Source organism: Alicyclobacillus sp. CIJ1, from assembly GCF_057538885.1.
On the sequence record NZ_BAAJPH010000147.1, the window covers coordinates 115041 to 172711 of the forward strand.

General features: G+C 60.1%; 57 protein-coding genes (2 of these 57 cut by a window edge). 10 read left to right on the plus strand and 47 right to left on the minus strand.

The window, feature by feature from the left end:
• The 11 genes from AC27E8_RS15315 to AC27E8_RS15365 form a co-directional block, all read right to left on the minus strand.
• On the minus strand, positions 1-570 hold the 5' portion of the coding sequence (locus AC27E8_RS15315) for an EAL domain-containing protein (protein ID WP_487100166.1). The gene continues 453 nt to the left of window position 1, outside the view; 570 of the gene's 1023 nt are visible here — the first part of the coding sequence; its start codon is at positions 568-570; its stop codon lies off the left edge, out of view.
• Between the two features lie 19 nt (positions 571-589).
• Positions 590-961 (minus strand): TIGR02328 family protein, encoded by a 372-nt coding sequence (locus AC27E8_RS15320; protein ID WP_487100167.1) that lies wholly within the window; start codon positions 959-961, stop codon positions 590-592.
• A gap of 154 nt (positions 962-1115) precedes the next feature.
• A complete protein-coding gene (locus AC27E8_RS15325) occupies positions 1116-1730 on the minus strand; it encodes a trimeric intracellular cation channel family protein (protein WP_014463463.1) in 615 nt (204 codons plus the stop codon).
• A gap of 357 nt (positions 1731-2087) precedes the next feature.
• Positions 2088-2606: a hypothetical protein gene (locus tag AC27E8_RS15330; protein WP_273368714.1), complete on the minus strand. Its 519-nt coding sequence runs from the start codon at positions 2604-2606 to the stop codon at positions 2088-2090.
• Between the two features lie 246 nt (positions 2607-2852).
• A complete protein-coding gene (locus AC27E8_RS15335; protein ID WP_273368715.1) occupies positions 2853-3521 on the minus strand; it encodes a type 1 glutamine amidotransferase domain-containing protein in 669 nt (222 codons plus the stop codon).
• Between the two features lie 63 nt (positions 3522-3584).
• Positions 3585-4820 (minus strand): MFS transporter, encoded by a 1236-nt coding sequence (locus tag AC27E8_RS15340; RefSeq protein ID WP_487100170.1) that lies wholly within the window; start codon positions 4818-4820, stop codon positions 3585-3587.
• A 180-nt stretch (positions 4821-5000) separates the two neighbouring features.
• Entirely contained in the window at positions 5001-6440 is a 1440-nt protein-coding gene (locus tag AC27E8_RS15345; RefSeq protein WP_487100172.1) for a SpoVR family protein, read from the minus strand.
• On the minus strand, positions 6437-7588 hold the full coding sequence (gene yhbH / locus AC27E8_RS15350) for a sporulation protein YhbH (protein ID WP_487100173.1): 1152 nt from the start codon (positions 7586-7588) through the stop codon (positions 6437-6439). Before yhbH ends, AC27E8_RS15345 begins: the two co-directional genes overlap by 4 nt.
• A gap of 15 nt (positions 7589-7603) precedes the next feature.
• Positions 7604-9502, minus strand: a complete 1899-nt coding sequence (locus tag AC27E8_RS15355; RefSeq protein ID WP_487100174.1) for a PrkA family serine protein kinase — start codon at positions 9500-9502, stop codon at positions 7604-7606.
• A gap of 220 nt (positions 9503-9722) precedes the next feature.
• Positions 9723-11195 (minus strand): carboxylesterase/lipase family protein, encoded by a 1473-nt coding sequence (locus AC27E8_RS15360; protein WP_487100175.1) that lies wholly within the window; start codon positions 11193-11195, stop codon positions 9723-9725.
• A gap of 88 nt (positions 11196-11283) precedes the next feature.
• Positions 11284-11997: an alpha/beta hydrolase gene (locus AC27E8_RS15365; RefSeq protein ID WP_487100177.1), complete on the minus strand. Its 714-nt coding sequence runs from the start codon at positions 11995-11997 to the stop codon at positions 11284-11286.
• 202 nt (positions 11998-12199) lie between these two features.
• Here AC27E8_RS15365 and pdhA point away from each other — a divergent pair, with 202 nt between their 5' ends.
• From pdhA to lpdA, 4 genes are read left to right on the plus strand one after another with little or no spacing between them, the layout of a single operon-like run.
• On the plus strand, positions 12200-13279 hold the full coding sequence (gene pdhA, locus AC27E8_RS15370; RefSeq protein WP_487100178.1) for a pyruvate dehydrogenase (acetyl-transferring) E1 component subunit alpha: 1080 nt from the start codon (positions 12200-12202) through the stop codon (positions 13277-13279).
• A 1-nt stretch (position 13280) separates the two neighbouring features.
• The gene (locus AC27E8_RS15375; protein WP_008338680.1) at positions 13281-14261 is read left to right on the plus strand and encodes an alpha-ketoacid dehydrogenase subunit beta; all 981 of its coding nucleotides are present in this window, start codon (positions 13281-13283) and stop codon (positions 14259-14261) included.
• Positions 14262-14277: 16 nt separating this feature from the next.
• A complete protein-coding gene (locus AC27E8_RS15380; protein ID WP_487100179.1) occupies positions 14278-15585 on the plus strand; it encodes a dihydrolipoamide acetyltransferase family protein in 1308 nt (435 codons plus the stop codon).
• Positions 15586-15588: 3 nt separating this feature from the next.
• Positions 15589-17001, plus strand: a complete 1413-nt coding sequence (lpdA, locus tag AC27E8_RS15385; protein ID WP_014463449.1) for a dihydrolipoyl dehydrogenase — start codon at positions 15589-15591, stop codon at positions 16999-17001.
• Between the two features lie 73 nt (positions 17002-17074).
• On the opposite strand, the gene AC27E8_RS15390 is transcribed toward lpdA, so the two are convergent.
• Positions 17075-17539 (minus strand): tRNA (cytidine(34)-2'-O)-methyltransferase, encoded by a 465-nt coding sequence (locus AC27E8_RS15390; RefSeq protein WP_014463448.1) that lies wholly within the window; start codon positions 17537-17539, stop codon positions 17075-17077.
• 71 nt (positions 17540-17610) lie between these two features.
• On the minus strand, positions 17611-18573 hold the full coding sequence (locus AC27E8_RS15395) for an amidase domain-containing protein (protein WP_487100180.1): 963 nt from the start codon (positions 18571-18573) through the stop codon (positions 17611-17613).
• Positions 18574-18715: 142 nt separating this feature from the next.
• Here AC27E8_RS15395 and AC27E8_RS15400 point away from each other — a divergent pair, with 142 nt between their 5' ends.
• The 3 genes from AC27E8_RS15400 (at position 18716) to AC27E8_RS15410 (ending at position 22042) form a co-directional block, all read left to right on the plus strand.
• Entirely contained in the window at positions 18716-19474 is a 759-nt protein-coding gene (locus AC27E8_RS15400) for an IclR family transcriptional regulator (protein ID WP_487100181.1), read from the plus strand.
• 40 nt (positions 19475-19514) lie between these two features.
• Positions 19515-20603: an isocitrate/isopropylmalate family dehydrogenase gene (locus tag AC27E8_RS15405; protein ID WP_487100182.1), complete on the plus strand. Its 1089-nt coding sequence runs from the start codon at positions 19515-19517 to the stop codon at positions 20601-20603.
• Positions 20604-20794: 191 nt separating this feature from the next.
• Positions 20795-22042 (plus strand): phosphotransferase, encoded by a 1248-nt coding sequence (locus AC27E8_RS15410; RefSeq protein WP_487100183.1) that lies wholly within the window; start codon positions 20795-20797, stop codon positions 22040-22042.
• Positions 22043-22045: 3 nt separating this feature from the next.
• On the opposite strand, the gene AC27E8_RS15415 is transcribed toward AC27E8_RS15410, so the two are convergent.
• The 18 genes from AC27E8_RS15415 to AC27E8_RS15500 form a co-directional block, all read right to left on the minus strand.
• A complete protein-coding gene (locus tag AC27E8_RS15415) occupies positions 22046-22564 on the minus strand; it encodes a methylated-DNA--[protein]-cysteine S-methyltransferase (RefSeq protein ID WP_487100185.1) in 519 nt (172 codons plus the stop codon).
• Complete coding sequence (queG, locus tag AC27E8_RS15420; RefSeq protein ID WP_487100187.1) at positions 22497-23774, minus strand: tRNA epoxyqueuosine(34) reductase QueG; 1278 nt, start codon at positions 23772-23774, stop codon at positions 22497-22499. The genes AC27E8_RS15415 and queG overlap by 68 nt, the downstream gene beginning before the upstream one ends.
• Entirely contained in the window at positions 23738-24175 is a 438-nt protein-coding gene (rnhA, locus tag AC27E8_RS15425) for a ribonuclease HI (RefSeq protein WP_487100189.1), read from the minus strand. The genes queG and rnhA overlap by 37 nt, the downstream gene beginning before the upstream one ends.
• A 146-nt stretch (positions 24176-24321) precedes the next feature.
• The gene (locus AC27E8_RS15430; RefSeq protein WP_487100191.1) at positions 24322-25290 is read right to left on the minus strand and encodes a DUF1861 family protein; all 969 of its coding nucleotides are present in this window, start codon (positions 25288-25290) and stop codon (positions 24322-24324) included.
• A 44-nt stretch (positions 25291-25334) separates the two neighbouring features.
• Entirely contained in the window at positions 25335-26285 is a 951-nt protein-coding gene (locus AC27E8_RS15435; protein WP_487100193.1) for a glycoside hydrolase family 130 protein, read from the minus strand.
• Between the two features lie 50 nt (positions 26286-26335).
• Positions 26336-27010 (minus strand): carbohydrate ABC transporter permease, encoded by a 675-nt coding sequence (locus AC27E8_RS15440; RefSeq protein WP_487100194.1) that lies wholly within the window; start codon positions 27008-27010, stop codon positions 26336-26338.
• A gap of 200 nt (positions 27011-27210) precedes the next feature.
• Positions 27211-28122 (minus strand): carbohydrate ABC transporter permease, encoded by a 912-nt coding sequence (locus AC27E8_RS15445; protein WP_487100196.1) that lies wholly within the window; start codon positions 28120-28122, stop codon positions 27211-27213.
• 50 nt (positions 28123-28172) lie between these two features.
• On the minus strand, positions 28173-29492 hold the full coding sequence (locus AC27E8_RS15450; RefSeq protein ID WP_487100197.1) for an ABC transporter substrate-binding protein: 1320 nt from the start codon (positions 29490-29492) through the stop codon (positions 28173-28175).
• Between the two features lie 120 nt (positions 29493-29612).
• Positions 29613-30773 (minus strand): ROK family transcriptional regulator, encoded by a 1161-nt coding sequence (locus AC27E8_RS15455; RefSeq protein WP_487100229.1) that lies wholly within the window; start codon positions 30771-30773, stop codon positions 29613-29615.
• Positions 30774-31004: 231 nt separating this feature from the next.
• Positions 31005-31178 (minus strand): hypothetical protein, encoded by a 174-nt coding sequence (locus tag AC27E8_RS15460; protein WP_487100198.1) that lies wholly within the window; start codon positions 31176-31178, stop codon positions 31005-31007.
• On the minus strand, positions 31171-32295 hold the full coding sequence (locus AC27E8_RS15465) for a GerAB/ArcD/ProY family transporter (protein WP_487100199.1): 1125 nt from the start codon (positions 32293-32295) through the stop codon (positions 31171-31173). Before AC27E8_RS15465 ends, AC27E8_RS15460 begins: the two co-directional genes overlap by 8 nt.
• On the minus strand, positions 32292-34091 hold the full coding sequence (locus tag AC27E8_RS15470; protein ID WP_487100200.1) for a spore germination protein: 1800 nt from the start codon (positions 34089-34091) through the stop codon (positions 32292-32294). Before AC27E8_RS15470 ends, AC27E8_RS15465 begins: the two co-directional genes overlap by 4 nt.
• Before the next feature lie 81 nt (positions 34092-34172).
• Positions 34173-34763 (minus strand): DUF2140 family protein, encoded by a 591-nt coding sequence (locus AC27E8_RS15475; protein ID WP_487100201.1) that lies wholly within the window; start codon positions 34761-34763, stop codon positions 34173-34175.
• Between the two features lie 17 nt (positions 34764-34780).
• Entirely contained in the window at positions 34781-35443 is a 663-nt protein-coding gene (nth, locus tag AC27E8_RS15480) for an endonuclease III (RefSeq protein WP_487100202.1), read from the minus strand.
• A 5-nt stretch (positions 35444-35448) separates the two neighbouring features.
• Positions 35449-36882, minus strand: a complete 1434-nt coding sequence (locus AC27E8_RS15485) for a bifunctional metallophosphatase/5'-nucleotidase (protein ID WP_487100203.1) — start codon at positions 36880-36882, stop codon at positions 35449-35451.
• 12 nt (positions 36883-36894) lie between these two features.
• Positions 36895-37548 (minus strand): YktB family protein, encoded by a 654-nt coding sequence (locus tag AC27E8_RS15490; RefSeq protein ID WP_487100204.1) that lies wholly within the window; start codon positions 37546-37548, stop codon positions 36895-36897.
• Positions 37549-37561: 13 nt separating this feature from the next.
• Positions 37562-38833: a ribonuclease H-like domain-containing protein gene (locus AC27E8_RS15495; protein WP_487100205.1), complete on the minus strand. Its 1272-nt coding sequence runs from the start codon at positions 38831-38833 to the stop codon at positions 37562-37564.
• 2 nt (positions 38834-38835) lie between these two features.
• Positions 38836-41118, minus strand: a complete 2283-nt coding sequence (locus tag AC27E8_RS15500) for a DEAD/DEAH box helicase (RefSeq protein WP_487100206.1) — start codon at positions 41116-41118, stop codon at positions 38836-38838.
• 167 nt (positions 41119-41285) lie between these two features.
• Here AC27E8_RS15500 and AC27E8_RS15505 point away from each other — a divergent pair, with 167 nt between their 5' ends.
• Entirely contained in the window at positions 41286-41825 is a 540-nt protein-coding gene (locus AC27E8_RS15505; RefSeq protein ID WP_487100207.1) for an RsfA family transcriptional regulator, read from the plus strand.
• On the opposite strand, the gene AC27E8_RS15510 is transcribed toward AC27E8_RS15505, so the two are convergent.
• From AC27E8_RS15510 to mutY, 8 genes are all read right to left on the minus strand, one after another.
• Positions 41796-42296 carry a DUF402 domain-containing protein gene (locus AC27E8_RS15510; RefSeq protein ID WP_487100208.1) on the minus strand — a complete coding sequence of 167 codons (501 nt, stop codon included), beginning with the start codon at positions 42294-42296 and terminating at the stop codon, positions 41796-41798. The genes AC27E8_RS15505 and AC27E8_RS15510 overlap by 30 nt on opposite strands.
• The gene (gene ytvI, locus AC27E8_RS15515; protein WP_487100230.1) at positions 42293-43411 is read right to left on the minus strand and encodes a sporulation integral membrane protein YtvI; all 1119 of its coding nucleotides are present in this window, start codon (positions 43409-43411) and stop codon (positions 42293-42295) included. The genes AC27E8_RS15510 and ytvI overlap by 4 nt, the downstream gene beginning before the upstream one ends.
• Positions 43412-43433: 22 nt before the next feature.
• Complete coding sequence (locus tag AC27E8_RS15520; protein WP_041694937.1) at positions 43434-43637, minus strand: hypothetical protein; 204 nt, start codon at positions 43635-43637, stop codon at positions 43434-43436.
• A gap of 180 nt (positions 43638-43817) precedes the next feature.
• Entirely contained in the window at positions 43818-44246 is a 429-nt protein-coding gene (locus AC27E8_RS15525; protein ID WP_487100209.1) for a hypothetical protein, read from the minus strand.
• A gap of 183 nt (positions 44247-44429) precedes the next feature.
• On the minus strand, positions 44430-45128 hold the full coding sequence (locus tag AC27E8_RS15530) for a FadR/GntR family transcriptional regulator (RefSeq protein ID WP_487100210.1): 699 nt from the start codon (positions 45126-45128) through the stop codon (positions 44430-44432).
• A 41-nt stretch (positions 45129-45169) separates the two neighbouring features.
• Positions 45170-47575 (minus strand): leucine--tRNA ligase, encoded by a 2406-nt coding sequence (leuS, locus tag AC27E8_RS15535; RefSeq protein ID WP_487100211.1) that lies wholly within the window; start codon positions 47573-47575, stop codon positions 45170-45172.
• Between the two features lie 168 nt (positions 47576-47743).
• A complete protein-coding gene (locus AC27E8_RS15540; RefSeq protein ID WP_487100212.1) occupies positions 47744-48397 on the minus strand; it encodes a Bax inhibitor-1/YccA family protein in 654 nt (217 codons plus the stop codon).
• Positions 48398-48432: 35 nt separating this feature from the next.
• A complete protein-coding gene (gene mutY, locus AC27E8_RS15545; protein ID WP_487100213.1) occupies positions 48433-49575 on the minus strand; it encodes an A/G-specific adenine glycosylase in 1143 nt (380 codons plus the stop codon).
• 102 nt (positions 49576-49677) lie between these two features.
• Here mutY and AC27E8_RS15550 point away from each other — a divergent pair, with 102 nt between their 5' ends.
• Positions 49678-49893 (plus strand): hypothetical protein, encoded by a 216-nt coding sequence (locus AC27E8_RS15550; protein WP_487100214.1) that lies wholly within the window; start codon positions 49678-49680, stop codon positions 49891-49893.
• Positions 49894-49953: 60 nt separating this feature from the next.
• On the opposite strand, the gene AC27E8_RS15555 is transcribed toward AC27E8_RS15550, so the two are convergent.
• The 8 genes from AC27E8_RS15555 to AC27E8_RS15590 all read right to left on the minus strand — a co-directional run bounded on the left by AC27E8_RS15555 (position 49954) and on the right by AC27E8_RS15590 (position 57046).
• Complete coding sequence (locus AC27E8_RS15555) at positions 49954-50469, minus strand: DUF402 domain-containing protein (protein ID WP_012809849.1); 516 nt, start codon at positions 50467-50469, stop codon at positions 49954-49956.
• Positions 50470-50554: 85 nt separating this feature from the next.
• Entirely contained in the window at positions 50555-51094 is a 540-nt protein-coding gene (locus AC27E8_RS15560) for a hypothetical protein (RefSeq protein WP_487100215.1), read from the minus strand.
• A gap of 77 nt (positions 51095-51171) precedes the next feature.
• Complete coding sequence (locus tag AC27E8_RS15565) at positions 51172-51438, minus strand: HPr family phosphocarrier protein (RefSeq protein WP_014463414.1); 267 nt, start codon at positions 51436-51438, stop codon at positions 51172-51174.
• A 67-nt stretch (positions 51439-51505) separates the two neighbouring features.
• Positions 51506-52495: a DNA-binding protein WhiA gene (gene whiA, locus AC27E8_RS15570; protein ID WP_487100216.1), complete on the minus strand. Its 990-nt coding sequence runs from the start codon at positions 52493-52495 to the stop codon at positions 51506-51508.
• Between the two features lie 13 nt (positions 52496-52508).
• On the minus strand, positions 52509-53675 hold the full coding sequence (locus tag AC27E8_RS15575) for a gluconeogenesis factor YvcK family protein (RefSeq protein ID WP_487100217.1): 1167 nt from the start codon (positions 53673-53675) through the stop codon (positions 52509-52511).
• Between the two features lie 3 nt (positions 53676-53678).
• Positions 53679-54545 (minus strand): RNase adapter RapZ, encoded by an 867-nt coding sequence (gene rapZ, locus AC27E8_RS15580; RefSeq protein WP_014463411.1) that lies wholly within the window; start codon positions 54543-54545, stop codon positions 53679-53681.
• The gene (locus AC27E8_RS15585; RefSeq protein ID WP_487100231.1) at positions 54542-55063 is read right to left on the minus strand and encodes an NUDIX domain-containing protein; all 522 of its coding nucleotides are present in this window, start codon (positions 55061-55063) and stop codon (positions 54542-54544) included. Before AC27E8_RS15585 ends, rapZ begins: the two co-directional genes overlap by 4 nt.
• 225 nt (positions 55064-55288) lie before the next feature.
• On the minus strand, positions 55289-57046 hold the full coding sequence (locus AC27E8_RS15590; RefSeq protein WP_487100232.1) for a tetratricopeptide repeat protein: 1758 nt from the start codon (positions 57044-57046) through the stop codon (positions 55289-55291).
• Positions 57047-57239: 193 nt separating this feature from the next.
• On the opposite strand from AC27E8_RS15590, the gene argS reads away from it, so the two are divergent.
• A protein-coding gene (argS, locus tag AC27E8_RS15595) for an arginine--tRNA ligase (RefSeq protein ID WP_487100218.1) crosses the window boundary here: on the plus strand, positions 57240-57671 show its start. Its footprint extends 1269 nt past the window's final position; 432 of the gene's 1701 nt are visible here — the first part of the coding sequence; it begins with the start codon at positions 57240-57242; the stop codon falls past the right edge of the window.

Genomic DNA, 57671 nt, shown 5'->3' on the forward strand with positions numbered 1-57671 from the left:
ACAATGCTCGGGCACGTAAATGGCGGTCGGGATGAAATTCACAAAGACGTCCCAGTCCGCGGGCAGCCGCCTCGCCGCCGCGATGGCCTCAATCCGGCAGGCGCGATCGAGCGCGAAGAGCCGGGATTGTTCGCGGGCCGCCTCAAAGAGCGCGTGCGGCGAAACGAAGCTTCCGTCTGGGGCCGTGGCACGCACAAGCATTTCACAGGCGACCACGCCCCCCTTCGTCAGGTCCACAATCGGCTGCATGGCCATTTGGATGCCGCGCCTAGCGAGCAACTCGTCAATCCAGACGGAAGGAAGCTCTTCGACGAACGCGTCAAACGGGCGATCCGTCGTATCGGCCCCGTCAGGGCCTGTCAATCCGACCCTCCACGAGCTCGTATCGAAGAACGCTTGCCAGTACGTTGCGCGAGCTACAAACACATCGGGCGGCATGGAGACCGTCGACGCGCCAGACCAGCGGACTGCGCGCGCAGACGCGAGGGAACGCAGGACGCCCTCCACATCTTCCTCGGGAACCTTCAGCGTGACGCCACCTTGCCCAACCTCACATCCAGGACACGACATCTCGAAAACCTCCGCGCAATCAAAGAATGATGCCCTTCGCCCGTAAGTTTTCGAGACAAGCGGCCAGATACCTGTCGTCGTGTTCAGGATAAATGGGCGACGACCGGGAATAGCGGGAAGGGTCAATGTCCGCCAGCGGCGCGCGCTTGCCGCGGTAGCGCGGGTCCCACCACGCGGGATCCACGCGGTACCCTCGGCGCTCCATCTCCTCCATGACGAGCCGGTGATACTGGACCAGGTATTCGTACGGATGCTGAAAGACGTAATTCACCGTCGCATGGGGTCGATTCCAGCCAAGTCCACGCAGGGCACAGCATTCCCGATGCTGGCCCAACAGCTGCGCACGCGGCAGCTTCGGAATCAGCGCTTCATGCCAGAGTCTCACGCTCACGGACGCCCTTTCGTGAAACGGCCATGGCGCTGTTGAGGGGCATGGAACCCTCTTCGTCAGCGTACATGGCCAACCTTGAAATTTTCTTGAGGAATTTTTGAGATTCCAAGTTCTTCTGCGCGCCGTGTGCGAACCGGCGCTCCGTCTGACCCGTTCAGGTGCCGAAGGGCGTCGTGGTCTCCTCCGGCGGACCAGTGCGAGGAAGATGCCAATTCCAACGAACGGACAGCATGCGAAGCGCGGCGACGAGGGCAAACAGCAGATATTCTTCCCACGCCGTCCGGATGAGCCCGAGCCCCACCGCGGCGCCGGCCAGCATCGCCCAAATGGCGTAGATCTCGGCCTGAAAGACGAGCGGCTTGCGGGAGGCGAGGAGATCCCGGATGAGCCCGCCCCCAATGCCTGTCATGAGCGCGGCCACGACGGTGGTCACGAACGTGCTGTGCGCCCGATACGCGTACATGGCGCCTTCGACCGCGAACGCCGCCAGGCCGATGGCGTCGAAGAAGCTGACGATCCGCCGAAAGCGATGCAGAAAACCGTAGGGCAAGATGAGGACAGCCGTGATGGTCAGGGCAGCCGTGACAAACAGGACGGGCTGGTGCCAGATCTGCGCGACGGGCAACCCGACGATGAGGTTGCGAATCATACCGCCGCCGAACGCGGCGACGAACCCAAGCACATACACGCCGAGCCAGTCGTACCGTTCTTCCGTGGCGACAATGGAACCGCTCAGGGCAAAGGCGATGGTTCCGATGACGTTGAGCACACTCCATACGATGGGTCATCCCCCCCACGCCTACATCGTACTCGATTTCAAGGGGAGTGAGCGAGCGCGTAAGCGGCTTGAGACTTTCCTGAAAATCCCCAGTGAACGATCTTGGATGGACATGCTGCTGCGCGACCGGCTGGTGAGCTCCCGAATCCGCTCCTTGAATCGCTCGACGGTTTTCGGCCCGAGCCGAGGCGTGGCATTCTCATCCGCACCCTTGGCTAGCGGTTGGTAACATCCAACCCCCGCAGCGGACTTTCACCGCCTAGCTATCGCCCATGCCGGGCGCACCAATCAAAAGGCGCGGAGTCCTACCCCGCGCCTTTTCTACATGATTTGCGATGTGAGAATCTGTCACTTCACATGAAGTGTGACCGCGCTCGAGACTCCGCTCTCGCCGACCACCGAGACCTCGAGCGTCAACTCCGCGCCTGTCTTCCCCAGATCCTTCGGCAGTTTCAGCGTGTCGGTGAAGTTTCCGTTGCTGCTGGTGCCGACAATCTGCTGAGCGAGAACCTTCTTTTCGCTGTTCGTCAGCGTAATCTGAACGTCCTTTTTGGCCAGGTTCGCGGAAACACGGCCATCCACCTTCAGCGCGCCGCCTGCCATCACGCTCGTGCCCGCGGCAGGAGCCGTTAAGGTCACGGACGACTTGGCCGTCTCCGCCGCCTTGACGGACGACTTCGCCTCGGTCTTGTTCTCCTTCTGATTCGAAGCGCTGGCCCCCTTGTGGTCGTGCTTTACTGTGACGGCTGTACTCGCCGCACCACTCGATGCCGTGTTGTTCGCACTCGCGGTTGTGCCGCAACCTGTCACAACCATAGCGGCTGCCGCTGCCACGCCCAACACGTACAGGATGGATTTGCGGTTCATACACCCATCTCCTCTTCATTGTTGTTTTTCGAGCGCCGCGCATTCTCGACGCCCAAGATTGAATCTGCCACCCGGCTCTCAAAACCACCTCACATGTAATCGCTTGAAAGATGAAGGTTTTGTGACGTGCCCCGCGATGGTCGCCAGCACGCCACGCCCGAGGATCCGCTGGATTTTCCGAAAACAAACAGCGCCCTGCCCCCACATAGGAGTAGGACGCTGTTTGGAGAGGCTTTGTGTCTTCGGTCAACGAGCTTCTTCAAGCGCCTGGATGACGGCTTTCGCGGCGCTAATGCCCGACTGCGGGTTTTGCCCCGTGATAAGATTTCCATCTCGTTCGACGTGATCGGACCACATCGGCTGGGCCACGAACTGCGCGCCAAGCTCACGCAAGCGCGTCTCCAACATGAAGGGGACCTTGTCGTCAAGCTTGACGGCGCGCTCCTCCTCATCCGTGAACGCCGTCACACGTTTGCCTTTGACGAGCGGATCGCCGTTCGAGAGCCGCACGTTGACCAACCCAGCCGGACCGTGGCACACGGCGGCGACCACTTTCCCCGCCTCGGCAAACGCCCGGATGAGCGCTTGGAGTTCCGCGCTGTTTGGGAAATCAAACATGGTGCCGTGACCACCGGGCAAGAAAATGGCGTCGAAATCGGACGCAGAGACCTGAGAGAGCGGAACGGTCTGCTTCAAGACCTCAACCGCCTCAGGCCACTGATGAAGTTCGCCGTTCTGCACGCTGCGCTCATCGATGGGCGCCTGACCACCTCGAGGGCTGGCCACCGTCACCTCATAGCCGGCCTGCTTAAACTCCGTATACGGCTCGGCAAATTCGGACAGCCAGAGCCCTGTCGGATGCCCGTCCGTCATCTTGTCTGCACTCGTGACGACCATCAGGACTTTCTTGGCCACACGACTCACCCTTCCGTTTTTAATGTCACTTACATCTTACAAGTTTCATACCCGAGGCGCAAATTACTCCAGACCGCGCTCACCGCGCATCGCGGATCTCGCACTCGCGGGCAGTTTGAAAACCCACAAACTGAGAGATCCCGTAAGTGCACATGCCGCGCACAGCGAAAGTGGCAACCAGGGCCCCTGCGCGCACCAGAGAAACCCACCTAATGCCATCCAGAGCGGCGTGACCGCGTTCTGCACGTGAGATGTCGCGACAAAGGCCCGATTGAGTTCCGACCCGGCAAGGCGCATCTGGAGCCATGTCTGCACCTGCGCCTGATACCACTCCATGCCGAGGATACACGCGGCGTATGCGACCAGGTAGAGTTCCGCATGGCGGGCAAACGGCAGTCCCGCCATTCCAACACCGGACAGCGCGAGCCCCAACCCCATCTTGGCAAGGGAGGGTTCGGCCACATGAGCCAGGTTCGCGCGAAGGATGATCCCCAAGAGCAGGGATGCCCCGGCAGTCGCGGTCAAAATCCAGGATATCACCATCACGCTCAAGTGATGCGCCGAACTCATGAGGAACACATTGAACCCTGAAACAAAGGTGAAGGCGACATTGACCAAACCATTGACGAATAAGACCCTCCCCGCTCCGTCCTGCCCCTCGAACCGCCATCGCCACAGATCACGCGCGCGAACGGCAGCCGAAGGAGCCTCTTGACGCTCGCCGACCGGTACTTGCAGGGCCACCCACACCACCATGGCCATAATCAAGAACGACAACAGATCCAATCCCAGCGCGGCTCGCAACCTCAGGTGCGCGATCACGATTCCCGCCACCCACGGTCCGACGAGTCTCGCGGCAGATTCCATCAGCTGAATTTCCGCGTTCGCCTGCGGGATCTGGTCGCGATCGCGCAAGAGCGCGGTCAGGGAAAACCGATTGACCCGATTCACCATGGACGCGAGGTGGAGAACAAAGATAGAGCATACAAGGATGAAGGGAAACAGTGACCTGATGGACAGGGAGGCGATCACGCCGAAGATGGCACCGGCCTGCGCGGCGTGCACCGCGAGCATGACCGCTTTTCGACTGTGCCTCTCTGTTAGGTAGCCTCCGAGCGGTGCACCGGCCCAGTTGGCCACGTACTGAACTGCGTTGGCAAAGGACAGGAGCGGCGCCCCGTATCCCATGCCCTGAATGATCAACGGCAGGGCCACCAAGAAGATCTTGTCGCCCACACGGGAGAAAAATCGTCCAGTGAGAAACGCATGAAACGCATCCACACGAGGTCGGAGTCGCACTGGGATCCCCCTCCGTTAGGTGAGATGACTTCCGACCTCGAACATAATCGCTTGCTGCATAGAAATGATGAAATTTTCGTAAAGAAACAAACAATGTTTGGCACGCAAACAGCCCCGCCTATGTGGCAGGGCTGCCTTTGGGTCAAAGCTTCTTGTCGAGCGCACGCTCAGGCATTGTCCTCAGTCTTTCAAGAACGATCGCTGTACTTTCTTCCCGTCATAGCTGAACATGACGTCACGCCCCTCGACCACGGTCTGCAGGTGAACGGGCCGGCCCCATAGGCGGTAGAAGTAGGGCAGCGTCTTTTCCAGATGACGGAGATCGAGTTCCATCCCTTCGAACGCGTGACGAATGAGCAATTCGCCGTTTCGGCGATAATCCCCATCCTCCACGTACAGCACAGGGATTCCGCCGTTGATCCGCGAGGCGACGAGCGCGTCTCGCACCTTTTCCCAATCTTTCTCCACCACGCGCCAGTCGTTTCCCACCTTTTGATACACGTACAGGTCAAGTTTTTCAATGAGATCCTTGGTCAAGTAGTTGCGCAAGAACGAGACGTCCGTCTCCATCTCACGCACCTCGAACATCTTTTCCCGTCCCTCGCCCGGTCGCCTTCCGTACCGCTCCTGCTCCTCTTTCGTCGGTTCATTCCATCGCCGCTCAATGTCCTCCCAGATGGCGAGACCGACATGATAAGGGTTGATGCTCGTTCGAGAAGGCAACACGACGCTCGAGTGCATCTTGGCGAACTCCACGGCCTCTTCGTCCGACAGATCCATCTCCCGCATGATACGCAGATGCCAGTAGGTCGCCCAGCCCTCGTTCATGATCTTCGTCTCCAGCTGAGGCCAGAAATAGAGCATCTCTTCGCGCAACATCGAGAGGATGTCGCGCTCCCATTCCTCGAGAGCGGAGCTGTGCTCGATGATAAACAGCATGACGTCCTTGTTGAGCACGCGCGCAGGAATCGACTCCTCCTCCGGCTCTGGCAGAGGACCATCCAGCGCAAACAAATCGTCATAAGGTCCTGGCTCCCGCGCCCTACGGGGCGGCTCTGCTCGTTGGCCCAAACGCTGGCGGTACATGCGCTCCTTGGCGACGCGGCGCGCATTGCGCCCTTCCTCGGAAGGATCCACGTGTTCCGCGATGGCGAGGCCCGCGTCCAGCAACTCCTCGACGCGGCGCCTGCCGTATTCAAGTTCGTAACGATAAATTCGCTCGGCGCTCGACGCCATGCGCTCGACCATGTCTCGGGACGTGTGTCGGAACGCCGCATTGTTTTTGAAGAAGTCGCAATGCCCGAGCACATGTGCACACACCGTCTTGTTTTGTAAGAGCGTGTTTCCGTCGAGCAAAAAGGCGTAGCACGGATTCGAATTGATGACGAGTTCGTAGATCCGACTCAGACCGAGATCGTATTCAAGTTTCATTTTATGGAATGTCTTTCCAAACGACCAATGGTGGAATCTGGTTGGCATTCCGTACGCTCCAAAGGTGTACAGCACGTCTGCGGGGCAGACCTCAAACCGCATGGGATAGAAGTCGAGCCCGAACGCCCGGGCGAGATCCATCATCCGCTCAATGGCGCGCTCGAGTTCTTCCAACTCGCGATGGTTCATGCGCTCTTCACCCCTTGCTGCTGGGAAAAGAAGTGACGAAGCGCACCGTAGATCTCGGATTTGTCTCGTATCACGTACGTGCGAAACCGGGGAATCTGAAGCTTCCCGTATGCACTCATCAACGTCGACGAACGCGAGTACTGGTTCACCTCTGCGTACCCAAACATGCGCGAGACGCTGGAGAGTTCCTTCACCAATTGCACGCATTTTTCATTGTCCGACGTCAGGTTGTCGCCGTCCGAAAAGTGGATGGGATAGATGTTGTACCGCTCGGGCGGATACTCCCGGTTCACCATGTCGAGCGCATACTGATACGCGGACGAACAGATGGTACCCCCGCTCTCACCCTTGGTGAAAAAATACTCCTCGTCGACCTCATGCGCCTCCGTGTGGTGAGCGATGTACCGAATCTGGACGTTGGCGTACTTCGTCCGCAGAAACCGCGTCATCCAAAAGAAGAAGGTTCGCGCGCAGTACTTCTCGAACAGGCCCATCGATCCCGACAGATCCATCATCGCGAGAATGACCGCGTTCGAGTCCGGCTTGACGATAGTCTCCCACGTCTTGTAGCGCAGATCGTCCGGCGTAATGACGACGCGATCGTCCTTCTTCGCGTGGCGAAGGGCCTGAAGCAAAGTCCGTTTCTTGTCAATGTTGGCCATGATGCCCTTCTTGCGGACGTCGCGAAACTCGATGGTATCCACCACCATGTCCGCCTCGTCCTTTTCGGCGAGATCGGGAAGTTCGAGTTCGCGGAACAGCTCCTGCTGGATGTCGTCCAGCGTCACCTCCGCCTCGGCGTAGTCGACGCCCGGCTCGGAGCCGGCGCCCTCGCCCTGACCCGGCCCGGGTTGTCCATCGGTGTCCGTCTTGCCGCGGGCGACGAGATCGCCCACGGCCGTATCCCCGGATCCCGTGCCGACGTGTTTGCCTTTCTGAAAGTTGTACCGGATACGGTACTCTTCGAGCGAGCGGATGGGGATCTTGATGATCTGCTTCCCGTCCGACATGATCAGGCTCTCATCGCTGACGAGATCGGCGAGATGTTCGCGAATCGCCTCACGCACCTTTTCGCGATGGCGCTCTTGATCGATGTGCCCTTTGCGGTGGAGTGACCAGTCTTCGCGTTGCAGAGTGAATTCGACCACGGTCTCTCCCTCCTGTCAGCGGTTGAGCAGACTTCCGGTGTAGCGCAGGAGCTCATTGGCACACACGGGGCAATACCCATGTTCGTCGATCAGACGGCGCGTCACCTCGTTGATCTTCTTGAGCTGCTGTTCGTCGGGCGTCTTCGTGGAAGTCGTGATCTTCACAACGTCCTTGAGATCGGCGAACAGCTTCTTCTCGATGGCCTCCCGCAGGCGCTCGTGGGAGTGATAGTCAAACTTCTTGCCGCGGCGCGCATAGGTCGAAATCCGGATGAGGATCTCCTCGCGGAACGCGCGCTTGGCGTTCTCAGAGATGCCGATCTGCTCCTCGATGGAGCGCATGAGCTTCTCGTCGGGGTCCATCTCCTCGCCGGTGAGCGGATCCTTGATCTTTTGCCAGTTGCAGTACGCCTCCACGTTGTCCAGGTAATTTTCGAGCAGCGTTTTCGCCGACTCCTCGAACGAATAGACGAACGCCTTCTGCACCTCGGTCTTCGCCATCTCGTCGTATTCGCGCCGCGCCATCGCCACGAAGTTCAGCAGCCGCTCGCGGTCTTCGGGCGTGATGGACGGATGCTGATCGAGCCCATCCTTAATGGCGCGCAGCACATCGAGGGCGTTGATGCACTGGGTGTCACGCCGGATGAGCGCGGTCGAGATCCGGTTGATGATATAGCGCGGATCCAGCCCGCTCATGCCTTCGTCGGGGAACTCCGCCTTGAGCTCCTTGACGTCGGAGTCTTTGAGCCCCTCGACGGCCTGCCCATTATACAGGTACAGCTTTTTCATCAGGTCGACGCCCTGCTTCTTCGACTCCTTCAATCGCGTGAGAATGGAGAAGATGGCCGCCGTGCGCAGAGCGTGCGGTGCGATGTGAACGTTTTTGAGATCGCTCTGTTGTACCAGTTTCTCGTATATTTTGACTTCGTCGTCGACGCGCAGGTTGTACGGAATGGGCATGACGATCATGCGCGACTGCAACGCCTCGTTCTTCTTGTTGGCGATGAACGAGCGATATTCGGCCTCGTTCGTATGCGCGATGATCATCTCGTCGGCGGAGATGAGCGCAAACCTGCCGGCCTTGAAGTTGCCCTCCTGCGTCAGGCTGAGGAGATGCCAGAGAAACTTCTCGTCACACTTCAGCATCTCCTGGAACTCCATCAAGCCGCGGTTGGCCTTGTTCAGTTCCCCGTCAAACCGGTACGCGCGCGGATCGGACTCTGAGCCGTACTCGGTAATGGTGGAAAAGTCGACGCTGCCGGTGAGATCGGCGATGTCCTGTGACTTGGGATCCGAAGGACTGAACGTGCCGATGCCGACGCGGCGCTCCTCTGACAGGACAATGCGCTCCACGGGCACGTCTTCGATCCGGCCGCCGAATTCCTCATCCACCCTCAGGCGACAACTCGGGCACAAGTTACCTTCAATTTTGACGCCGAACTCCGCCTCGAAGTCAGCGCGAAGTTCGTTCGGGATGAGGTGCAGCGGTTCCTCGTGCATCGGGCATCCGGCAATCGCGTACAAGGCTCCCTCGGGCGTGCGGGAGTATTGCTCCAGCCCCCGCTTGAGAAGCGTCACGATAGTCGACTTCCCGCCCGACACCGGACCCATGAGGAGCAGGATGCGTTTACGCACGTCCAGCCTTCGCGCGGCCGCGTGGAAGTACTCCTCGACGAGCCGCTCGATGGTGTCCGACAGCCCAAAGATCTCCTTTTCAAAGAACTTGTAATGCGGTTTGCCGTCAGCGTCCGTCTCCACGCCAGCGGCGACGATCATATCGTAAATGCGAGCGTGAGCCGTTCTCGCGATGTTGGGATTCTGACGCACGAGTTCCAGATAGTCTGTGAATGTGCCCCGCCAACGAAGTGCTTCCTCCTCCGCGCGATACGAGCTCAGGCGTTCCAGGAAACCCATGATCCCATCCTCCTTGCGATACGGATGCACGCCTTCGCGTCTGAAGCGGTGAGTGACAGGAGGCTTTTTCTCATCCTATGAGCGAGCAGCTTTTCCACATACCCGTGCCGTCCAGTTTGGGCGCTCCCCTTCGCGAATTCCGCCGTAGCCCATGGACATGGAAAAGGCCGGTGGGGATGCCACCGGCCTCGTTGGTGCAGTCCGCCCTCTCGATACGGGGTCACATGGACAGGCTCATCATCTCGGACCAGAGCTCGCGCTCGGCGGTATCAGGATCCTCCTCGACGCGAGACGTTTCGTCGAAAATCATGGTCGAGCGGCGCTTCGGGTCGTAGGTCGGCCACTCCGGGAGGTGCGGCGCCTGCGGACTGCCATGGCGGACGAAGCAGACCCAAGCCGCGTGCATCGCTTCTGAGACAGCGGCGTGCGACGGCCGGTCTCCGACGAGCACCCGCGCCGACGGATGGGCGTACGTGCCGAACACGAAAGGGATTTCGAGCGCGTGCGCCGCGCCGAGCTGACTCGGCCGGTAGTCAAATCGGTACAGGTAGACGGGAGCGTATTCGCTCTGGATCTCGGCCGCGCGGATGGTGGGATACGTGAAACTCCGCATGGAGGCGAATCGGACGAGCCACGTGGCCAGTTCGTCGCCCGTGCGGCCATCCACGTAGTAGTCTCGGGCGCGATCGCCAAGGGGCCCCCACATCCGATCCACGCGCGCGATGCGTTCCTCGTCGGACAGCGTCCGCCACTCGGGATCGCGAGCTATCCACAGCATCAACTCCTCCCGGTTCGATCCGGCGAGGGTAGGCACGTGCGCGGCCTGCCCGTGTCGCAGGGCATCCCAGAACGACCGCGTGAGCATCACGCCGTCCAAGACCGGGCGCAGGTTCAGCCCGTCCCGCGCCGGAATGCGTGCTGCGGCGGCGACGAGATCGGCGGCGGGAACGTCGAAGAGGCGGTGCCACGACGCCTGATGGATGCCGAGCGCATCGAGCAGCTGAGTGGTCCACCACTCCGCAAACTCGGGCGTCCGATACGCAAACGGAATGCCACTCTGCATAATGGCCTGCTGGAACAACCCCCGCGCGGATTCCGTGACCAAAAGCGTGCCGACGCTCCAAGCACCCGCCGATTCGCCCGCCACCGTCACCCGGTTCGGATCGCCGCCGAACGCCTCAATGGTGTCGCGCACGAAGGTGAGTGCGGCAATCTGATCCAAAATGCCCGCGTTGCCGGAACTGGCATACGCCTCGCCGCCGAGGTGCGCGAGGTGAAGGAAGCCGAGCGGGCCGAGGCGGTAGTTGATGCTCACAAGCACCACGCCGTCCTTTGCGAACGCGTGCCCGTCATACCAGGGAGACTGGCCCGATCCAAACACGAACGCGCCGCCGTGAATCCAGACCATCACAGGATGGCCCGTCCCCTCGGCCGGCGCGTAGATGTTCAATCGTAGGCAGTCTTCGGATTGCACAAACCCGTCCACCGGATTCAGCGGATTGGCCACCTGCGGACAGATGGGCCCATGTGCGCGCGCATCCAACACATCGGCCCACGGCTCGACGGGCTCTGGCGGCAGGAATCTCCGTTCGCCCTCCGGCGCCTTCGCGTACGGGACGCCCAAAAACACGCGAACCCCATCCTCTTCTCGCCCCATCACCTTGCCGTATCGCGTTTCGACGATCACGTCCATCTGGTTCGCCCCCTCCCCCGTTTCTTCACCTTTCCACCGTACCGCAGAATGAGCGGTCGGCCAAGGGGAAGAGGAGGCCGTTTCATGGTCAGACCAGGACAATTTCCGAAAGCGCAGCCACCAGGTGACGCTGCCATACGCCCCAGATGTGATTGCCTGGCCCCGTGTGATACGAAACCTCGGCGCCGCGATCCATCAGGATATCTCGCATCGCCTCGTTGTAACTCCAAAAGTCGAAGACGCCGCTCGGCGTGTTCGCCTGCCGTTCGTCTTCACCGATGAACATATACGCGTACAGGCGCGACAAATCGATGGCTTCGGCCACCCGCTGCTGATACGGCGGGAAGAAGGCGCCGGAAAACAACATAACCCGATGAAACCACTGTGGATACTCGAGCACGAAGCTGAGCGTCGCCACCGCGCCGAGCGAAATGCCGGCCATATAGCGGCGGCCATCGTCCGTGGGATATCGCTCATCCAGAAACGGGATGCATTCGTCCGCCACGAACTGGAGATACTCGCGGTGGCGCGCGCCGTCAAACGCGTAATCGTCGCGCCGCCGGTCCAGGTTCACCGCGATCCCGACGATGTAACACGGCGCAAGTTTCCCAGCGAGAATCGCCTCGTGCGCCTGTGTCGCGATGCGACCGTGCGTGAAAAACTCAATGCCATCGTGACAGTAGATCACAGGCAGCGGCTCGTCGCCTGCACCCGGCGGAACAAACACCTTGAGTACCCGCTCTTCGCCGAGCGCTTGGCTGTACAGGGTATGCGTCTCCACTCTTCTGGTGGAAGCCTTCAAGGCGAAACACCTCCAGAGCGTTAAGGGCGAGATCGCGCAGAAAGCCCCCGAATGAAAGCGCTACATCCGCCTGTTCTATGACGGACGAGAGGTTATTCTATAACAGAAGTTCACTCGAATGTGGCTGTTACTTTCGCAGTCTCTGCCCGGGTGTATTATAATGTGTAGCGACCTGTATTACTCACACGAAGATGAGGTGACCATGTTGAGCCAGGTGGTTGCTCGTTTTGAGATCCCGTACGTCCAAATCGTGGACGAGAACGGGAACGTCGTGAACCCTGACCTGGTCCCGGATTTGTCGGACGACGATCTGCGCGAACTGATGAAGCGCATGGTCTTCACGCGCATCTGGGATCAGCGCGCAATTCGCCTGTCCCGGCAGGGACGCCTGGGATTTTACGCGCCGGTGTCCGGCCAGGAAGCGTCCATGATCGGCAGCGAGTTCGCCACGAAGAAAGAGGACTTCCTGCTCCCAGGCTATCGCGACATCCCGCAGCTGTACTTCCACGGGTATCCGCTGTATCAGCTCTTCCTTTACTCCCGCGGACATCAGCTTGGCGGCAAAGTTCCGGAAGGCGTCAACTGTATGGTGCCTCAGATCATCATCGGTGCGCAAATCGTCCAGGCGGCGGGCGTCGGCCTCGCGTTCAAACTGCGCGGTGAAAAGCGCGTCGCCGTGACGTACACGGGCGACGGCGGCACGAGCCAGGGCGACTTTTACGAAGGCATGAACTTCGCGGGCGCCATGAATCTCCCCGTCGTGTTCTTTGTCCAGAACAACCAGTACGCCATTTCCGTGCCTCGCGAGCTTCAGACTCGCGCGCAGACGCTCGCTCAGAAGGCCATCGCGGCAGGCATCCCCGGCGTGCAAGTCGACGGCATGGACGTGTTGGCCGTGTACCACGTGATGCACGAAGCCCTTGAGCGCGCGCGCAACGGCGAAGGCCCAACCATGATTGAGGCCGTGACCTTCCGTTACGGCCCTCACACGATGTCGGGCGACGATCCGACCCGTTATCGCACGAAGGACGTGCAGGAGGAGTGGGAGAAGAAGGATCCGCTCATCCGCTTCCGCAAGTACCTCGAGGAAAAGGGCCTTTGGTCTCAGGAAGAAGAAGAGGCTTACATCGAAGAGGCCAAGGAGACGGTCAACAACGCCCTGAAGGAGGCGGATGCGGCCGAGAAGATGACCATCCCGGGCCTCATCGACTCGATGTTCGAAGAACTCACCCCGACGCTCAAGCGCCAACGGGCGGAATTTGCCGGCGAGGAGGCGAACTGACATGGCGCAGATGACGATGATTCAGGCGATCACGCACGCCCTCGATCTCGAACTGGCGCGCGACGAGCGCGTGCTCGTCTTCGGCGAAGACGTCGGCAAAAACGGCGGCGTCTTCCGCGCAACCGAAGGCCTGCAGCAGAAATACGGCCCCAACCGCGTGTTCGACACGCCGCTCGCGGAGAGTGGCATCATCGGACTGGCCAACGGCCTTGCCATTCAAGGGTTTCGCCCGGTACCGGAAATTCAGTTTTTCGGATTCGTCTTCGAGGCGTTCGACCAGATCGCGGGTCAGCTGGCGCGCACGAGATACCGAACCGGCGGCCGCTACACCGCTCCAGTGACCATCCGTTCTCCCTTCGGCGGCGGCGTGCACACGCCCGAAATGCACGCGGATTCCCTGGAAGGTCTGTTTGTTCAGACGCCGGGCATCAAAGTGGTCATTCCGAGCACGCCCTACGACGCCAAGGGACTGCTGCTGTCGGCCATTCGGGACCCGGATCCAGTCATCTTCCTCGAACACATGAAGCTGTATCGTTCATTCCGCCAGGAAGTGCCGGAGGACGATTACACCATCCCGCTCGGCGTGGCGAATGTGGTCCGAGAGGGCAAGCATGCGACCGTCATCGCCTATGGGGCCATGGTGCACGTGGCGCTCAAGGCCGCGGAACAGTGGTCGAAAGAAAAGGGCCTCGAGGCCGAAGTCATTGATCTCCGCACCGTCAACCCGATTGATATCGATACCATCGTGGCGTCCATCAAGAAGACGAACCGCGCCATCGTCGTCCAGGAGGCTCAGCGCTCGGCAGGCGCCGCGGCCGAGATCGTCGCGCAGATCAATGAAAATGCAATTTATTACCTCGAGGCACCCGTGCTTCGCGCGACGCCGCCCGACACGGTGTATCCGTTTGGTATGATTGAGGACGAATGGTTGCCGACGCCCGAGTACGTCCTCAAGACGCTTGATAAAGTCATGAGCTTATAATCCCGGAGGTGACACCATGGCCGTCGTTGAATTTCGCCTACCTGAGCTTGGCGAAGGCCTGCACGAAGGCCGGATCAGCAAGTGGCTCGTCCAACCGGGCGACACGGTCAATGAGGACGACCCGATTGCGGAAGTGGAAAACGACAAGTCGCTCGTGGAGCTTCCCTCGCCGGTGAGCGGCAAAGTAAAGGAGATCAAGGTGCCTGAAGGCACAACGTGCGTGGTCGGAGACGTGCTGTTGACGTTTGAGGTAGAAGGAGACGCACCCGCCGAGGCCGGAGCGGACGAAAAGCCGACTGACAAGAGCGCGCAAAAAGCCGAGGCGGACGCACATCAAAATGCGAAGGCGGACGAAGCGCCCGCAGCCAAGCCCGCGCTCGACGCAGCGAAGGCAGAAGCGCAGGAGTCTGCCGCGCACGAGGTGCTCGCCACGCCCGCGGTCCGCAAGTACGCTCGCGAACAAGGCGTGGATATCCGCACGGTCAAAGGCACCGGCAACCACGGCAAGGTGACCAAAGAGGATATCGATCGCGCCAAGGCCGGCGCTCAAGCGCCTCAGCACGCGGCCGAGAAGGAAGAACGGCCTGTCCAGGCGCCACAGGCACCAGCGGCATACGGCGAGGAATACGAGGAACGCGTGCCGATGCCGATGATCCGCCAGGCCATCGCCCGCGCCATGGTGAAGTCGAAATATACGGCGCCGCACGTGACGCTCATGGACGAGGTGGACGTCACGGAACTCGTGAAGCTGCGCAACGAGGTCAAGCCCATTGCGCAGGAGCGCGGCATCAAGATCACGTATCTGCCGTTCATCGTGAAGGCGCTCATCGCGGCGCTTCGCACGAAGCCGCAGTTGAACGCCTCCTACGACGAGGAGAAGCAGGAACTCGTCATCAAGCACTACTACCATATCGGCATCGCGACCGATACGGAGCGGGGCTTGCTCGTGCCCGTGGTGCGACACGCCGATCGGAAGAACATCTGGACCATTGCCCAGGAGATCAACGATCTCGCCACGCGCGGGCGCGCTGGAAAGCTCAAGCCCGAGGAGATGAAGGGCAGCACCATTTCCATCACGAATATCGGATCGGCAGGTGGCTTGTTCTTCACCCCCATTATCAATTACCCTGAAGTTGCGATTCTGGGCGTCGGCCGGATCACGGAGAAGCCGATCATCAAGAACGGCGAATTCGCTGTGGGCCAGATGATGTCCTTGTCGCTGAGCTTCGACCACCGCGTGATCGATGGCGCGCTCGGTCAGCAGTTCATCAACGACATCAAGCGCTTGCTTGAAAATCCGCGCTTGTTGCTCCTGGAGGTGTGACGGATGGTAGTCGGTGATATTGTGGAAGAGGTTGAAGTCTTAGTCATTGGCGCAGGCCCTGGCGGCTATGTGGCAGCCATTCGGGCTGCGCAGCTCGGCAAGTCGGTCACCATTGTGGACAAGGCCGAGCTGGGCGGCGTGTGCCTGAACCGCGGTTGCATTCCTTCCAAGGCGCTGATCTCGGCCGCCCATCACTATGAGGCGGCCAAGGAGTCGCCGTTCCCGGGCATCGAGACGACCGCGACCTTCGATTTCAAGAAGGTGCAGGAGTGGAAGCAGTCGGTCGTCGACAAGATGACGAGCGGCGTGCAGCAGCTCCTCAAGGGGAATAAGGTCAACGTCATTCACGGTGAGGCATTTTTCACCAAACCGAACGAAGTTCGCGTCATGCAGGAGAACGGCAGCCAGCGGCTGCAGTTCCAACATTGCATCCTGGCAACCGGCTCGCGGCCCATCGAGCTGAAGAATTTGCCGCTTGGCAAGCGCGTCATTGACTCGACCGGCGCGCTCTCGCTCGATCACGTCCCGAAGCGGCTGGTGGTGGTGGGGGGCGGATACATCGGCATCGAGCTCGGCCAGACGTTCGCCAAATTCGGCAGCCAGGTGACCATCATCGAAGGTCTGGACAGCATCCTCGCGCTCTTTGACAAGCAGATGGTCCGCCTTGTGGAAAAGAACCTGAAGAAGTACAACGTGCAAATTGAGACCAACGCGCTCGCGCAGGGCGTGGAGGAGACCGAGGACGGCGTCAAGCTCACCTACAAGGACAAAGACGGGAACGAGAAGACCATCGAAGCGGACTACGTCCTCGTGACAGTGGGTCGCCGCCCCAACACGGACGAAATTGGCCTGCAGGACGCGGGCATTGAGCTGACGGACAAGGGGCTTGTGAAGGTGGATCAGCAGTGCCGCACCACCAACCCGAACGTCTTCGCCATCGGCGACATCGTGCCTGGCCCGGCGCTCGCCCACAAGGCGTCGTACGAAGGCAAGGTGGCCGCGGAGGTCATCGCGGGCAAACCGTCCATCGTCGACTACCGCTGCATCCCGTCCGTCGTCTTCTCGGATCCGGAGATGGCGTCGGTTGGCCTGACCGAGGAAGAGGCGAAGAAGGAGTACGGCCAGGTTGCGGTTGGCCGCTTCCCGTACGCCGCCAACGGGCGTGCGACGGCCTTGAACGCGACCGACGGCTTCATCAAGCTCATCGCCAACAAGGAGAACGGCGTGCTCGTCGGCGCGCAGGTGGTCGGCGTCGAGGCGTCGAACATCATCGCCGAGCTGGGCCTCGCCATCGAGATGAGCGCAACGCTCGAGGACATCGCGCTCACGATTCACGCCCACCCCACCCTTGGGGAGATGGTCATGGAAGCCGCCGAAGTCGGCCTCGGCGAGCCAATTCACATCATCAAGGGATGAGACATGCGAAAAGCCGCTCGGGCGTCCGCTCGGGCGGCTTTCGACATATTTCCCGCGCAATGAACGGCGTTCGTCAAACCATGCCAGGAAACCCGTTTTGCCGGAGCGCCTCAAACACGACAACTGCCACGGCGTTTGACAAATTGAGGCTCCGCGCGGCCGCGTGGTCAATCATGGGGATGCGGACGACTTGATTGGCGTGGGCTTCGATCACGTCCTTGGGCAAGCCTTTGGTCTCTTTGCCAAACACAAGAAAATCATCCGGCCCATACGCCACTTCGGTGTACCACCGCCCACCCTCGGTCTCCACGTAGTGAAACACGCCGTCTGGGTACAGCGCCCAAAGGTCTTCGAGCGAATCATGGTACCGGATGTCGAGCAGATGCCAGTAGTCGAGTCCCGCCCGCTTGAGTTGACGGTCGTCCGTGGAAAACCCCAACTTGCCGACGAGGTGAAGCGTTGAGCCGGTCACGGCGCAGGTGCGGGCCACATTTCCCGTGTTGGCGGGGATCTCGGGCTCGAACAGCACGATGTGCATGCCCCAACCTCCTCGCGAAATGTCCGCACCCCAGTCTATCACGGACATCCGGACGGGCCAACGCACACGAGCTACTTCCTCGACAACTCGACGCGATCGGGCAGATGGACCCATGCGTACCTCGTCCGCGGCGTCCACGCGGGACTGTCGGTGTACAGCCACGGCCTGTGGTAGCTATCGATGGTGTGCGCGTTGACGAGCGGCTCGCCCATGGCGTCGAAGTCCGTCACAATGGCGCTGTGGTGGTAAGTTCCTTCTCCGTTCCAATCGTAGAAAATGACATCGCCGATCCGGAGTTCTGCCGGATCGGACACCACCCGCGCCCCGAATCCGTCCGTCAGCGCGAGATACAGCGCATGCGCGGTGCTCCAGCTGTAGCTCCAGACGGGTTTCGGCCCAAACTGAAACCACCACCCGGCCGTTCGATCCGGCTCGCCCCACATGGGTAAGCCGCCCGCGAAGAGGCATTGAGAGACGAAGTTGGTACAGTCATCGGAAAACCTGGGATACCTGGGATGGGTACCATCCCACCAGGCGTCCGCGTAACGAACCGCGCGGATGCGATCGTACAGGCCGCTGCGCCAGTCGGGATCGCGCGGAAACCGAGGCAGCACCGGCTCTGAAGTCTCCGCTCGAGCGGCAGGAAGCTCGTGGCCCATCCCCGACTCTCGCCCGTGCACCATTTCCCACCCATCGTCGGCGCGCACCCACCTCATTTGATGGCGAATCTGGCAGCATTCCACGCACGGCGTGCCGCCTTCGTAATAGGTGAAACACATGCGCTCCGTCGCCCATATGTCCACGGTCGAGCCATCGGGGCTCTCCTCCAGTTTCTCGATCCGCACCTGCGTGTGAACACGCGCGAGCCGCTTTCCCAACTTCTCATACAGAAGCTTCTTCTGTTTCGCCAGGCGAACCAAGCGCTCGAGGCCCATGCGGCCGCCGGTCCGGGCCATGCCGTCCATGGAGGTGTGAAGCCACGCGCGAGCTCGGATATCGAAGTAGCTTCGCAGAGCATCTAAGCAGGAAGACATGCGCCGTCACCTCACTCACCGCATGGTATGACAAAAGCCCATGTCTGGTGACCGCGGCAAATTCGCCCCCATGAGCGCGGACTATGATATACTTCTCGGCGGGGCGCGTTTTGCACGTTGAAACGGAAGGGACGTCCTACACATGCCGCATACGCCAAGTGGGCAGACCACGGTACGGGCCGTCGAACGGGCCCTCGACATCCTGTTGCTCTTCACACATTCGCCTCGCGCGTGGAGTTTGAGTGAGATCGCGCGAGCCACGGGGCTCCACAAGAGCACGGTTCACCGCCTGCTCCTGGCGCTCCAGCAAAAGGGGTTTGTTCGCCGCGAACCGGAGTCGGATCGGTATGTGCTCGGATGGAGCCTCTACGGCCTCGGGGCCAATCTGGCCCTGCATGATCGGTGGTCCGACGCGGCCAAGCCCATTCTGCGCCGGTTGCGCGACGAGACGAACGAGACGGTCAGTCTCTACGTGCGCAACGGCCTGGAGCGCATTCGGATTCTGGCAGTTGAGAGCCTGCAGCCGATTCGCAACGTCGCATCCGTGGGTGAGCGATATCCGCTGACCATCGGCGCCTCGGGAAAAGTCCTGCTCGCCTTCTCGAATTCGGCCGTGATCGAGGCGGCATGCCATCCCGACCGGCTGCCGAATGGCGTCCGGCAAGTCGATCTGCGCCAACAGCTCGAGGCCATCCGCCGCGAGGGCTACGCGTTCTCGCGGCAAGAGCGCGACGCGGGCGCGGCTGCGATTGCGGCTCCCGTCTTGAACCGGGATGGAACGTGCCTGTACGCGATTGCCGTATCGGGACCGGTGGAGCGCATGACGGAGGACAAGATGAGGGACATGATCGCGCCGCTGAAGCGGGCCGCCGAGGAGCTGTCGAAGCAGTTGGCCGAATAAGCCACGACAGATCATCAAGCCAACAGATGAGGTGACGAAGATGGGGAAACCAACCATCATCGTGATGGAGGGAGACCAGACGGGACAGGAGCTTCTGGAGGAAGCGCTCCGCGTGCTGTCGCCCGATGTCACGGGGTACGAGATTGAGATTCGCAAGTTTGACTTGAGCCTCGAAAATCGCCGCCGCACGCAAAACGCCGTGGTGCACGAGGCCGCGGAAGCTATGCGGGAGACGGGCCTCGGGCTCAAGGCCGCGACCATCACGCCGGAAGAAAAGGGCGACGTCGGTAGCCCAAACGCCATCCTGCGCAAAGAAATCAACGGCACGGTGATTGTCCGCACAGGGCGGCGCATCCCGGGAATCGCGCCGCCGGTGGGCGTCTACTCCCCGATTTCCGTCATCCGCATGGCGGTGGACGACGCGTACGGAGCCAAGGAATGGCGCGAACAACTGGAGAATGGCGACGAAGTGGCGTACCGCACGGAGAAGATTTCGCGATCCGTGTGTCGAGGCGTGGCCAAGTACGCGTTCCAGCACGCGCGCCGCATGCACGCGAAGGTGTTTGGCGGACCCAAATACACCGTGAGCCCTGTGTACGAAGGTATGCTAAAGGAAGAAATGGATGCCGCGGCCAAGGAATATCCCGACGTGCGCTACGAGCCTCAGCTCATCGACGCCACCTATGCGCTCCTCCTGGCGCGCGCGGGTGAAGCCCTGGTCATCCCGGCTCTGAACCGCGACGGCGACTGCCTGTCCGATCTCGTCCTCCAGATGTTCGGCACCATCGCCGGATCGGAATCGCTGCTTCTGTCGCTCGACGAGTCGTTCCAGCCCAAGGTCGTGATGGCCGAAGCGCCTCACGGAACGGCACCCAATCTCTACAGGAAAAACATGGCCAACCCGATGGCCATGATCCTGGCTGGCGCTGCCCTGTTGAACTACATCCAGGACAAGGACGCCCACACGGTATCGCGGGCCATCTACGAGGCCACGCTCGAATCCATCGTCGATGGGATTCGCACGGCCGATCTCGGCGGCCACGCGACGACCACCGAGTTTACGGACGAAGTCATCCGGAGAGTTCGCACCAAGCTCGAAGTGTGGAGTACGTTCGGCGACGCCGTTTGAATCTCTTCCGCGCAAAAAGGCGCTGCCGCTCCGCCCGCTCGGTCCGTGCCCCGGCAGCGGAGGCGGAGCGGCGGCGAGCCCTCGAAGACCACTAGCTCCGTTCGACCTGGCCCCTGTTTTTCGCCGCGTTGGGCCATCGCCCGCCCGAATCCCGCTTCCGTGGCATAGGCTTTGGCGGAGGGGAACCGCCGATGAGAAGCCAGAAATCCAACATGCCCGAATGGGTGCAGCATCTGCTCGCGGAACTGCTTGCTCCCCCCGCATTTCTATCCTCACAGCCATCGCCGGACGCGCCGCCATCCGAGTCGGGAGGCCGTCGAGCGCCCGAGGCAACTCCTCCTGCGGCCACCGCGACTGTACGGCCACCGCGTGAAGCGGACGAAATGCGAGGTTCTAGGCGAACCGCCGACCATGGCGCACGAACGAGCCCGCGGAGCCAGGTGCAGCTCATCCCGCAGGCCGTGGTATCCAAGTACGATCTCGCCATTGAACAGCGGCACGCGGAGGGAAACATCGAGGTTTGGACAGACGGCAAGGGGCGACGCTACGCCGCCAAGCGCTCCTCCATCGCGCCAGATCACTGCCGCGCGATGGTTCAGTGTCTCCGCCACGCCCAAGAACAGGGCTTCACCAAATTCGCTCGGTTCGTGACCACGTCGTCCAAGGCCCCCTACGTGCGCCATGGGGACTTTACGTATTACGTCACAGAGTGGGTGTCTGGACAACCCGCCAACTTCGGCCTGCCCGAACACGTGGCCCAGACCGCGTACACCCTGGCCCAGTTTCACGAGGCCACGCGGAGCTTTCGAACGGATTGGAAGCCGGACGAGGCAGCGGACGACGTGTTCGGCCTGTTTCAAGCGCGATGGCGCGATCTGCGTCAGATGTGCTTTCGAGCCGACCGGAAAAGGGAAAAGGACGCATTTGACCAACTGTTCCTCTCGATGCGGGATGAACTGCACCGCGACGCTTCCGAAAGCCTGGCCCTATTCGAAGATCGCGACGTGATCGCGTACCTGGAGGCGGAGCGCTCTTCCGGCGGTTGGTGCCACCTCGACGTCATTCCGTCAAACTGCCTGTACACGGCGCAACACCAAGTGGTGTTGATCGATTTTGAACTCGCGCGCCCTGCGCCCCGAGCGCTTGATATGGCGCACCTTTTGCGGCGCAGTCTTGAACGCGGCAATTGGGACGGACATTTGGCCTACGCGTGTTTTCTGCACTTTGACGCCGTTCGCACGATTCCGAAATCCGAGTATCGCGCTGTCGAGGCCATCCTGCGCTTTCCCTACCTGCCTTGGCGAGTCGCGCACGCGCGGTACCACTTCGGGGCCGAACCGAGCCAGCTCGACGCGCTTCAGCAGTACGCGTTGCAAGCGGAGAAGCGCCAGGCATTCCTCGCGAGCATGCGGCAGCAGGTGGAGCGCCTCGGCGAATGACGGTCACGGAACGGCCAGGGCGCGGAGGACCCGCGCCTCGTGATGGAGCAACCACGACTTGAGATCTACGGCATCTCCCGCGTACCCAACCAGGCGTCCATCGGCCCCCACCACGCGGTGGCACGGGATGAAGACGGGCAGCGGATTCGCCCGGTTCGCCTGCCCCACTGCGCGCACCGCCCGCGGACGGCCCACAGCGTTCGCAATATCTCGATACGACACCCGCGCGCCGAACGGAATGGCGCGGAGCGACGCCCACACCGCCATTTGAAACGGCGTTCCTCGGGGGACGAGCGGCACCGTGAACGACTGCAATCGCCCGGCAAAGTAAAGTGTCAGTTCTTCCACTGCGCGTTCGGCGACCGCCAGCGTTTCAGGTCTTGCGCTCGCGCGCGCCTCCCGCACAGGCGGTGGCTCGAGCCTCGCCCAGCCGGCCTCCACGACACCTTCCGCGTCAGCGACGAGCCACATGTCCCCCACCGGCGTGCTCACCGTCGCGATGACCCAATCCTGGCTGCTCACGTTCCTCGCTCCCATCGTGCCCTCCTCGGGAAGCATTCGCGATGGCATCCTCGATCTCCTTCTGCACGTCCGGATCCTGTTCCGCTGCGAGAGCGGCCTGAAGCGCGCGAAGCGCATCCTCGCCGCCGATCTCGCCCAGCGCCCACGCGGCGCTCGCGCGCAACTCCGCCCGATCCGACGCCAGATATCGCGCCACAATAGGCACGGCCTCCGGACGGCGCAGATTGCCAAGCGCAACAAGTGCGTTTCGCTGCAGCGTGCGCACGCCGCGCCAGGCCATGGCGGATCGGCCGTATACGCGCAGAAACTGGCGATTGGACATCTCCAGCAACCGGACGAGATCGGGATAGGCGACATCGGCGTCAGGGGAGAAGGCCGGATCGTCCGCCGGGACCCGGTCTCGATTATGCGGGCAAACCTGTTGGCACACGTCGCATCCCCACACACGACGCCCGAGCGGCTTCCGGTATGGGCGCGGGATCAATCCCTTCATTTGCGTCACATACGATAGACACGCGGTGGCGTTCAACTCGCCAGGAGACACGAAGGCCTGCGTGGGACAAGCGCGCATGCACAGGTCGCAATCGCCGCAGTGCTTGCCAACGTCCGGCGGAAGATGCTTTGCATCCTCAATCTCGACATCCAGGAGAAGGGAGCCGAGAAACACGTACGATCCGTACCGGCGGCTAAACAGCATCCCGTTTTTGCCGATCCACCCGAGCCCGCTCCGCTCGGCGACTCTGCGGTCGACAAGGGGGGACGTGTCGACGGCCACTCGGTAGCGGAGCTCGCGGCCGATCACCTTCTCCAGCCGCTTCGCCAGCGCAGTCAATCGTTCGGACAACACGCGATGGTAGTCCTCGCCGTATACGTAGCACGACGTTTGGCCACGCAGGTCCGACCGGGGATGATGGCGCATCTGCCGCGCGCCCTCTTCCGTGAGGTACGGCAGTGCCGCCGTCACGATGGACTTCGCTTCCGGCAGCCAAAAGCGTGGATCCATTCGTTCCGAGGCATCGGCCCACTCGAACCCCGTGCGCCCGCGCGCCTCATACGCCGCTAACGGGCGGGCGAGATCGTCAAAGGGGGAGGCGTCCGTCGCCGCAATCTCGGGGAGCCCGACCTCCTCAGCCAAGGGGCGTATCTCGGCGAGCGTGATTTTGTCCCGGAGTGTCACCGCGGGATGGCACTCCGGGCCAATTCGTCGCATCGCTCGTTCCACTTCACGCCCGCGTGCCCCTTTACCTTTTCGAACCGAACGCGGTGGCCATTGATGGCATCGAGCAACTCCTCCCAGAGATCGCGATTTTGCACCGGCTCCCCCTTGCTGTTCACCCACCCATTCTTGCGCCAATTCACGTACCAACCCTGCTTAAAGCAATTGACCACGTAGGCTGAATCCGAATGGACAATCACGTCGCACGGCCGCTTCAGTGCTTTAAGCCCTTCGATCACGGCCTTCAGCTCCATGCGCTGGTTGGTGGTCTCGGGTTCTCCGCCGGACAGCTCCTTCACGTGCCCCTTCCACTGAAGAATGGCCGCCCATCCGCCTGGCCCGGGATTGCCTGAGCACGCACCGTCCGTATATAGAATCACCGTCTCGTCGCTCATCACGGTCCTCCTTCGCCCCACGGGGGGCTCTCGCAAGGACCAGCATAGTCGACGCAAACGTGAGGTGCAATGGGCTGTCAATCGAGTGATCGAGTTGGTCTGCGATAGTGGCGAGGGACCACGATCGAGGGAGAGAGATACAAAGGTCAAGCTTTCAGTTCTTCTGCAACTGCACATGCGGTCACGAAAGGATCCGGCATTAAAATTCGTTGGGCTTCGGCATCCGACACCCCCGCGTACAAATGTGCCGTACCGTCCGGATACCGAACCAGTCCGCCGCTGAATACGACATCTCGCAGCTCCGGGCGTTTCGAGTCTCCCGGAAGAAAATCATTGCGCTCAGCAATGACTTGTACGGGCGTGACCACCTCTTCCTGCAAATGCAATGTAAAGGCCATAGACTTGTAATGCAGCATCCCATCAGCTGTGCGATGTGCGATGTGGCCAATCACCCCAATTGTATTTGCATCGAGAAGGTGAGCTTCATTCACACCTCCCCATTCCCCAGGACTAAATCGATCAGGTAACAACTCAGCCTTCAATATCGATTCCGGTGAAAGATCATCGAGACTTGATAACACGGTCCACCCGATTTGTGCCTGACCTCCATAAAACTTTCCATTCGGACGTGTGAAAACCCCAACCTTCCCGTCCGCCAGCTCTACGAGTCGAATGTCTTTCATCCACTGGGGACCAACCGCGAATAGCCGCAGATCGTGAAGATGCTTGCCTCGATAGAATACCGTTCGGTATTCGATTGCGTAATGATGAAAGGGATTCGTCCACACCTCAACCCCGCCGAAGACAAGCTCGGATCCTATTCTTGTGTAAAAAGGATCCTGCAATCCGCGAAAGGTGCGAACATCGTCAAGCGGCCTCCATATCCCGTCTCCTGGATCACTAAAAAAGATTACTTCGGAGATTTCACTCTGTCTCGGTTCCACGCGGCCCGCCATGACAATGCGACCCTCGTCGACAAAGGGTGCAGCCACGTTATAGACGTCTCGTCCTTCGACACCTAGAAAACGAAGTTTTTCAGCGTGGTATATCACGCGTTTTTGGCGATATTCCAGGGCTAATAACTCACACGACTTGGCGCTTGCGAGGGACTTCAAAGCCGGCACTCCATTCTTTATGTGGATTTCATTTCATCGATCAGCTAAGCCTGGGAAGGCGTCCTCACCGCAACGCCAATTCTTGAGTCAGCCATCCCATAATAAAGAAGCTCTCTACCTTGAAAAACGACATAACCTTCAATAAATACCACATTATCCACTTGGCCGTGAAGTTCCAGATCGGCGTCGGGTTCCAGAAAAGGTCGATCTGTTCGATAGAGCAATTGACTTGGATCATCCAGCGAGTAGACAGCCACTCCCGCAGCGTATCGGCGCCGTGGTGGGTTACCGGGAGCAAGCTCCACGGCCCCGTTGTACAGCAGGATGATTCCGTCTTCCGTGACGAGAGGCGCTGGCCCCGGCTCAACCAGATCAGCGTCGAAATACCCGCGCCCTCTCGGCGTAAGCACTGGATCAGGAAGCACCCTCCACGTCTCTAAGTCATCGGAGTACGCAAGGTACACGTATCCCTCTCCAAAATACATCCAATACCGGCCATGAATTTTTTGAGGCACAATGGCTCCCGCCTTTGACCATTCCACACACTTTTCACCACAAAAACCCGGCAACATACATCCGTGTTTCTGCCAATGGATGAGATCGTCCGAGGAAGCCATACATAACCTAGCGGTAATACCGTCATAGGCTGTGTAGGTCATGTAATACCGCCCATTGATTTCGGTGATTCTCGGATCTTCGCATCCTCCGGGAATTTCGTACGGCTCCGTAGGCTCGAGAACTGGCTCAGGCATTTTACGAAACTGAAATCCGTCGTCGCTGATCGCGAGTCCGATTCGCGAGGTGCCATTCCAGATGCCCATCCCCTGGAAATCCTCAGCTCGATAAAGCATATAGACTTTCCCTTCGCGGACGACTGCGGTCGGATTGAATACGTCCTTCTGCTCCCAATCCATTGAGCCAGGTGCGAGAATGGGGTTACCTTCATACTTCGAAAATCGGAATTGTAACGTTTCCCAACGGATGGTTCGTTCCACTGATCGACGACTCCTTCAAAACCAAGTTATTGGTCTACGCGCCCCTCTTCTTAACCCTTGGTCCCTGTCATCGTGATACCCTGGACAAAATATTTCTGAGCCGCGAAGAAAATAATGGCCATAGGCAACATCACCACCACCGAGGCCGCCATAATGAGGTTCCAGTCAGTGTGGAAAGACCCCTGAAACTGAGCCAATCCCAGCTGAAGGGTGAACTTTGATGGATCCGACAGATAAATGAGCGGCGTCAAAAAATCATTCCAGGCCCCCTGGAAGGAGAAAATAGCTACAGCCGTCAATGCGGGCCTAATAAGAGGAAGCACCACTGAGAAAAAGATCCGGAATGGCCCAGCACCATCTATGCGCGCAGCTTCCTCCAATTCGACAGGTATCGTCATAAAGAACTGGCGCAGCAAGAAGACATAAAATGCAGAGCCAAAAAAAGAAGGTACGGTTAAAGGAAGAAACGTGTTGATCCATCCAAGGTCATGGAACAAGATAAACTGAGGAACTAACAGCACCTGGGATGGGACCATCATCGTGGCTAAGAGCAGCATAAACAGGACCCGACGACCAGGAAACCGAAACCTCGCGAATCCATACGCAACGAAGGAATTGGAAACCAAATTCCCGATGACATTGACCAATGCGATGAATAACGAATTCAACGCGTAGCGCCCAAACGGTTGGGACGTCAAAGCCTGAACATAGTTACTCCACTCCACGGGCTTCGGCCACCAGGTCGGTGGAAATACGAAGATTTGATCGTTAGGCTTCAGAGAACTTATCACTAGCCAGGCGAAGGGGATGAGAAAACATACGCTTGTCCCTGTCAAAAGGACATAGGTGACAAGACGTCGAACTCGCTGTGACAGCCGGGCCCGGGCAGATGCGTCTCGCGGGATCGTTCTAACCTCCATGTACGTCAATCACGCTCACCTCCGTAGTAGACCCAAAGAGCCGAGCCTTTGAAAATGAGCAAAGTAAGAATCAAAACAATAAAAAACAGAACCCACGCCAGTGCCGATGCGTATCCCATATGCAACTCAGCGAAGCCTTGAATATACAGGTATAGGGCGTAGAACAAACCAGCATTATCGACGCCCGCGTTTGAGCCCCCGACGCCGTTTCCCATAATATAAGCCTGCGTGAAATAACTGAAGGTGCCAATCACGCCTTGAACCAGGTTAAACAGCAAGACCGGTGAAATCATGGGCAGCGTGATATTCCAAAATGACCTCCACACGGATGCTCCGTCGATAGCCGCTGCCTCATAAAGGCTCTGCGGCACATCCTGAAGCCCGGCAAGAAAAATCACCATCCATGTACCTACACCCCATACACTCATCACGATATATGCCGGCACCGTCCACTGTGGTGTGACTAGCCATTGAGGTTGCGGGAGCCCTAATAAGTGCAAGAATGCATTCAATATTCCATAGTCAGGATTTAGAATCCAATTCCATAAAACAGAAGTCGCCACAGGCGGTAGAATCGCCGGCAAGTAAAAAATCGTCCGAAACAATGGCATGTACCGAACCCGCTGGTTTAACAAAATGGCGAGCGCTAAGGCAACTGCCAGGTCGAGTGGTATAGCAAAAACTGCATAGTAGAAGGTCACAGACAGCGCCTGCCAGAAATCCGGATCATGTATCATTTGCACATAGTTTTGTGCCCCTATGAACTGGGGTGGTTGAAGAAGATTGTAATTCGTGAAGCTTAAATACAGCGACCCTACAAGCGGCCCGAGAGTGAACACAATGAAGCCAATCAGCCACGGACTGATGAACAGGTATCCCGTCAGCCATTCACGGACCGCGAGAGACGAGCGTTTCATCCAAGTCCCTCCTTGCCGGAGGCCATAAAGACCTCCGGCGAGTGTTGAAATTACTTGAGGTTCGCATTCAAATCTTGCTCGGCCTTCTGCGCTGCCTGCTGGGGTGTCATCTGCCCGAGCAACAGTGGCTGGTAGATGTCATTGGACATGATGTTCCAGTAGTTGGCCATATTCTTGACTACCGGAATGACCTTCGCGTACTTCAAGGATTCCAGAATGGGCTGAATCCGATCGCTTGGCGTATGATTGCCCGGCGCTCCCGGAACAACGATATCTTGGAGATTGGCCGCGTACTGTTTGACAGGCGGAACAATCTTCCAGTGATCAATGCCCTCCAACAGAGCCGTGTAAGCCAAATACAGATCTTCTTTGGGCACCTTGGAGTGGGCGTTAATGGCGAGATCGGCGATGTACAAATCGGTCGCGTGGGTTGTCCCCATAGGCATCTGCTGTACTTTTGCAGTGAAGCCATTCGTATCATAGTTACCGTCCGCCGCACCGCCAGCAAACATCGCAACGCGTCCCTGTCTGAACAGATCTTCGATGTCCACGTTCGCCAGCTTGGCCAGCGGAGGCACGACGCCTTCTTTCACCATGTCGGCCATGAGCGTCAAGCCTTTGATGTCGGCCGGAGTGTTCAGCAGGGCCTTGGTCTTGGACGCGTTGTAAATGTCACCGCCATACGACCAAATGTACATTTCGACCGGCGGCCAGCCGTTAGATTGCAGGTAACCGTAGATGCCCTTGGATGGATTAGTCAACTTCTTTGCGTCACGCAAGAAGTCCTGCCATGTCCAGTTTGGCGAGGGCATGGGGAGGTGCGCTTGTTGGAATAGTTTTGGATTGTAGTACATGACAACCGGCTGTGCGATCCACGGAAGCGCATAGTAGTGACCATTGTAACGAACGTCGACAAGTGTGTTGGGATAGTAATTCGACGGATTAGCCACTAATGATTTGGACTTAAATTGATTGATGTATTGAGTGAGGTCTAGCAGAACCCCCTCACTCGCATACGTTTGCGCCAGGCTATCGTCGACGTAAAAGATATCTGGAGCCGTGCCAGCCGCAAACTCAGTATTCAGCTTTTGATCATAGTTGCCCCCTGGGACGTTGTAGTCCTCGATGACAAACTTCCCCTTGTATTTCTGATTGATCTTATCGATAATCTGCATGAGTTGTTGATTCTCCTGGGCACCGCCCCAGGTACCAAGCGTGATCGTCACCGGCCCAGAAGCGCTGGCCGAACCACCGCCCTTCGGCGCTGTCGAAGCGGTAGGCCGGTTGAGTGCTGCAGGTACGGTGAATCCCAATGCAACGAGTACTGCGGCTCCAGCGATAGCGGAACCAATCTTAGCCGAACGTTTCACTTTTCTTCTCCCCCTCGTACATACCTTCGAAACGGATTGATGGCGTTTACACGATGATCATGTATGCACTTTCTTCCTATCGACGCTCCATCACCTCCTTGATATCCCATTCACACATCATCATCCTACAAGTTGGGTGTGATCGTACACGGTCTGCAGGACCAAACTGGCTGCTCCCATCGCGACAGCATCCAGCCCAAAGTGCGCGCACATGACGAGTTTGCGCTCTGGCCGAAGACAGTCGTGGACATAGCGTCGCAATTTCTCATAAGCCATTTGCGATGCCAAGACCATTCGCCCGCCCAACACCACCACTTCCGGGTCAAAAATGCGCACCAGATTCGCGATACCAGCCGCCAAATATCGGAACGCCTTGTCAACCACGCTTGCGTCCGGCTCAATGCCCTTGATGGCACGATTCACGACGTGCTCGATCGTTTCGTGGACATGTACCTCGCGCAGCGTTCGCAGACGAGCAAATATGGCCTTGGCGGAGGCATGACTCTCAACACAGCCCGTATGCCCCTCCTCGCATCTGACATCCGTCTCGAAATTGACGATGGTATGGCTAAACTCTCCCGCCTTCCGAGCCGAACCTTCGTAAATCGAGCCAGCCACGGCTAGCCCGGCGCCAAGACCAATATCTGCGAGAACAAAGGCTACATGATGAGCGTGCCGTGCCGCTCCGAACCATGTCTCCGCGAGGACTGCGGCGTTTGCGTCATTCGCCAGATAGACAGGAACTCCGAGCTCATCTTGCAACTGCAGTGCAGCGTCCGGTTCGGACCACTCAGTACCCAGGTCTGGAGCTGGCACAATCATTTCTTGATTCGGGAAGCATGCTCCAGGAGCCGCTACCCCGATTCCAATGAGACGTTCTTCTGTGAGATTCTCTTCAACAAGAAAGCATTTGACCATCCGGGCTAGATCTTCTGGTCCCTCAGCGCCGCGCCAAACGATTCGTGATGAACGCAGTTCAGCAAGCATATTGGTATAAACGATCCGCGTCATCCCTCGGCCCAACTCAATGCCTAGAGCGCCTGAACCTTCAGGATTAATGTCGAGTAAAATCGGTTTGCGCCCAGCTGTTTGACTTTCCGCCGGGTAAAGCTCGCGTATCCACCCATCGTGCAATAACTTCTCTACGATACGCGAAACAGTGGGGGCCGAGAGGTTAAGCTGTCGTTCGAGGTCCGCACGGGACAAGCGCTTGTGCTCGCGAAGCGCATTCATGATCCGCCGTTCGTTCAACCTTCGTACGAGAGGTGGTGACGCTTTCATGAGCACCAAGATGAATCCCCTTTCGCTGCGGGCGTGCCGGGGCCTGACCGACAAGGCTATTCATTTCTTTCAGTATGAAATCAATTGATAGCTCGACTGTAGATCAATGGATAACAAATTGCAAGTGCGTTCGTCAGGTTCCAGTGAGCAACTTGGCTATGGAACGAGTCGCGGTCCACATCGGGCGTATTCGGAGTGCATCGACACGCATGGGTTCCCGAGCGAAGGCACTCACGTCAACACCCTCCACAGCGTCGCCCCCGAGACCAACAGCGAGATGATGGCCAAGGCGCCGGCAGATACCGACGCCACCGGGCCGCTCTTTCTCCCCGCCCAGCGCATGAACGAGAGCGTGTAAATGAAAATGCAGACCGGGATGATCATCGCAAACAGATATTTAAACATGGCGCACCCTCCTGGTTCTCCGACGAGATCGCTTGACCCACCCACTGAGAAGCACAGCAACAGGGATAGCAAACACGACAATCCATCCCCATTTGAGCAAGTACGTACCATCGAATTCAATGACGTCCATCCAGTTCTGCGGCCACATGCCGAGCGAAAACGACAACAGCACAATGGCGGGCACAGCGGGGCGATACGTGGGCCAACTGAACGCCTTCGACAAGAGATACGCAGAGCCCCACATGGTGACCGCCATACGAACCGTGGCCGCCGTCACCCACAGGAAGATGAAGATGCTCTCAAGCCGTTGAAAGAAGGGCCCCATGTGGATCATGCGAGCCAAGCGGTACAACGCGAAAGACGTCTTTCCGGTCTCGGCCGCCGGAAAGACCATGTGATACGATAGCACGAGAAAGACGAGCAGCAACGTCGACACGATGATGCTCACGGCGCCAATGCGGCGCATCTTCTGCGGGTTGTTGACGTGCGGGAAAATAATGGTCAAGAGCAGGACATTCGCGAAAATGGAACTGTACTGCATCGCGCCCATGATGACGCGCACCGGCCCTGTACCCCACAAGGGTAGGAGCAGGTATGGGCGCCACCAGTTCACCGTCATCATGCACACGCCGACCAGCCCCACAAGAAGGATGGGCAGGAAAATGAATGCCGTGCGGCAAATGCCCTCGATGCCGGCGTACGCAATGTAACCTACCGCAAACATGAACACCGCTCCGACGAGCAGCAATGGCGTTGACGGAAGCACGGTGCTCACCACGTTCTCTGTGAACTCCCGCATCACTGCGGCGGTCGAACACAGGAAATACAGCGCAAACAGAAGTGCGATACAGATTGCTCCGAACCGCCCGAACACCTCTTTGGTGATCTCGACAATGTCAAGATTTTGAAAGTATTTCCTCATAATCCATTCGACCAGGTAGAACAGTGCCAAGGTCAAAGCCCCGGAAAAGATGGGCTCCATCCAGGCCGCCTCGTACGCGCTAAAGCTGATGTAACGCGGGTACGTGAGAAACGCGTTGGTGGATACAAAAATGATGAGCATCGCGGTCATTTCCGCAGCCGGGACCTTCGCGTCTCTCTTGCCAGACTGGCTCATGCGTTGCCGTCCCCCTCTCCTGCTTCTCTTCGTGTCGCGGCCGACCAAGGTCTCGTCATCGGGTTCTGCCTCCAGCTTCGAAGCGTGTTCAGGAACGCTGGGCGCTTGTTCATGCCCCAGATGGGGCCGCGCACCAAGACGTCTCTCGCTGCGCCGCTGATGGGCGCCACGGGCGACAGAAAGGGAACCCCGAACGACTTCAGCATGGAGAGCCGCACGACGTAGACCACGAACAGAATGGCGATGCCGTAAAACCCGAGCACCGCCCCCGCGATGAGAAACGCGAAGCGGAGAATGCGGACGGCCATGCTCAGCTCATAGTTCGGCACCGTGAACGAGGCGAGCGCCGTCGTCGCCACGACGATGACGAGCAGCGGACTGACGATCCCGGCCTGGACGGCCGACTGTCCTATGATCAAAGCTCCAACGATACCAATTGTTGGACCTATAACCGATGGTATCCTAATGCCTGCTTCTCGGATTAGCTCAATGGCAAACTCCATCAACAACACTTCGACCACCACCGGAAATGGAACCTGTTCCCTGCTTCCAGCGATGGCCAACATCAGGTCCGTCGGCAACATTTCCGAGTGATAATTGGTCACCGCAATGTACAGCCCCGGCAGCAGCAAGGCGGTGAGCAGAGCCACCCAGCGTATGGCGCGGATGAACGTCCCCGGGATGATTCGCAGGTTGGTGTCTTCGGAGGTGTGCATGAGGGACCACAGCACCACTGGCACGATGATGGCGACTGGGCTATGCCCCACGAAGATTGCCACATATCCTTCCGCCAGCATCGCCGCCACGCGATCCGGCCGCTCCGTCACGAGCACCTGCGGGATCATCATGCTCGGCCGATCTTCGATGAATTGCTCCAGCATCCCCGCGTCGAGCACGTAGTCGACGTCAATGTCCGCGATGCGGCGGCGCACTTCCTTGACGAGCTTCGGATTCGTCACACCATGAATGTACATGATGGCGACATCGGTCTTCGCGAGGTTGCCGACGGCGTGAATCTCGGTCACCAAATGCTCCGAACGCAGACGCATGCGCACCAGGCCCGTATTGGTGCGGAAGTTTTCCGTGAACGCGTCCTGCGATCCCCGGACCACGTTTTCCATCTTGGGCGTGCTGACGCTTCGGTGCTCCCATCCCTTCGACTCGACGACGAGCGCCGCGTCGCATCGGTCCAAGAACACAACGGTCGATCCGGCCAGGACATTGAACACGACCTCCGACCACTTCTCGATGAGTTGCGTCTGGTGCCCGGGAACGAGGTGGTCGACCACGTACGTCAGCGCTCGCTTCGGATCGTCCGCTAGGTGCGACCACACCATCAGGGGCTCGAGGATGGCCCAGTTGATGACGTTCTTGTCCACCAAGCCGTCGACATAGACGACCATCCCGCGCCACGGCGAGCGGCCCTCAACCCCCACCGCAAACTCGCGGATCACGATATCCTTGTTTTGTGGCAGATGAAAGAAGCGGGAAAGGCGGCGCTTCATGTCGTCGAGATCGAGCTCGATGTTGTCCTGCTGACCGGCGTGCGCCTTTTCGACGGCCTCCTCGTATTCCCGCCCCGCGCGCCGCAGAAAGGAACGCATGGAGACGGGCTTTTTGGCGGTGTCCATCTTGTTTTCTGCCGTCGTAAAGTTGACCGATTCCTCTTCGGGCTCGTCCCCGTACTTGTCAGCACCCGGGTCATCGTCGTCGCTCGACAAGGAGAAATCGTCGTTCAGCACGGTGTCGTCGACGGTCAAGAGCCGTTTCAGCGCACCTCCAACTCCCACGTCCACTGGAGCAACCTCCTATGCGAACAGGTTCCTCGCGCATTTAGCTTGCTCCAGGCGGCGGAAGTTATCCGACGTCACGGGAAGTCACGGCGCGTGTTGAGAGAGGGTTTGGGGCGGGATGGCGAGATTCAGGGAGAGTTTCTGCGTGGCAGGCGAGTACTGGACAACGCGGACGGCGAACGGCTTGGGGGGACGCTCGGTGAAATTCAAGGCGATGTTCTGGGACGAGTCGTCAATCTCGACCCAGCTTGGCAGTGAAGCGCGATCGAGCACGGACAACACGACGGATCGGGGTATGGGAATAAATGAAAGTTGCGCGCTGTCCACGTGAAGAATGAGATTCCCGTTTTGCACGATGGGGGTCACAACGAACTGCATGGGCAGAGCGCGATCGAGCACCTTGACGGCGAAGTCGCACACCCACGTGTCGCCAAATTGGACACTCGCGGCTTCGAGCACGCGGCCGACTTCGGGATCGTGCGCGATGGCGTACGCGAGGTAGGCGTTGATCGCATCCGCCCCGATATCGACCTGGACCGTGGGCGCGTTCGCGGGCACAGGGACGGTCGGCGACGGGGTATGGCCGGATTGGGGAAGGCTGTTCCACACGAGGAGCCCCGCGATCACGGCGAGCAGATCGAACGCCGCGAGCACCATGAAAAGCCGCTTCCACATCGGACTGCCTCCCTCCGTCACCCTTGCTTCGCCTTTGGCTGTGCCTGACTGCGCGCGTACTGACACAAATCTGCCACCGGACAGATGTGGCACTTCGGCTTGCGCGCGGTGCATACCCGCCTGCCGTGCAGGATGAGCGCGTGGTGCGCCTTAGTCCACAGTTCAGGCGGCAGCTTCGCGCACACCTGCTCCTCGGTCTTCAGCGGATCGCTCGAATGCGCCAAGCCGATGCGATTGGTCACGCGCTGCACGTGCGTGTCCACAGCAAACGCCGGCACGCCGTAGGCGTTCGAGATCACGACGTTGGCCGTCTTTCGCCCGACGCCAGGCAGTTCCATCAGGCGATCTCGGCTGTTCGGCACCTCGCCGCCATACACGTCGACGAGGATGCGCGACGTCTCCACGATATGCTTAGACTTGGACCGAAATAACCCCACTTCGCGGATGTCTTCCGCGACCTCGTCGGGGCTCGCCTTTGCAAACGCTTCGGGCCCGCGGTACTTCGCGAACAGCCTTGGAGTCACCATGTTGACGCGCTCGTCCGTGCACTGCGCCGACAGCATGGTCGCCACGAGCAGTTCAAACGGCGTTGTGAAATGAAGCTGGCAGCGCGCGTCCGGATAGGCCTCGAGAAGCCGTTCCACAACGCGCACCGACGTTTCGCGATCGAGCTCGGCCATCCGCCCTACGCCCTCCTTTCCACCGGATCCACGACCTCATACCGCGGGAGCCGGGCCCGTTCGAGGCGGCCGGGATCGCCGATGTGCTCAATGAGAAGCTCGCGCACCAACGGGCGCTGGTAGGTCACGTCTCGCGCGCGGCGGAACGGCGGAAACACGGGGGACAGCCACAGATACTCGCAGGTGATGACGCGGTAGTCGCGGTCCGGCTCCATCGACCGCCCGCCCATCACGACGCGGCGCACGCGCCTCCCATCGGGCCGGTACTCGATCTCGGCCAGCGCCCCGGAAATGGCGAGCACGCCAATTCTGCCGCCGCGAAACCCGAAGCCGATTCCCTGGCGATTGTGAATTTCGGGTTTCAGGGCGAGATCGATGGCCTCGAGGATGTCCGCCCCGCGCATGGTCACGACGATGGGCCGAGTGGGCGTCGGGCACGCGCCGAGCACGTGCTCCATGGTAATGGCGCCAGGCAACAGGCTCGCGTTGAGCGCTCCCGCCATCATGAGGGCGAGATCTCCCTCGAATGCGTCGTACAGGATGTCCGTGAGCAGATTGGCGAACGTGCATTCGTCCTCATATTGGAGCTGCAGCCGATCCGACAAGTCCGCCACGGCACGCCCCAGCTTCCGCTCCACGAGCGTCCGTTCCATTGCGTACACCTGCATCATGCGAGCGTCCAGGGGCTCCCAGGGCTCCACAGGGATCCGTTCCGAGCGGGCCGCGACGCGCCCGCTCGAGCGTTCGAGCACCGTGTGCCCGAAGGAAAATCCGTGCTTTCCGGGCTGAAAGACGGCCGTGTGGCCGACGTATTCCGCCTCGTACATGGTCTCGTGGGTGTGTCCGCCGAGGACGCAGGTGATCTGAGGGAGCTCGCTCGCCAACGCCCGGTCAAAGCGCAGCCCCATGTGGGAAAGACACACGATGGCATCCACCCGCTGCGCCACGAGCTGTTCCACCGCCCTTCGAGCGGCCTCGAGCGGATCCAAGACCTCGACGCCGAGCATGTGATAAGGCAAGTCGTAGTTGGGCGTCAGGCCAAATGCGCCGATGCGCATCCCGCCCACCTCGTACACGTGCGTATCGCGAAAGAACGGGAACGCGCCGCCGTTTGAGCGCCGCAGGTTCGTGCCAAACGCGATGGCTCCCGACCGGCTGACGAGTTCCTCCCACCGCTCCACCGGGATGGTCAGACCCTCGTTGTTGCCAAAGACCCAACCGTCCACGCCGAGCACGCGCATGAGCTCCGCATTCAGTAGGCCGCATGTCGCCTCGGTCTCCGGCCGCACGCGATCCAGCACGTCGCCGAGATCGAACGTGAGCGACGCTTCACCCTTTCGATCGAACTCGGCTCGCAGCGCGCGGATCTTCGCCCCAATGCGCATGTGATTTTCAAGCCGACTGTGGAGGTCGTTCATGTGAAGCAAGTGTACCCGCACATCGACACCCCGCTAGTCCTGGGCGATGGAACGAGCCGTTTTGTACAGCGCGCACGCGGGCGTGAACGTCTCTTCCACCCACCGCACGAAGGCCTCGCCCGTCATGCGCACCGCATCGTCGCGGAGCATCGTGCGCCCCACGAGCATCTCCGCCTTCTTCACCGCAGCCAACCGCTCCCCAACGCGGCGCAATCCATCCACGCCGAGATGGCGCACCAGCTTGAAATCCGGCGAGGTGTGATCTTCGATCACGGCGAAATCCCCCGGCAGCATGGCAAACATGTCCTCGCTCTCCGCGGCCACGCGCGCGCCAAACGCCGCCTTATCGACGCCCTCGTCAATGTAACCGAACACCGCAAACACGTGCGTGGCAAAGAGACCGATCTGGAAATGCGGATGCTTCTTGTAGCCCCGCGGATCCGAGCTGAACGCGACCCACGTGCTCTCTGGCGGATGGACCGTGCGGCGCGCGTGCTTCGCCACATGCGTGTGCATCGGCACGCCAAGCTTCTCCGCCAGCCAAGGCTCAAAGTGTTCGGCCAACTGGATGAACTTCGGTTGAATCCGGGCTCGAATCCGCTCCATCCGCGGACCGAGGCCCGGCTCCGTCATCGCATCAAAATCTTCTGCAGTCCACCCTGCAAACACCGCCCGCACCTTCCCCACGAGTATGCTCCCTCTACAGTAGACGACGCGCGTCAGCCTGGCAAGCCGATTGCCGCTCGAGCTTGCGGCGAATCCGCTCGAGTCGCCGCGCAATCTCACCGTGTTCACGGGTTCCGTCAGCTACCCGCGCCTGCGCCGCCTCCGCAGATTCCAACGCCTTGGCGAGATCGCGCCGGTGATGCTCGAAGTACTTCGCGGCCTCCACGAGCGGCTCAGGACGGTCCGGAAAGTCCCTCGCGAGCTCCAGCCAGATCTCGCACGCTTCTTCCCACCGGCCGCGGCGCTTCAAAAACAAGCTGAACAGCCACCGGGCCCGCCAGTCCGCGTCGTCCTGCTCGACGGCTCTGCGAAACTGTGCGTCGGCCGATTCCCATTCCCTCCACGCATCAAACCACGTCGCGAGCCCGACGTGCGGGGCCGCGTGGGGCCACGAGCGCCGCTCCTCCAGCGCTTCCGCAATCTCGAGCGCCAGGCGCGCCAACGTGCAGACGTCGCGGAGGTTGTGGGCAAACACGTCTTCCATGGACGCGAGCGGCGCGCCCTGAACATACGCGAAATAGCGAAGTGGCGCCTCGCTGCCGGGCAGATCGTTATCCCGCTTCACGCCTAGCACGGCTTCAACATCCGCCAGCTTCATGCGCCCCACCACGCGCTTCCACAGCCTGCGCGCAGGGGGGAGCAGATCCAGGTGCGCGGGCTCGGGAGGGATCAGCCCATAAAGCACGCATCGATTCACGAACAGCGGCCAGTCGTACGACTTCCCGTTGTATGTGACCATCACGCTGCCTTCTCGCTCGAAGCGGTCGGCCAGAAGCCGCACCACCGCGGCCTCCGCCGCGTAATCCGGCACGAAGTACTGGGCCACGCGGAACTCATCGTCGGCGAAATAGCCGACGGCGTGCAGAAACGGCACCGTGCCTCCGCCGTGCCCGAGCCCCGTGGCCTCGACGTCGTAAAACATCATCCGCTCCGGCACCACGTCGGCCTTCGCCAGTCGGCTCAGGCGGGCGAGATCGCAGGAAAGGAAATCGGCGAACGGGCGGTCTCCGTAGGATGTGCAGAGGTCGAAGCCCGTGTCGCGAACCCACACCGGCCCATACGGGGTGGAGAGCTTTTGGAATCCGGCCTCGGCGAGTTCGCCCTCGCGATGGTTCTCGATATGAGGCTCCTGCGGTGAGGATGAAGCCGCGCGCGCCTCGTCCGCCGGCGCATCTTCGCCGTTCGACCTGCGCACGCCGGTGGTTCGCTCGAGGTCTTTCAGCTTGTCCAACAAGCTCCGCCCCATGGTCACGCCCCCCGCGGTGCGCTCGCCCCGGCGACGGAGCCGAGAAGCGCCTCCACCCACTGTTTGAGCGGCTCCCCGCTCGTCGGCGGCCCGACGCAACTCGGGCATCCGCACTCACACGGACAGCCCTGCAACATGTCGAAGGCCGTCGCAAAGATCTGATCACGGTCGCGGTACACGCGCTCCGCGATGCCCACCCCGCCTGGGTATGCGTCGTACACGTACACGGACGGCCGTGCGTACTGCGGATCGCGCACTTCGACAGCGACGTGCACGTCGGACGCCGCGCACATCGCGTGCAGCGCCACGGCCTGTTTGAGCACGTGCCCCAAGCCTTTGAGCGCCGCCTCCCACTCGTCGTCCGAGGCGGACCAGCGGGATCGGTCAAACGTCACCCAGTAACCCGACGTGTGCAACTCGGCCTCCGGGAGATAAATCTTGCCCCAGCCGACGTTCTCGTGCGTTTCGAGCTTGATCTTCTTAAACAGGGTGGGCGTCGCGTGCACGGCGAGATCGCCCGTGTAATGGCAAAGCGGCCCCTCTTCGGTCAAGTGGTTCTCTTCAAGCACCTGTAAGTGCACAGCGAGTTCCGCATCCGTGTAATAGTCGCAATCCACAGGGCGCACAAACGCCTTCCCGTTCTCGAGGTCCAGCTTTTCCACCTGATACATCTGCGACTGATGCAGGTAGATGGCCTCCTCGTGCAGCATCGTCAGCGCGCTGAACCGGTCCATCTCGCCGATGACCATCGGTGGATGCGCGGACTGATCGACGATCACGACATTTTCCTGCGCGGCGCTGCGCAGGGACACGGCGTGCGCCGGCATGTCGTCCGCCATGTAAAAGTAGCGACCGTCCGCGGCGCGGTGCAAAACGCGGGTGTCCACCAAGTAGTCGAGGAGCTCCTCCGTCGTCTCGACGCCAAACCGCTCGTCCGCTGAAAACGGCAACTCGTAGACCGCGCATTTGAGATGGTCCATCAGGATGAGGAGGTTGTCCGGGTAGATGCGAGCCGCCTCAGGCGACGCGTCCAGTAGGGCTTCCGGGTGGCGCACCATCCACTGGTCCAGCGCGGAACTCGTGGCGACAAAAATGGCCGCAGAGATCCCCTTGCGGCGCCCAGCGCGGCCCATCTGCTGCCTGGTGGAAGCCACGGAGCCCGGATAGCCAACCGTGATGGCCGCCTGCAAGGAGCCAATGTCGACACCGAGTTCCAGCGCGTTGGTGCTGACGACGCCTAAGATCTGGCCTTCTCGCAGGCCCCGTTCAATCGCGCGGCGCTCGTTCGGCAGATAGCCGCCGCGGTAGCTGACGATGCGGGATCGGACGCGATCCCGCGCATCGCGCCGCAGATAGGACGCCAAAAGCTCGACCTGGTTGCGCGTGCGCGCAAAGAGGATGGTCGGAATTTCATGTTGAAGCAAGCGCGCACCGAGCCGCCTCGCCGCCCGCAGCGCCGACTGGCGCAGGCCGAGCGACGGATCGACCACAGGCGGGTTGTACAGAATCACGTGCTTCTCGCCTTCCGGCGCGCCCGATTCGGAGACGACCGCCGTCTCCCTCCCCAGGAGCCGAGACGTGAGTTCGCCCGGATTGGCGATGGTCGCAGAACAGAAGATGAACTGCGGGCGCGCGCCGTAGAACGCCGCGATGCGCAGGAGCCGGCGAATGACGTTCGCCACGTGGCTGCCAAACACCCCGCGGTAGATGTGCGCCTCGTCGATCACGACGTAGCGCAAGTTTTTGAACAGCCGCAGCCACTTCGTGTGGTGCGGCAGGATGGCGGCGTGCAGCATGTCGGGATTGGTCACCACGATGTGGCCCGCCTCCCGAATCTTCTGGCGCGCGTGGACGGGCGTGTCCCCGTCATACGTGAACGTGTGCACCGACGTCTTCAGGTTTCGGACGAGATCGTGCAATTCCGCCACTTGATCCTGCGCGAGCGCCTTGGTGGGAAACACGTAGAGCGCGCGCACGCCGGGATCGCGCAGGATGGACTGGAGCACGGGCAAGTTGTAGCACAGCGTCTTGCCGCTCGCAGTCGGCGTCGCAATCACGACATCTCGGCCGGCCTGAATGAGATCCCACGCCTCCCGCTGATGCGCGTAAAGGCGCTCGATCCCGCGCGCAGCGAGGGATGCACGCAATTCTGGGTGAAGTTCGACAGGAAAGTCAGCATAGCGCCCGATGCGCGCGGGCACCACGCGCCAAGCCGAGACCTGTTCTCGAAACTGCGGATCGCGCCGCCACTCGTCCAACAGCTGTTCCAGGTTCATCTGCATCATCCGCTTCTATGAGAGAGACTCAGGAGAAGAACGCGCTGCAACACCTTGTCTCTTCAGTCACGAAATCAGATTTCAATCATACCATGTAGCAAAGCGACAGGTAGGATGCGTATGAAACTTCTACGCCATGGCCATAAGTATAGTACTGAGACAAGGGAGGAATCACCTTGGCATCCGTCGAGAAAAGCCCTGTGCGCTCGGATGCGTGGACGCCCGAGGATGATGAGCGCCTCGCGCAGTTGGTGCTTCGCCACATTCGCACGGGCAGCACGCAACTGAAGGCGTTCGAGGAAGCGGCTGAACAGCTCGGCCGTACGGCTGCGGCGTGCGGATATCGCTGGAACGGCGTGATTCGCAAGCGATATCGGGACGAGATCGAGGCGGCAAAAGCCGAGCGCAAAGCATTTCAGATGAAAACGCAGTCTCACAACGCGAGCGCCGCCCCCACGGCGTCCATGCAGGAGGTCATTCGATTTTTACAGACGTACGACGAACAGTATCAGCGGTTGCGCGAGTACGTCTCGACCATTGAAAGGGAAAAGTCCGAACTCGAAGCGCGGGTGCGCGCCCTCGAATCTCAATTGCGTGAAGGCGGACCGGAAGTGCCGCTGTCGCCGGAGCAACTTGAGGAAGATTCGCGCACGCTGTTTGCCATCATGGAACGGGCGCGCAAGCTGCTAGCGGAGAACCGTTCCGCCGGGACGTGATCGCAGGATCCACTCGGCGCGCAGCGCGTCGGCGAACGACGGCCGAAACGGGTGCGCGCCGAATTTTACCGCGCGTTGCACGCCCACAACCGCCTGTTGCGCCGCAGTGCGCCAGGCTGGTGGATACATACGGCTCCTGTCCTGAAACTCATCCTCATCGGCCACCCACGCGCGCCCAGATTCTACGCGCACGTCGAGATCGAGATCAATCCACACCACATCCGCGCCGAGGCAAGGAGGCGTGCAGATGTTGACGTAGTAATCCGTTCTATCTGGCTTCAGCAGGATAAACACCTGAAACCACACACGGGGCCAAGCCAGGGCAGCGACCGGATAGGGCGAACTCCACGTGCCCCCGTCATCCTCCACCGGCGTTCCAGGCGGGATCCACCAACCGCCAAACCGCCCCGGCTCCGCCGCCGACCACACGCGGTGCAAGGCGCCGTCCGGCCTCACGCTGATGAGCCTCACGCCTCGTCCCCTCCGGGATCTGGAGCAGGGTCCCCACCCGCCTCAGCGGGAAGAAAGTCACTGAAGAGCCGCGTCCGAAGCAGGCCCTTTGCGCCGATGAGAAGAATGGGGCCGATGAACAGACCGATGAATCCCATGACCTTAAAGCCCACGTACAGGCCGAACAGCGTGGCGAGCGTATCCAGCCCTACGCTGTCCGCAAGAATCTTCGGTTCGACAGCGTGGCGAATGATGGAGATGACCACCTGCAGAGCCAGCACCTTGATGGCCACAGCCACGTGGCCTGTGATGAGCGCCACGATGGCCCACGGGACGGTGAGGATGGCCGAGCCGACGATGGGCACGAGCCCTGCGAGGCCAAACAGGATGCCGAGCAAGATGGCGTACGGAAAGCCGAGCACGAACATCCCAATCATCCCGAGGAACATCGACAGGCACATCAGGATGAACTGAACGCGAATGGTGCCAAGGAACGCGCGCTCCATATCCTCAAACACGGCGTTCAGCTTCGGCGCCCACCCAGGGGGCATCATTCGGTAGAAGCGGGCCAGCATGCGCTCGCGCCGTTGCAAGATGAAAAATGCGGTGACGACCGAGATCACAGCGATGAACAGTGTGTCGGGGAGATGGGTGACTATCCCAATGAGGCCGGTGATGATCTTGTGAACGCTCCCCTCCAGGCCATGTGCGAACTGCGTGAGCGCCGACTGGATGGCATTTGCCACCTGAGGAGGAAGTTGTCCATAAAGCGATTCGCTGCTCTCGATCTCGCCCTCAATCTGAGCGAGCTGTACGCGGAAGAACACCTGGCTGTGCGCGACGAAGGACGTGGCCTCGCGCAACGCGCCAATGATGATGCCCGCCGAAATGGCCACAATGAGAAGCACGCTCACGCCGAGCACCAACAGCACGGACGTCAGCCGCCCCAAACCACGGCGCTCCAGCCATCGGACCACTGGAATCAGGAGGATGGCAAAGACCCAGCCGATGACAAACGGCAAAATGTACTGCATCAGCGACGCGAGCGCCAGAATGAAAGCTGCGATGAACGCGAGCAGAATCACAATTTCGAGCACTCGCCAAAGGTAGCGGCGCATTTGAGCGTCTCGTGCCATACGTCGCAATGGCAGCTCTCCTTCAATGTTGGCTTTCCGTCGCTATCGGTTTCACGAAGCGCCGGCGGAGCATGAAACCCACTCCGGCGAGCAACAGAGCGACGACATAACACAATGCAGACAGCCATCCATGGTGGCCCTGCGCCATCAACACAGCGCCAGCCGCCAAGCCGCCCATCGTGAAAAGGGCAATGAGGAAAAACATGATCCGGATCTGGACGGACATGCGGAATCCGATGCCTCCCATCTCGTGAGAAAAGAGGGTCCCGTTGCACGCTCTCATCATACCACACTCGCGACGCGCACTCGACAAGATGGACCGGACAGGGCAGCCAGAACCAAAAAATTTCGCCGTCGCATACCGCGGCGGCGAAGCAGAACCCTTCATTGACTTTCAGGACATGGATCACGAAGCGGGCTCCTGAACGCTCATCCCGTTCAAGAAGGCGGCCCACAGATGCTCTCGGTCTTCCGCGCACAACACATCATGGGCACCCGACCTCAGGTAGAGCTGGGTGCGCGCCGGGTGGCGCGAAAGCACCATCACGCGCGGAATGCTGGCGTCTCGGAGTGCCTGCACCACGAGCGCGGTCCGAATGGGATCTTCAAGTTCGCACACGAGCGCGGCTGCGAAACCTTCGGCGCGCACGGCCGCTGTCACGCTCGCTTTGTGCGCAGGCACGACGAGCAGCCGATCCGGATACCAGGTTCGCATCTTATGCTGAACATCCTCGAAACAGACGAGCAGACGGATGTCAAGGGCTGCAGCGAGCGCACGGTCCACGAACCATCGGTCTTCGTCGGAGCAGGCGACCATCAACAGCTTGTGTCCCACGTAAACCAACCTTTCATTTGTCCGCTGAGTCTCCTTGCTTCTCCGCTTCATGGACCCTCACCACACACCATCCAGCAGACCACGCTTATCTATTTGATCCTCGTTTATCCTCACATTTTCGATGAATCCAAGGTGATAGCGCTTACATCGTCAGTATATCACAGAAGGCTCGGCAAAGGAACCTCACATCATAGCTGATTGCCCGCTTCCCTTTTTCTCCGCCACAGCTCGCAAGATGGCTTCCCCGTATGCATACACAGCGTCGCGAGCGTCCGCCGGTCGCCCTGTCTGAACCGCATCGTAGACCCTCCGACATGCCTGGACACCCAGATCCCATTTCGGGTTCAGGAGTCGAAGGCTGGACCGAAGGGCCTCCTGCAACACGCGAAGCGCATTTTCGAGCAAACGGTTTCCGGCGAGTTCGGCCAGGACGCTAAAGAACTTCAATTCACTCGCGATGCGGTGCTCTCCACGGCGCGGCGAAGCCTCAAGCTCGAACAACGCGTGCGACAGTGCGGAATAGTCGGACTCCATGCGCTTTGCGGCTGCCCGATACGCGATCTGCGCCAGCACAGCCGTCTGGAGCTCGACGAGATCGCGCACGTTGTCGTAACTGAGGAGAATCGCGGCGTCGAGCGGCTGCATCCACATCTCCACCGAAGCCGTCCGGACGTACGTGCCCGTCCCGTGGCGAAATTCGACGAGCCCCTGGCCGCGCAGCGCGCTCAACGCCTCGCGGACCGTGGCGCGGCTCACGCCAAACCGGTCCGCGAGCTCCCGAAGCGTCGGCAGGCGATCGCCCGGCCGAAACACGCCCTCTTCGATCTGCCTGCGAATCTCCTCCGCGATCTCCATGTACAGTTTGCTGGAACCTTCGCACATGGTCGCATCCCCTCCGGATCAAGCGGATTCACCCGACGCTGTTACTTCACGACCAGGTTGACAATCCGCCCGGGGACGTACACCTCTTTGACGACCTGCTTCCCCTCGATCCACTCGCGGATGTCGGGCAGCGCCTTCGCTCGCGCGACGGCCTCCTCTGCGCTCGTGTCGGCCGGAAGGGTCAAGCGCCCGCGAACGCGACCATTGACCTGAACGGCGATCTCGACCTCATCGTCGCGCAGCCACGCCTCGTCGTAGGTCGGCCAGGACTGCTCGAAGACCGAGTCCGTGTGCCCGAGCATTTCCCAAAGTTCCTCGCCAAGATGCGGGGTAAACGGCGCGATGGCGACGGCAAGCGTCTCCAGCGTGGCCAGGTCCAGCCCCTCCTTGGCCTCTTGCTGAAGGTTGTTCACGTACTCCATGAACGCGCTCACCGCCGTATTGAGGCGGAAACTCTCCATGCGCTCGGTGAGCGTCGCGACGAAACGATGGCGAAGCTTGGTTAACGACGGGCGTTCCGGCACGAGTTTGTCCACGTGCTGGGCGTACAGCCGGTACACGCGGGCCAGGAAGCGCGCGACGCCCTCAAGCCCATTGGTGCTCCACTCGGCGTCTTCCTCCGGCGGACCGACGAACATCTCATACATGCGCAGTGCGTCCACGCCGTGCCGAGCGATGATGTCATCGGGGTTGACGACGTTGCCCTTCGACTTCGACATCTTCGCGCCGTTCAGCGTGATCATGCCTTGCGTGAACAGGCGCTGGAACGGTTCGTCGAAGTCAATCAGGCCGAGATCGTAGATGAATTTCACGTAAAAACGGGAATACAGCAGGTGAAGCACCGCGTGCTCCACGCCGCCGATATACATGTCGACGGGCAGCCAGTAATTCACCGCTTCGCGCGAAAACGGCTCCTGATCGTTGTGCGGATCTGCATAGCGCAGGAAATACCAGCACGATCCGGCCCACTGCGGCATCGTGTCGGTCTCGCGCTTGGCGGGGCCGCCGCACTTTGGACAGGTGGTGTTGACGAACGACTCGATGGCGGCAAGCGGCGACTCACCGGTGCCGGTGGGCTCATATCGCTCCACGTCGGGCAGAAGTACCGGCAACTGATCTTCCGGAACGGGTACCGTGCCGCATACCTCGCAATAGACGATGGGAATCGGCTCGCCCCAATAGCGCTGGCGGGCGAACACCCAGTCGCGCAGGCGATAGGAGACTGCCGGCTCCGCTTGGCCCTTTGCCGCCATGAGCTCGATGGCCCGCTTCTTCGCCTCTTCAACCGGGAGTCCGTCGAGCGGTCCGGAGTTCACCAACACGCCGTCCCCGGTGAAGGGAAGCTCTGTCACGCCATCCAGCGGGCGCACCACCTCGACGATTTCGAGCCCAAACTGCTCCGCGAATTCAAAGTCGCGATCGTCGTGCGCCGGCACTGCCATGATGGCGCCCGTGCCGTAGTCCATGAGCACGTAGTCGGCGATCCACACCGGCAGGCGCTTGTCGAGCAGTGGATGCTGGACATAGGCGCCGGTGAATACGCCGGTCTTCGTTTTGTCCACCACCTGGCGCTCGACGTTCGACTTGCGAAGCGCCTGTTCGATATAGGCCTCGACCTCCGCCTTGCGATCCGGCGCCGTGATCTGAGGCACGAGCGGGTGCTCGGGTGCCAGCACCATATACGTGGCGCCGTAGATGGTATCGGGGCGGGTCGAGAACACCTCGATCTCGCCGTCGTGATCGACCAGGCGGAAGCGAATACGCGCCCCCTCACTGCGACCAATCCACGCGCGCTGCATGCGCTTCACGTGCTCCGGCCAGTCGAGCTTGTCCAAATCGTTCAGCAGGCGGTCCGCGTAATCCGTGATCTTGAGCATCCACTGCTCCATCTCGCGGCGCGTGACCGGCGCCCCGCAGCGTTCACAGCAGCCGTCCACCACCTCTTCGTTGGCGAGACCGGTTTTGCAGCTAGGACACCAGTTGATGGGCATTTTTTTGCGATAGGCGAGGCCCCGCTCAAACATTTTGACAAAGAAATACTGCGTCCATTTGTAAAATGAAGGATCAGTCGTGTTCACCTCGCGGTCCCAGTCGTACATCGCGCCGATTTCTTCAAGCTGCCGCTTGAAGTTCGCGATATTCCGTTCCGTCGCAATCCGCGGGTGGATACCGTTTTGGATGGCGTAATTCTCGGCCGGCAGGCCAAACGCATCCCAGCCCATGGGGTGAAGAATCTCGTAGCCGTGCAGCTTCTTGTAGCGGCTCCAGACGTCCGAAATCGTGTATCCGCGCCAATGCCCCACGTGTAGGCCGCTCCCGGACGGGTACGGGAACATGTCGAGGCAGTAATACTTCGGCTTTCCGCTCTTCCCGTCGGCCCTGTGAGCGTTCTGCTCACGCCACCGAGCTTTCCATTTCTTTTCGATTTCCTGTGGACGATATTCCATCGGCTGTCCTCCTGTGCCATCGGTTGCGGTCTGGCCGCCTTCCGCTCATACAGACTCTCGTCCCGTATTATAGGACGCCCAGGACTCGAAATGCCACTTCCGCCTTTCCCCGCCAGCCCAGCGCACAAAAAAAGCGGGGCGCGTAAGCGCCCCATCTTGATGCGCCGCTTATCGGCGATCATTCCCGCCGCTCATGATGCCCATAAGCCGCAGGATGAACAGGAACAGGTTGATGAAATCGAGGTACAGCGACAAAACCATCCACGGCACGTGCTGCTCCGCGACGCCATACTGCGCCAGGCGATTCACGTCAAACAGCACATACCCGATGAAGATGGCCACGCCGAGATACGCGTAGATCAGGCTTGCTGCGGAAGAAAAGCCCGTAAACATGGCCACCAAGCCCATCAGAAGCAGCGCCAGCGTGCCGATCATCAGAAACCCGCCGAGGAACGAGAAATCCATGGACGTGCGGGATGCGACGAACGAAGCCACCAGGAATGCGCCCGCCGTCACGGCCAGCGCCTTCAGGACTAGGGCCATGCCGAAGACCGATGCGTACGACAGGAGCGCGTACGACAACGTCATGCCCGAGATGAACGTGAACGTGAACACGAACGGATAGCCAATGGCCCGTGTGTACTGCCGGAACATCGCATAAACGATCATCCCGAGTTCCACAAGCCACAGAATGGGGGTCAAACCATACGGCAGGCGCGTGCCCACCACAACGCCGGCCCCGGCCGTGACGAGTGAGACACAAAGCCCGAGAAACACACGCGACAGAATCTTATTTTGGGTAATCGTATACGTCTGCTGCATTCCATCACCACCTCCAGTGGGATGCCCTGTTCCTGTTAAAACAGCGCCAACTGCTTGTGATTTCGCGAGATCAATTGACTTAAAACGTCCTGATATACTTTAGGCCACACAAACTTCGAAATCTCCTCGAAACCCACCCACGTCCCTTCATGGCTCGGATGAATCTCCAAGGGTTGGCCTCCAGCTTGATCATACCCGACCGGCGCAAACACGACAACCGTCCAGTCCAAGTGCGTGAACGCATGCGAGGCCTCACATACGCGCTCGAACACCACCGCCTCCGGTTCTCGAATGGTGTCTCCCTTGTGTGCATGCCCCAAACGAAGGTCCGTCAAACAGGCTCGCGCATGCCATTCCAAGGAAGCCGACGAATCGTCGATCTCGACGGCAGGCAACTGCCACATACCGCCAAGGAGCCCTCCCTCAGGGCGCCGCTCAGCCCAAAACGAGTCTCCGCGCGTGAGCCAAAGCGCCACCACGATCTGCCTGCGGCGGGCTCGCTTGGGGAGCCGCTTGGGTAAGGCTTCCGTCAAACCGCGCGCACGCGCCGCACAGTTTGAGGCAACGGGACATACTGAACAACGCGGCTTTTTGGGCGTGCAGACGAGCGCACCGAGTTCCATGAGAGCCTGGGTGAACACCCTTGGTGTGCCATATCTCAACGCTTTTGCGACGTCCTGCTCAATTTGGCGCTTGACCTTGGGCAGATCGACCGGCTCCTCGAAGCCAGAATATCTGGACATGACGCGAAGCACATTCCCGTCCACGGCTGGATAAGGCCGGTTGAACGCGATGCTGAGAACGGCCCCGAGCGTGTAGGGCCCAATTCCAGGAAGTGCTCTGAGCTCGTCCGGATCCTCCGGAATCCGCCCGCCGTGGCGATCTCGAACCACCTCCATGGCCGCTTTGAGATTGCGCGCGCGGCGGTAATACCCAAGCCCCTCCCACATCTTGAGCACGTCATCGATGGCAGCGTCCGCGAGATGGAGCGGCGTGGGAAAGCGGTCCATAAACCGATCGTAGTAAGGAATGACCGTCTCAACCCGCGTCTGCTGAAGCATGGTTTCGCTGACCAAAATCGCGTAGGGATCAGCCGTGCGGCGCCAAGGGAGATCACGACTCGCCTGGGTGTACCACGCTTCTAGTGTATGTGTGAAAGCTGCCAAGCTTTCTTCCACGGTGTGCGTGCGCTCCTTCCCTTTCGCGCCTCCTTTGGAACGCGTTCACCTCATACCGCCCGCCGGCGCAGAGAACAATACCGCATGGGGAGGTGGCTGGCTATGTGGAACATGATGAACGCGATGAGCGGGATGGCGCGAAGCCGAATGAACTGGCGGCGGCGAAGTCACGGGATGGGAACCATGACAGCCCTGCTTATAGGCGCGAGCGTAGGCATTGCGGCCTGGGAGGCCGTGCGTCAGATGCAGAACAAAAATCAAATGCCGAATGCCGCACAGGACCTTGCGCAGCAGATGATGGACGAAATCCGCGAATAGACGTATTGGGCCCGCCCCTAAGGGATGCGGGCCTCTCTGAAGTCGCGCCGCGATGAGGCGCTATGGATAGCGTCGGTGCACGCCATATTTGTGCTTCCAGACCTGGTACGACAGGCGGCTGCGCTTGAAGCTATCCACAAACCGCTGTGTATTGTCGAGCACGCGCCTCGCTTCAGCCAAGCTCATCTGCCTCGAGAAGATGGCTTGGCCGAACTCCTCGAGATCAATGATATGATAATACGACCGCTCGTACAGAAGGACATCCACATACATGTCTTCCACGTAAATATATTCCTGATCTTCCCACACCTTGACGAGATCGACGTAATGGTCAAAGCGCAGGCGAGGGTGCTTGACGGGGACACCCTTGTCCATACACGTGCTAACGGCAATCCCCCACTGCGGATAAATCTCGCGCAGGTGATTCGTGTATCCCTGTTCGAATGCGGGGCGCTGCACGACCACCAAACCAGGTCTGCGAACGAGCTTTTCAATGACGAAAGGCTCATTCGAGCGGTCGATTCCGCGTTCTTCTCGCTTGTGGATTTGTTGAACGCGGCCCTCTCGTAGCGCCACGAACGCCCCTCCTGCCTGTCCATAAGATCCGCTTTTCATATAGACTACCATGAGTTGCGTAAATCACAAAGCCGGAGGAAGGGCGTCACGACGGCCTTGAACTTCGCCGCGGCTTGAATCTCCGCCTCGAGCGCTGAACTCCGAAAGGTTCGGCCGAGCTCCGCCTGGGAACCGGGCGCACCCGCATTCGTTTGCCGCGCATGGCCCGAACGCGCTTTACCGCCCACCAGGCACTGCCCCCCATCGCGGCCGGCAGCAGGAGATACACGTACCACGGGGCAGCCTCAAGCGGTTCCGCATACGTCAGCGATGCCGCGTCGGCGTGTTCGATCACGACCCACTTGCCATCCGCGCCGAACAATCGGCTCTGAGGCGGAAGCATCGCGCGATCGCCATTCGTGGGATTGTAAAAGAGGAGGTAACCCTCCTCGTTTTCTCCTTCGTACTGCCAGTCGTCGATCACGCGCTGGCCGAAGTTGACCTCATGATAAAGGGGATCTCGCGCAACGAACGGCATGATGATGCGGTAGCCTTCGTACACCGTGAGGAAAAGGGCCAATGCCACAGCCATGATCAGCCAAACAGGTGTACGCCGCCGGCTTCCGACACGCATCTTCCGCGCCATCCGTCACACCTCCGGTTCTCCACGGTGGATTGTATGAACCGGAGCGGAAGAGGAGAACGAACGCGGACAACACAACGTCACACGAACAATTCTTCCGACTCGATGAGCTTCGTCAACTGCTGCACTGCGGCCTGCTCATCCGTACCGCTCGCCCGAATGACGACGCGCTCACCGGACGGAATCGCGAGGCTCATGACACCCATGATGCTCTTCGCGTTGACCGTCTTGCCGTCTCTCTCCACAAACACTTCCGACTTGAAGCGCGTCGCCTCTTGAACGAACTTGGCGGCCGCGCGCGCAAACAAACCGCCGCGCAGGCGGACAATCGTCTCTTTCTCAAACATTTTCATCACCAAGTCCCCAGGATTGATCTTCAGTATATCATCCCACGCACCGCGGAAGATAGCGGTTTCACGGTTCTTTATGGGTCATTTCCGACGATTTATCGACAGCTGCATGACCTTTTTTTGAACGTTCTCGCAACCGATCGGCGATCTCCTCCAACTTGCGGAACCGGTGGTTCAGCCCCGACTTGGAAACTCGCCCCCCGATGGCCGCGCTCAGTTCCTGAAGATTCGACTCCGGGTACTGGAGCCTCAGCATCGCGGCTTCGCGCAGGTGCTCGGGCAAGCTTTCTAGCCCTATCGTACGCTCGATCCAGCGAATGTGCTCCAGTTGCCGGATGGCTGCCGAAATGGTCTTGTTCATGTTCGCCGTTTCGCAGTTCACCAGGCGATTCACCTGATTTCGCATCCCTTTCACAATCCGCCGATCTTCAAATTGGAGAAGCGCCCGCACTGCGCCGATCACGCTCAAAAACTCGACGATCTTTTCGACCTCTTTGATGTAGACGATATAGCCTTTCTTCCGAGCCGTCACGCGCGCGTTCAGTCCGTAGTGATTCATCAACCGCATGAGCCACTCGGCGAGATCGAGCGAATGGGCGTAGATTTCCAGATGATACGAGGAACTTCCAGGTGCGTTCACTGAACCACCCGCGAGAAACGCTCCTCGGAGAAAAGCCCGCCGGGCCTCGTCCTTTCGAGGAAGCGTCCATGCGACGGCCAGAGGGCCCTCTGCGATCTCGCCGCCATATCCCAACTCCGCGAGCGCGAACTCGGCTTGGGTGCGGCTCAACCGCAAAGTGTACACGTGGTTCTTCTTGAGTCGCATTTTCCGCCGCACCACGACTTCCGGACGAATGCCCAACAACTGCTTGATCGACGTGTAGACGCGCCTGGCCGTGGCCACGTTCTCGGTTTCGATGACGAGCGCGCCCGCGCCCTCCTTCAGGCGAAACGACGCGCTCAGGGCGAACACCGCCATCAGCTCGTACCGAGTTGCCGCGGGATCCGAGGCGATCTGCGTCAATTCCTTTTTGGTCTCCGCGGCAAACGACATCTGGCTATCTCTCCTATCTCGTGACGTGCTTCGTTTCCCGCTCGTAGCCCAACAGGCTCACAATCTGTTCCGCGACCTTTCGGCTGTCGTGGCGGGCGTAAGTCGCATAATGAATAAAATCGCGGGCGATGACCTTGAGCCCGAGTTTGTGCAGCTCCTCCATGTCCACCCGAACCGGATAGCTCATCTGCTCTTGGTAGCGCCGCAGGGCCTCCTCCGGCAGCGGTGCCGCGTTCACCAGCACGTAGTCGAACAGCCGTCGCCCCACGTGGCGATAAATGACGCGCACGTGGCTCGATGCCGACAAATCGTCTGTCTCCCCGCGCTGCGTCATCACGTTGCATATGTAAATCTTGCAGGCTCGGCTCGACGCAATGGCTTCAGCGATGCCCGGAACCAACAGATTGGGCAACACACTCGTATACAAACTCCCCGGTCCCACGACGATGGCGTCCGCGGACTCGATGGCTGCGATGACGTCGGGCAGGGGTTCGAGGTCAGCGGGAACAAGTTCCAGTCGCTCAATGCGCCCGCCGGCTTCCGGAATGCGCGATTCCCCCTCGACTACGCGGCCGTCTTCGAGGTACGCGCGAAGACGCACATCCTCGCGCACAGCCGGCAGCACTTTTCCTCGAACCGCCAACACGCGGCTTGTCTCGCGAATCGCCGACTCAAAGTCGCCCATGATATGCGTCATCGCCGCGAGAAACAGGTTCCCGAAGCTGTGACCCTCGAGCCCTTCGCCGGCGGGGAAACGAAACTGCAACAGGCGCTCCAATAGCGGCTCCGTGTCCGCCAAGGCGACCAGACAGTTGCGGATGTCTCCCGGTGGAGGCATGGCAAAGTCATGCCGCAGTCTGCCGGAACTCCCTCCATCGTCCGCCACCGTGACGACCGCAGTGAGATCGACGTCATATTCCTTCAGACCGCGAAGAATGGTCGACAAGCCCGTTCCGCCGCCGATACACACAATCTTCAGCCTGCGCTCTCGCCAGCGTTGCAGCCGTCGCTGGCGCCGAATGTCCGACCACCAGCCAAACGCGAGCAAAAGCACAGCCGCCAACACGATGGCAACGCCGATGTCGGCGGCGTGCGGCCAGTGCGAAAGCCGTAAAACGCCCGTCAAAAGGCCCATGCCGAAACAGGCGATGGTCCACGCGAGCAACCACCACTGTCGCATGGGCTAGTCCTCCCGCCTGAAATCCCGATGCGTGAGATCAACCACGGCGATCTCTCGAAGATGTTCGGCGATGTGCTTCGCGACCGCTACGGAGCGATGCTTGCCACCCGTACAACCCACGCCGATGACAAGATGGCTCTTCCCTTCCCGCTGAAATTCCGGGATGAGAAAGTCGAGCATATCCTCCGCCTTCTTCAAGAAAGCCTGTGTCTGCGGCCACTGCATGACGTAATTGTACACCGGTTCGTCTTCTCCGGTGTAAGGCCGCAGATGATCGAGGTAGTGGGGATTCGGCAAAAACCGCACGTCGAACACCATGTCGGCATCGAGCGGCACACCGAACTTGAACCCAAACGACACCACGTGGACCGGAAGGCGCATCGCATGGTCGACAAACCGGCGGCTCAATTCCTGCTTGAGTTGATTGGCGGATAGGTTCGACGTGTCAATCACGACGTCGGCCGCCTGCCGCACGCCCGCGAGTTTCTGCCGCTCAGCCTGGATGCTCTCGAGCAACCTGCCGCCCATCGAAAGCGGGTGGCGGCGGCGCGACGCCTTGTAGCGCCTCACGAGCGTCGCGTCGTCCGCGTCGAGAAACACAAGCGTCACGGTGACGTCCTTGCGTTCTTTGATTTCCTGGACGGTCATCAATAGAGGCTCGAACAGTTCACCACCGCGCAGATCACAGCCAAACGCCATCTTGCTTAGCTTGCCAGACGCGTGCTCGGCCATGTCGATGAGCCGCGGCATGAGCGCAGGCGGCAAGTTGTCGACGCAGAAAAAACCGAAATCTTCGAACGCCTGCATCGCAGTGGACTTACCCGCGCCTGACATGCCGGTCAGCACAATCGCCTGCAAGCGGTTGGTCACAGCACATCCCCCTCTTGGCTGCGCGCAAACAGCGGTTCCAGTGGATAGCCCTCCGGATCCATTTCATGACGAAGCAGACGGTGATCCGCGTCGTACGAGAAGCTCCCAAAGAACACCCTATCATCACCGCGCTCCTCGGCGGCGATGGCATGCAAAAGCATGAGGCGATCTCCTTCGTCCATGGGCAGGCGCGGGAGTTCCCGCTTCGTCACGATGGCAAGCGTGCCTTCTCGATGGACGGTTCGGAGGATTCCCGAGGCCCCTCGCCCGACGAACTGGGCGATGAGGCGCCGCTTCTCGCCTTCCTCGTTGCCCGCGGCGACGTAAATCTCATACACTCCGCGAAGATGGGCGTCCTCGAGATCCAAACCTGTTTCTTCGGTGAACTCGCGCATGGCCGCGAGTCGCCACGACTCGCCTGGTTCGACCTTGCCGCCCGGCAGGTACCACCATCCGCGGCGCGGTTTGCGCAACATCACGAACCCGCCGTCAAACGGTGCATAGCAGTTGACAATCACCTGCAAGGCGCCCACCCCATTTGTGAACAGCATAGCATGCTCCGCCAAAAGTATACCAGGGATGCGTTCTACACAAAAAAAGCGGCACCCGGAATCCGAGTGCCCAAGAACCTCTATATCAAAAGGGGGTCAAATGTGCTACGCCTTTAGAGTAGACCGCACATGTTTCAGCAGTGTTACATCCTCGTGAAATTTTGATGACCGCCGAACATTTCCCGCCACTCGTCACTCTTCGCGACTCCGCCGCGCCCGCCATCCAGCCCGAAGCACCACCTGCTCCATGCGGGAACTGCATTTGCTGAGCGAGGACACGGAAACGCGGAACTGCGCAGCGAGATCTCGCTGCACAACAGGCACGTTGGCGTAACGCAACACCACGTACAACAGACCGGCTGCCCAACTTTCGGGTTTCACAATCCGCTTGCGCAGGTCGAGGAACAAGTCGTCGTACAGGTACGTGAGCCAGAACCGAAGCGCTTGGCCCACCAGGGCACGAAGGCCGCGGGCGGTGAGCCATTCCGCCGCAAGATCCCACACCTCTCGCCACTGCGGTTGCAAATCCAAGATGATGTCCTGCCGCACATCCTCCAGCCGCATCTCAATGGGACCCGCGGCCCGCCAGATTCGAACTGGGCCCTTCGCACCCATCCGCTTAAGTGCAACGAGGGTTTGCTCCTGAAGCGACGCGTCGATGTCGGATCGAGCCAAAAACGACTTCAGCGCTTGCTCGGCATCCCCGTCGCCGACCACCGCGAGCGCGCGAATGACGCGCTGGCGCACCTCGCGATTGCCATGGCGCAAACTCCAGTATAAGGATGCCCGAAGCAAAGGATCTCGCTTCCATTCGTCCGGAGACGACGTCTGAAGGCGGTCTCGGACCTCGGCGAGCTGCATCTCGACCGGGATGTCCAGCTGATAGCTGACGCTCACCGACGCAAGTCCCGCCGCCCGCGCTTGACGCACCCGCTCGAGATGATAGTCCGCCACGCGTGCGCAGTCCTCGTGTCGCGACAATTGCCTCCATAGCGCTTCTGCACTGGTCAGGTTCCCGAGATTTGCGTGCGCAGCTGCGAGGCCATGCAGCAGCATAGGATGATCCGGCGGAACGAGGCGCGCGAGCCGCCGAAACGCCGCGAGCGCTTCGGCATGACGGCCGACGAACCCCAGTGTGATGGCCACTTTCATCGCGATGTCCGGGTGGAGGGGGATGACCTTTTGCAGCGGCTCCACCGCCCGCCGCAACCGCTCCTCATCGCCGAAATGTTGCAACAAAAGCGCGCGGTTGCAGAGCGCATGCAGGTTGTCCGGCTGTCGTTCGAGCACGCTCTCGGCCATCGCAAGCGCTTTGTCGTAATGGCCCGTGTAATAGTACGCCAAGCTTAGGTTGTTGCGAGCCGCAATGTGAGTTGGATCGGCCGCCACCACCTGCTCCAGCCACTCCACGGCGACTTCAAACTGCCCGTTTTCCAGAAAGTAGCGCCCATCCTGGATAGCTTGCATCGTCTCCACGCGTGCTTCCTCGCGCCTGCGCCGCTCCAGCGCCCGGCCGCCGCCAAACTCGTCGATGAGAATAGAGAGCATCTCTTCCGCCTCGGCGGCGTATTCTCCGTCGGGATCGACATCCAAGTAGCGAAGGAGATGCTCTTCAGCCGCGTCGTAGTCACCCAGGTTGGCGTAATTGTTGGCGAGATAAAACCAGCATTCCGACATGTGCGGATCCATATGCTCAAGCACGTAGTGCAACAGTTCATTGGAAGCTTCAAAATCGCCGAGCTCCGCGAGCACGCCCGCGAGGTTGCAGTAATGTACGGGATTGTCGGGCTCGTACTCCACGGTTCTTTGAAACGCTTTTACCGCGCGCGCCAGATCATTCCGCTGCAAGAAGCGCATGCCTCGCTCGAAGAAGTAGGACGCGTCCAGCTTCATCGCGATGACGTTCTCGGGTCGTTCCACCTTGTTGTAGCGATGGCGACGTTTGTCCATTTGCACCTTGTGCAGCGCCTCCTTTGCGACCATTCAACGGCACACGCACTTCATGGCGAGATCGGGCGAACGCGCTGCTCGCGCCCGCAACTGGTGGAAAAAGTATAGCACAGCGGGCCAGAAATGGCGAAGTTCCTCAAGATATTTGTACATGCTATAATGAATAGACGCTTTTGGAGGACTGTACAGGGGGATGAACGTGAGATCCATCAAACGTGCCATCGCACATGCGATTGCAGACGTCGTCGCGCGGCCGGTCGACGAGATCGCCCGCATGCTCGAATATCCGCCGAATCCGGCGCTTGGCGACCTCGCCCTGCCCTGCTTTCCGTTTGCGCGGGAGATGCGCAAGAACCCGGTGCAGATTGCGGACGAGCTTGCCGAGCGCGTACGGCACGTCGACGGCGTGGAAAGCGCACAGGCCGAGAAGGGGTTTCTGAACATCCGGCTGGCGCGGTCCCCATTCGCGGAACGCGTGATAGGACAGGCCATCGCATCCGTGCACAATCTGTTTTCAGAGGAGCGAGGCCGTGGGCGGACGGCCGTGATCGACTACTCGTCTCCCAATATCGCCAAGCCGTTTGGCGTCGGACATCTGCGTTCCACCATCATCGGCCACGCGCTC

Coding starts and splice junctions, on each gene's coding strand:
- AC27E8_RS15330 (WP_273368714.1), bottom strand. CDS start 2,606: ATGAACCGCAAATCCATCCTGTACGTGTTGGGCGTGGCAGCGGCAGCC.
- AC27E8_RS15345 (WP_487100172.1), bottom strand. CDS start 6,440: ATGAACCATCGCGAGTTGGAAGAACTCGAGCGCGCCATTGAGCGGATG.
- AC27E8_RS15355 (WP_487100174.1), bottom strand. CDS start 9,502: ATGGGTTTCCTGGAACGCCTGAGCTCGTATCGCGCGGAGGAGGAAGCA.
- AC27E8_RS15360 (WP_487100175.1), bottom strand. CDS start 11,195: ATGGACGTGATCGTCGAAACGCGATACGGCAAGGTGATGGGGCGAGAA.
- pdhA (WP_487100178.1), top strand. CDS start 12,200: ATGTTGAGCCAGGTGGTTGCTCGTTTTGAGATCCCGTACGTCCAAATC.
- AC27E8_RS15375 (WP_008338680.1), top strand. CDS start 13,281: ATGGCGCAGATGACGATGATTCAGGCGATCACGCACGCCCTCGATCTC.
- AC27E8_RS15380 (WP_487100179.1), top strand. CDS start 14,278: ATGGCCGTCGTTGAATTTCGCCTACCTGAGCTTGGCGAAGGCCTGCAC.
- lpdA (WP_014463449.1), top strand. CDS start 15,589: ATGGTAGTCGGTGATATTGTGGAAGAGGTTGAAGTCTTAGTCATTGGC.
- AC27E8_RS15390 (WP_014463448.1), bottom strand. CDS start 17,539: ATGCACATCGTGCTGTTCGAGCCCGAGATCCCCGCCAACACGGGAAAT.
- AC27E8_RS15395 (WP_487100180.1), bottom strand. CDS start 18,573: ATGTCTTCCTGCTTAGATGCTCTGCGAAGCTACTTCGATATCCGAGCT.
- AC27E8_RS15400 (WP_487100181.1), top strand. CDS start 18,716: ATGCCGCATACGCCAAGTGGGCAGACCACGGTACGGGCCGTCGAACGG.
- AC27E8_RS15405 (WP_487100182.1), top strand. CDS start 19,515: ATGGGGAAACCAACCATCATCGTGATGGAGGGAGACCAGACGGGACAG.
- AC27E8_RS15410 (WP_487100183.1), top strand. CDS start 20,795: ATGAGAAGCCAGAAATCCAACATGCCCGAATGGGTGCAGCATCTGCTC.
- queG (WP_487100187.1), bottom strand. CDS start 23,774: ATGCGACGAATTGGCCCGGAGTGCCATCCCGCGGTGACACTCCGGGAC.
- rnhA (WP_487100189.1), bottom strand. CDS start 24,175: ATGAGCGACGAGACGGTGATTCTATATACGGACGGTGCGTGCTCAGGC.
- AC27E8_RS15445 (WP_487100196.1), bottom strand. CDS start 28,122: ATGAAACGCTCGTCTCTCGCGGTCCGTGAATGGCTGACGGGATACCTG.
- AC27E8_RS15455 (WP_487100229.1), bottom strand. CDS start 30,773: ATGAAAGCGTCACCACCTCTCGTACGAAGGTTGAACGAACGGCGGATC.
- AC27E8_RS15460 (WP_487100198.1), bottom strand. CDS start 31,178: ATGTTTAAATATCTGTTTGCGATGATCATCCCGGTCTGCATTTTCATT.
- AC27E8_RS15465 (WP_487100199.1), bottom strand. CDS start 32,295: ATGAGCCAGTCTGGCAAGAGAGACGCGAAGGTCCCGGCTGCGGAAATG.
- AC27E8_RS15475 (WP_487100201.1), bottom strand. CDS start 34,763: ATGTGGAAGCGGCTTTTCATGGTGCTCGCGGCGTTCGATCTGCTCGCC.
- nth (WP_487100202.1), bottom strand. CDS start 35,443: ATGGCCGAGCTCGATCGCGAAACGTCGGTGCGCGTTGTGGAACGGCTT.
- AC27E8_RS15495 (WP_487100205.1), bottom strand. CDS start 38,833: ATGGGGCGGAGCTTGTTGGACAAGCTGAAAGACCTCGAGCGAACCACC.
- AC27E8_RS15500 (WP_487100206.1), bottom strand. CDS start 41,118: ATGATGCAGATGAACCTGGAACAGCTGTTGGACGAGTGGCGGCGCGAT.
- ytvI (WP_487100230.1), bottom strand. CDS start 43,411: ATGGCACGAGACGCTCAAATGCGCCGCTACCTTTGGCGAGTGCTCGAA.
- AC27E8_RS15520 (WP_041694937.1), bottom strand. CDS start 43,637: ATGTCCGTCCAGATCCGGATCATGTTTTTCCTCATTGCCCTTTTCACG.
- AC27E8_RS15530 (WP_487100210.1), bottom strand. CDS start 45,128: ATGTGCGAAGGTTCCAGCAAACTGTACATGGAGATCGCGGAGGAGATT.
- leuS (WP_487100211.1), bottom strand. CDS start 47,575: ATGGAATATCGTCCACAGGAAATCGAAAAGAAATGGAAAGCTCGGTGG.
- AC27E8_RS15540 (WP_487100212.1), bottom strand. CDS start 48,397: ATGCAGCAGACGTATACGATTACCCAAAATAAGATTCTGTCGCGTGTG.
- AC27E8_RS15550 (WP_487100214.1), top strand. CDS start 49,678: ATGTGGAACATGATGAACGCGATGAGCGGGATGGCGCGAAGCCGAATG.
- AC27E8_RS15560 (WP_487100215.1), bottom strand. CDS start 51,094: ATGGCGCGGAAGATGCGTGTCGGAAGCCGGCGGCGTACACCTGTTTGG.
- AC27E8_RS15565 (WP_014463414.1), bottom strand. CDS start 51,438: ATGTTTGAGAAAGAGACGATTGTCCGCCTGCGCGGCGGTTTGTTTGCG.
- whiA (WP_487100216.1), bottom strand. CDS start 52,495: ATGTCGTTTGCCGCGGAGACCAAAAAGGAATTGACGCAGATCGCCTCG.
- AC27E8_RS15575 (WP_487100217.1), bottom strand. CDS start 53,675: ATGCGACAGTGGTGGTTGCTCGCGTGGACCATCGCCTGTTTCGGCATG.
- AC27E8_RS15590 (WP_487100232.1), bottom strand. CDS start 57,046: ATGGACAAACGTCGCCATCGCTACAACAAGGTGGAACGACCCGAGAAC.